The organism is Arthrobacter sp. 05T420 (assembly GCF_056396305.1).
This window is the reverse complement of the sequence record NZ_JBFTLG010000013.1, coordinates 57,672-115,342: the sequence shown is the minus strand read 5'-3', so window position 1 is coordinate 115,342 and position 57,671 is coordinate 57,672. Positions and strand designations below refer to the sequence as shown.

Here is a 57,671-nt window from a genome sequence, read left to right as displayed (position 1 = left end):
GGCAACCACATCAGCTTCCTCGACGGGCCTGTCATGTTCGGCGCCTCGCCCCGGCCCATGCACATCCTCGTCAAACAGGAGATGTTCGCCGGGTTCCTCGGCCGCATCCTGGCGGCGTCGGGCCAGCTGCCTGTCGACCGCCGCGGCGGCCGTGCGGCGCTGGCCACGGCCCGGAGCCTGCTCGCCGCCGGGCGGTGCGTCGGGATCTTGCCCGAAGGCACCCGGGGGAGCGGTGAGGCCGCCGCGATCAACAACGGCGTCGCCTGGCTGGCGCTCAACTCCGGCGCCACCGTAGTCCCCGTGGCCATCCTGGGCACCAGAATCGGCGGCGAACATCTGGACACGGTTCCCGCACCCCGCCGGCGGCTGCACGTCAGCTTTGGCGGGGCCATCAACGTCAGCCGCAGGCCCGGTGAGACCGGCCGTGTTTCAATGGACAGGGCGGGAACCGAAATTCGGGCCGCGTTAGCGCGCCATGTCCAGGACTCAGTACTAAGAACCGGGCAGTCCCTGCCCCACGCGGAATCCCCGCATGAACGTCACGAAGAAGTAGCCGGGACGCCGGCAGATCACCACCTAAGGAAAGTGCAATGAGCGATACGACTCAAACCTCCGGCAATTTTGGCGCCGGCGAAGACGAATACACGCCCACCGGCACCGACCAGGTGGCTGAACACCTTGCCGCCCTGGACGATGACGAGGCGGAGCTCCGCGCGGCCTCCCTTCGGGCCGGGCTGGATGACTACGAGCTGGACGAGGACGACGCCGCGCTGCTGAGCGGCCAGTTCGACGACGAGGACTTTGACGGTCCGGTCAAACTGGATCCGGTCCTGGCCATCATCGGCCGGCCCAACGTGGGCAAGTCCACCCTGGTCAACAGGATCCTGGGCCGCCGCGAGGCAGTGGTCGAGGACACCCCCGGCGTCACCCGCGACCGCGTCATGTACTCGGCGAACTGGAACGGCCGCAACTTCACGGTGGTTGACACCGGCGGCTGGGAACACGATGCCCGCGGCATCCACGCCCGTGTGGCGGAGCAGGCCGAGATGGCCGTGGAACTCGCGGACGCCGTCCTGTTCGTCGTTGACTCCGCCGTGGGCGCAACCGCGACCGACGAAGGCGTCATGAAGATGCTGCGCAAGTCGAAGAAGCCGGTCATCATGGTGGCCAACAAGGTGGACGACTTCGCGCAGGAAGCCGATTCGGCAACCCTCTGGGGCCTGGGCTTCGGCGAGCCGTACCCCGTGTCGGCCCTGCACGGCCGCGGCGTGGCCGACCTCCTGGACCACGTCATGGACACTCTCCCGGAGTACTCCTTGATTGAAGGCCTGGAGCGCTCCGGCGGGCCCCGTCGTGTGGCCCTGATCGGCCGCCCGAACGTCGGCAAGTCCTCGCTGCTGAACAAGCTGGCCGGTTCCGAGCGTGTGGTGGTGGACAACACCGCCGGCACCACCCGTGACCCGGTCGATGAATTCATCGAACTCGGCGGACGCACGTGGCGTTTCGTGGACACCGCCGGCATCCGGCGCCGCCAGCACATGGCCCAGGGCGCGGACTTCTACGCCTCCCTGCGCACGCAGAGCGCGCTCGAAAAGGCTGAGGTCGCCGTCGTGCTCCTGGCCGTGGACGAAGTCCTCAGCGAGCAGGATGTCCGCATCCTGCAGCTCGCCGTCGAATCCGGCCGCGCCCTGGTGCTCGCCTTCAACAAGTGGGACCTCCTGGACGACGAGCGCCGCCGCTACCTGGAACGCGAAATCGAGCAGGACCTGGCGCACGTCGCCTGGGCCCCGCGCGTGAATATCTCTGCCTTGACCGGCTGGCACAAGGACCGGCTGGTCCCGGCCCTGGACATCGCCCTGGAAAACTGGGACAAGCGCATCCCCACCGGACGCCTCAACGCGTTCCTGGGCGAGCTGGTGGCGGCGCACCCGCACCCGGTCCGCGGCGGCAAGCAGCCCCGCATCCTGTTCGGCACCCAGGCCTCGAGCCGGCCGCCGAAGTTCGTGCTGTTCACCACCGGATTCCTGGATCCGGGCTACCGCCGCTTCATCACCCGGCGCCTGCGCGAGACCTTCGGTTTCGAGGGCACGCCGATCGAGGTCAACATGCGTGTGCGTGAAAAGCGTGGCAAGAAACGTTAATTCCGACACACCGTGGCTGTGGCAGGATGAAATTGTCACAGGCACCCTCCGCGATCGTGTAAGCTTTTGGAGGTGGTTCGGCCGGACTGCTTGGAAGAAAACCTGGAGAGAATCCGGGACGATTTCCGGGCGGAGAACGGTGGAACCAGCGGGCTGTAGCGCAGCTTGGTAGCGCACTTGACTGGGGGTCAAGGGGTCGCAGGTTCAAATCCTGTCAGCCCGACCAACAGACGAAACCCCGCCATTCCTGATAAAGGAATGGCGGGGTTTTCTGTTTCTCAAACGTCCGCGGGGAAGGACGCACTGAGTGCCGCAACGACTCTGCCGAAGATTTCATCCTCGCTTCCCGTGCCCACGACGCTGAGCAGGATCCCGCGCGCCGAGTAGGCGGAGGCCACCGGTTCAGTCTCGTGGTGGTAGAGCTCCAGGCGGTGCCGGATGACGTCCTCGGTATCGTCGCTGCGTCCGGTCATGGTGGCGCGGTGGAGCAGTCGGCGGACGAGCTCCGCGTCGTCAACCGTCAGTTGGACTGCAGCGTCCAGTTCTTGCCCGTTGGCGGCAAGCATGACGTCGAGTTCGGCAAGCTGCGCCGTGTTCCGGGGATACCCGTCCAAGAGGAACCCGCCCCTGACGTCGTCCTGGTCCAGCCGGTCACGCACCACACGGTTGGTCAGGGTGTCAGGCACCAGATCGCCGGCGTCCAGGTGCACAATGACTTCCTGGCCCAGCGGCGTCAGGTTCTTCACATGGTCGCGAAAAACCTCCCCAGTGGACACCACGGTGATGCCGAGGCGCCCGGACAAACGTTCGGCCTGGGTGCCCTTGCCGCACCCCGGGGGACCCATAATCAGCATGCGCATCGTCGAGACAACTCCCTCAGGCGCCCTTGAAAGGCGTACTTGTATCGTCTTCGCTGGGAGGCGCCAGCGCAAGGGATCGGGACGCCGGCGCCAGTTTCAGGAAGCGCCCGTTTCGGGAGAATCCTATTTCAGGAAGCGCGACGTCCTCCGGTCGGCCAGGATCTTTCCCTTCGTCTGGCACGTCGGGCAGTACTGCAGGGCGGTGTCCGCAAAGGAAACCTCACGGACCGTATCACCGCACACCGGACACGCTTCGCCGGTCCGGCCGTGGACCCTCATATGGCTCCGCTTGGTGTCTTTGAGTTCGTTGGGCGGCTTGCCTTGGGCTTCCGCCACGGCCGTTCCCAGTATGGTGTGGATGGCGTCGTAGAGGCGCTGGACGTCCGTCCGGTCCAGGGACTTGGCGAGGGCGAATGGTGAGATCCTGGCGGCGTGCAGGATCTCGTCGCTGTAGGCATTCCCAATCCCGGCGATGATGCTTTGGCTCCGCAGGACACCCTTGATCTGCTGGGAGCTGGAACCGAGAATCCCGGCCAAAGCGTCGACGTCGAAGTCCGGACTGAACGGATCCGGTCCGAGCGCCGCGATGCCTGGAACATCAAGCGGATCGCGGACCACGTAGACCGCCAGGCTCTTTTTCGTGCCAGCCTCGGTCAGGTCCATGCCTGCCGGGCCGGCTGCGCCGTTAAATGTCAGCCGCAGGGCGATGTGCCCCTTGCCCATTTTCAGCTGGGCGTCGGTGGGGGTGTCAGTGAAGCGGACCCAGCCTGCCCGCGCCAGGTGGAAGACAAAATGCAGCCCGTCCGCGTCCATGCTGACGAACTTGCCGAACCGGCGCACTCCGGTGATGGCCCTGCCCTGGAGGTCGGAGTAGAGGGGGTCTGCCGTCTTAAGCACGGCGAAGGAGACCAGCTGGATCTTCGCCACAACTGCTCCCCGCAGGTGGTCGTCCAGAAAGTCCGTCAGGGCCGCAACTTCGGGGAGCTCAGGCATGGCCTAGCCCTGGCCGGTCCGGAGGGTCCCGGCGCCCCGGTTGTTCACATTCCTGACATTTGGCGGCGCATGTTCTGCCATCGCACCATCATGACAGAACCCTCCCCGGCCCCTGCCCGATATGCCTATACTTTCAGCGGCGGCTAGAACAAACGACTGCCGCCGCATAGGTGATTGACCCGATGAAAGGCCCGTCATGAGCATCATTCCCGAAGACCTGTCCTACACCGCAGAACACGAATGGGTTTCGGCCCCCAATGTCGACGGGATTGTGCGCGTCGGCATCACCGATTTTGCCCAGGACGCCCTCGGGGATGTCGTGTACGCCCAGATGCCCGAAGTGGGGACAACCATCAAGGCCAACGACGTGGTCGGAGAAGTTGAATCCACCAAGAGCGTCAGCGACATTTACGCCCCTGTTACGGGCGAAGTCGTGGCCCGGAACGAGGCTTTGGACACCGATTCTGCCCTTATTAACTCCGATCCGTACGGCGAGGGCTGGCTGATCGAAATCAAGCTCGCGGAAGCCGACGCCGTGGAGTCCCTGCTCAGTGCATCCGAGTATGAACAGCAGGTAGGCTAAAGACAGAGGTCGTTCGGTCCGGGGTCGCCGGAGAGTGTTGTTGGGATAACAAAACAAGCCGCGCCCCGCCGAAAGGCCTCAATACCGGGACTGCGAGGCTTTTCCGGACGGCATGCGTTGTTTGCAGGGGGGACACCTGCAACGAATGAGGAGGACTCAATGTTTGGGCACGAACGGAACGACACCGGTGATGGTTACGGCACGGGTGGAGTGAAAGCTTCGGAGACCACGTCGATCAACCTCACTCCGGTGCGCGATGAACCAAACTTCACGCCGAAGCTCTCGACCGAGGAGCGGGCAGCGGTCGAGGCCCTTCCCTTCGGATCGGCCCTGCTCGTGGCGCACAGCGGCCCCAACGCCGGCGCCCGGTTCCTCCTGGACTCGGACGTCACGACGGCGGGCCGCCACCCGGACGCCGATATCTTCCTCGACGACGTCACCGTGTCCCGCAGGCACGTGGAATTCCGCCGCACCGCGCGCAGCTTTGAGGTAGTGGATACCGGGAGCCTGAACGGCACCTACGTCAACCACGACCGCGTGGACTCCGTGGAGCTGAAGTCCGGCAATGAGGTCCAGATCGGCAAGTTCCGCCTCACCTTCTACCTCAGCCCTGCCCGCGCAGCAGGCAACGTCTGATTCCGGGGTAGCTGCCTGTGGCCACGGCACATGCGGATCGGCGCGGACCCCAGGTTCTGAACATCGGGGAAGTCCTGGCTCAACTGAGCGACGACTTTCCCAGCATGACGGCGTCAAAAATCCGGTTCCTTGAGGAAAAGGGACTCATCAACCCGCAGCGGACTCCTGCGGGCTACCGGCAGTATTCCGAGAACGACGTCGAACGGCTGCGCTTCGTGCTGTCCCTCCAGCGTGACCAGTACCTGCCGCTAAAGGTCATCAAGGACTACCTTGACGCGATCGACCGGGGCGAACGGCCGGAAAACCTGCCGGCAGGCATCACCCTCTCCCCGCGGATCGTCTCCGAGGAGCTCGCCACCGAGCTGCAGGGCCGTGCGCGCCGGCTCAGCGAGGAGCAGCTGCGTGCGGAATCCGGGGCGAGCGTCCCCCTGCTGGAATCGCTCTTGAGCTACGGCCTGATTGGGCACGTCAACGGCAAGTTCGACGAACACGCCTTGCAGGTGGCGCGGGCTTGCGTCCAGCTGGAGAGCCACGGCCTGGAACCCCGCCACCTGCGGCCGTTCCAGGCGGCTGCCGACCGCGAATTCGGGCTCGTGGAACGGGCCGTGGCCACGCTGACGTCCCGCAAGGACGCAGCCTCCCACGCCCGTGCGGCCGAGGCGGCCCGGGAAATCAGCGACCTCTGCCTGTCCCTGCACCAGGCGCTGGTCCACGACCGCATCTCAAGGATGGACATCTGATGATTGAGGTGGAGATTGTCGGCGTGCGGATTGAGTTGCCGTCCAACCAGCCGCTTGTCCTGCTCAAGGAAATTCATGGTGAGCGCCACGTCCCGATCTGGATCGGGACTCCGGAAGCCAGCGCCATCGCCCTGGCCCAGCAGGGAGTCGTCCCGCCCCGGCCGATGACCCACGACCTCCTCGTGGACGTTGTCGAGGCGCTGGGTCACACGATCGTCAGCGCCAACATCGTCGCGGTGGAAGACAACATCTTTTACGGGCAGCTGCAGTTCGAGAACGGCACGACGGTGAGCTCCCGGGCCTCGGATGCCTTGGCGCTTGCCCTGCGCGCAAAGTGCCGGATCTGGTGTGCCGACGCCGTCATGGACGAGGCCGGCGTCCGGATCACCGAACACGACGAGGGCGAGGACACGCACCCCGGACCCGCCGTGGACGAGGAAGGCGAACTGCGGCGCTTCCGCGAGTTCCTCGACGACGTCGAACCGGAAGACTTCGGCGGCTGAACTGCACTGAACGGCACTGAACTGCGCAGGCAGCCAACCGGGGCCAGGGAGGCTGCCGGGGTGGCTGGTGTGTCTGTGACGGCTGAGGTTTCTGAAACGCCCGGGACAGCTGTGGCGGCGCCCAACGTTAAAGTCGAGGATGAAACTTTCGACACGCCCGCCAAATAGCCCCAACGTCTTTGACCTTGGGCCCGAGCAGGCCTAACGTCGGAGGTACAAGTTCCCATTGCATACGGTAGCCGCGCAAGTCACACTGGAAAGTGCATCCTCGGCTGAATTACACGGATGAAGTCATCATCCAGTGTCATGCAGCTGTTCACAGATATTGCTGCCGATGCACCTTACCCAGGGGAACCCACGACAAGGAGGGTCCACGTGAGTCCGAAAGGCGAAGCAGGCGAGCTGAAGCAGGCCGCAACGGCCGGCATTGCTGTGCCCGCCAGCGGTGCCCAAGGCCTGCTGTTCACCGAGGATCTTCCCGTTCTGGACGAAGACGCCGGTTACCGCGGCCCCACCGCCTGCAAGGCGGCCGGCATCACTTACCGCCAACTCGACTACTGGGCACGCACCGGGCTCGTTGAACCCGCCGTCCGAGGCGCGGCCGGCTCCGGCTCCCAGCGGCTCTACGGCTTCCGCGACATCCTGGTCCTCAAGGTGGTCAAACGGCTCCTGGACACCGGCGTCTCCCTGCAGCAGATCCGCACGGCCGTGGAACACCTGCGGGAGCGCGGCGTCGAAGACCTCGCCCAGATCACGCTCATGAGCGACGGTGCCAGCGTCTACGAGTGCACGTCGGCGGATGAAGTGATTGATCTCGTCCAGGGCGGCCAGGGGGTGTTCGGCATCGCCGTCGGCCGTGTGTGGCGCGAAGTTGAAGGAAGCCTCGCAGCCCTCCCCAGCGAACACGCCACCGACCAGTCCTTTCCCGACGACGAACTGAGCAAGCGACGCGCGGCCCGCAAGATCGGCTAGCGCACACCGTTACCGGCAAGATCGATACGGACACGATCGATACAGACAAGACTGAGGCCGCCTCCCGGACAGGGAAGGCGGCCTCAGTTCGTTGAGCCATGTTCGTTGAGCCTTGAGTGGCGGGATTCCGGCCCTTGGGCCGTGGGCCCGGTTAACGCTGGCTGCGGTTGCGGACAGTTCCGGCCGGGGCCATGCCGTTGGGATGCAGCAGGTTCTGCAGCAAGGTATCGAAGAGCCCGGCCGCATTCTTGGCGGAGTCTCCGGGCCAGTGGTGGATGGAGTGGGCCGCGCCCTGGATCTGCTGCCAGTTGGCCTGCTCCGGGATGTGCGGGCTCAGCAGCAGTTCGCCGAACATGGACTCCATCTCCGAAAGCCGAAACGTGTGCTCGGCCGAACCGCTGCGCACCCGGTTGGCCACAATGCCGGCGGGGGACAGCTTGGGGGCGAATTCCTGCCGGAACAGCTGGATGGCGCGCATGGTGCGTTCCGTGCCGGCCACCGAGAAGAGCCCCGGTTCGGCCACCAGGGTCACCTTGTCGCTGGCGGACCATGCCATCCGGGTCAGGCCGTTCAGCGACGGAGGGCAATCCACCAGGACGAGTTCATAGTTCGTGGCACCGGCGAGGACAGCGGAGAGCCGGCGGAGGTCGCGGCGGCCCAAGTCAGGCCGGTCGTAGATGCCGGTGTAGGCAGAGCCGACGGCGACGTCGAGGACGGAAGTTGCAGTGCCGGATCGTGTTGTGCCGTTGGCACTGCCGTTGGTGCGGCCGTTGGCATTACCGTTGATCCTGGCGTGTTCCACCCAGCCGCTGGGCACCACGTTGTCCGCCAGGTGCGCCCGCCGGGGCGACCTCAGCATCCTGCCGATGTCGAGCTGATCGTCCGGGCTCACGCCCAGGGCAGTGCTGGCGTCAGCATGCGGGTCAAGGTCGACGACGAGGGTGGGGATTCCGGCTGCCAATGCCGCTGACGCCAGTCCGGTGGTCACGGATGTCTTGCCGACACCGCCTTTGAGGCTGCTGATGCTCACTACTTGCACTTGAAAAACCAATACCTAACGCCGGTTGCCGAGACGGGGTCGTGCCGGCTCCTGCGTTCTTCGGAGCCGGGGCGTGCATGCGCCACCCACCCACTCATCATATGTTGATGCTCCGGCGAAACCCGTTTCATCCGGCGTGGGAGCGCCAGAACCTCCCGAACCGGGCAGGCCGGGAAAGGTCCGTGGCCAGGGCCCTGCCCATCGCGGCGTCCGTGACGGATAATGCTGTGACAGTCGCCACAATGATTTGTGTTTGCCCGCACAGGTCCTAGACACTGTGAGCACTTACCGATACGCCCGCGATGAAGCAGGAGAAGCATGTTTTCAAAGATTCTGGTGGCCAACCGCGGCGAAATCGCGATTCGCGCTTTCCGCGCGAGCTACGAGCTGGGTGCCAAGACTGTCGCTGTGTTTCCCCACGAGGACCGCAACTCTATTCACCGCCAGAAGGCCGATGAGGCGTATCTGATCGGCGAGGAGGGACACCCCGTCCGGGCGTACCTCGACGTAGACGAGGTGGTGCGCGTAGCCAAGGAGTCCGGGGCGGACGCCATCTACCCCGGCTACGGCTTCCTTTCCGAGAACCCTCGCCTGGCGCGCGCCGCGAAGGAGGCCGGCATTACGTTCGTCGGCCCGCCGGCTGCGGTCCTGGAGCTGGCAGGCAACAAGGTTGCCGCGCTCGAGGCCGCCCGCAGGGCCGGTGTCCCGGTGCTCAAGTCCAGCCAGCCGTCGAAGGACCTCGACGAGCTGATAGCGGCCGCGGATGAGATCGGCTTCCCGATCTTCGCCAAGGCCGTCGCCGGCGGCGGTGGCCGCGGCATGCGCCGCGTGGACACCCGCGAAGCACTCCCGGAGGCCCTGCAGGCTGCCATGCGCGAAGCCGACGCTGCGTTCGGGGATCCCACCATGTTCCTGGAGCAGGCCGTCTTGCGCCCGCGCCACATCGAAGTCCAGATCCTGGCCGACGCCGAGGGCAACGTCATGCACCTCTTCGAGCGGGACTGTTCCATCCAGCGCCGCCACCAGAAAGTCATCGAGATCGCGCCCGCACCGAATCTCGATGAGGGCATCCGGCAGGCGCTGTACCGCGACGCCGTCAAATTCGCGAAGGCGCTGAACTACGTCAACGCCGGCACGGTTGAATTCCTTGTCGACACGGTGGGGGAGCGCGCCGGCCAGCACGTGTTCATCGAAATGAACCCGCGCATCCAGGTCGAGCACACCGTTACCGAGGAAGTCACGGACGTCGACCTCGTCCAGGCGCAGCTGCGTATCGCCGCCGGTGAGACCCTCGCGGACCTGGGCTTGTCGCAGGAGAGCGTCCAGCTCAAGGGCGCTGCCCTGCAGTGCCGTATCACCACGGAGGACCCGGCGAACGGCTTCCGGCCCGACGTCGGCAAGATCACCGGTTACCGCTCGGCCGGCGGCGCCGGTGTCCGGCTCGACGGCGGCACCGTCTACTCGGGCGCGGAGATCAGCCCGCACTTCGACTCCATGCTGGTCAAACTGACCTGCCGCGGCCGGGACTATCCGGCGGCCGTCGCGCGGGCCCGCCGCGCCCTCGCCGAGTTCCGCATCCGCGGCGTGTCCACCAACATCTCCTTCCTGCAGGCCGTCCTGGACGATGCCGACTTCGTGGCCGGGAATGTAGCCACCTCATTCATTGACGAACGGCCCCAGCTGCTGAAGGCGCGGGTCTCTGCGGACCGCGGCACCAAGTTGCTGACCTGGCTTGCCGAGGTCACTGTCAACAAGCCCAACGGCGAACTCAAGGTCCACACGGACCCGGCGGACAAGCTTCCGGCCCTCGATGACAAAGAGGCCCGGCCGGGATCCCGCCAGCGGCTCCTGGAGCTCGGTCCGGAAGGCTTTGCACGGGCCCTGCGCGCCCAGAATGCCGTGGCCGTCACGGACACCACCTTCCGCGACGCGCACCAGTCCCTGCTCGCCACCCGTGTGCGCACCCGCGACCTCGTGGCGGCCGGGCCGGCCGAGTCCAAGCTGCTCCCGGAGCTGCTGTCGGTTGAGGCCTGGGGCGGGGCCACCTACGACGTCGCCCTGCGCTTCCTCGGCGAAGACCCGTGGGACCGGCTTGCCGCCCTGCGCAAGGCAATGCCGAACCTGTGCCTGCAGATGCTGCTCCGCGGCCGCAACACCGTCGGCTACACGCCGTACCCGGAAGAGGTCACGGTGGCGTTCGTCAACGAGGCCGCCGCTACGGGCATCGACATCTTCCGCATCTTCGATGCCCTCAACGACGTCAACCAGATGGCCCCGGCCATCCGGGCCGTCCGCGAGACAGGTACAGCCGTCGCCGAGGTCGCACTTTGCTACACCGCGGACATGCTGGATCCGGAGGAAACCCTCTACACCCTGGACTACTACTTGGAGCTGGCGCAGAAGATCGTCGACGCCGGGGCGCATATCCTCGCGATCAAGGACATGGCCGGGCTGCTGCGTCCGGCTGCCGCGGCACGCCTCGTCTCGGCGCTGCGGGAGCGGTTTGACCTCCCGGTCCACCTGCACACCCACGACACCGCTGGCGGCCAGCTGGCCACGCTCCTCGCGGCCGTGGACGCCGGCGTGGACGCCGTGGACGTGGCTTCGGCCTCGCTGGCCGGCACCACCAGTCAGCCCTCGGCCTCCGCCCTCGTCGCCGCGCTGGCCCACACGCCGCGCGACACCGGCCTCAGCCTCGCGAACGTCTGCGCCCTTGAGCCCTACTGGGAAGCCGTCCGCCGGGTCTACGCGCCGTTCGAGTCCGGACTGCCGGGGCCCACGGGCCGGGTCTACCAGCACGAGATTCCGGGCGGGCAGCTGTCCAACCTGCGCCAGCAGGCGATAGCACTGGGCCTGGGCGAGCGTTTTGAAGCGATCGAGGACATGTACACCGCGGCGGACCGGATCCTCGGCCGCCTGGTGAAGGTGACGCCGTCGTCCAAGGTGGTGGGCGACCTCGCCCTGCACCTGGTGGGCCTCAACGCCGATCCCGCGGACTTCAACGAGAACCCGGACAAGTACGACGTCCCGGATTCCGTGATCGGCTTCCTCTCCGGCGAACTGGGCGACCCGCCCGGCGGCTGGCCCGAGCCCTTCCGGACCAAGGCGCTGCAAGGCCGCAAGGTCAAAGTCCGCGACGTCGAGCTCAGCCCCGAGGACAGCGCCGCGCTCAACGGCGACTCCAAGACCCGCCGGAGCACGCTCAACCGCCTGCTCTTCGCCGGTCCCACCAAGGACTACCTGAAGAGCGTTGAGTCCTACGGCAACCTCTCGGTGCTGGACACCCGCGACTACCTCTTCGGGCTGCAGCGCGGCGCGGAGCACGAGATCGAGCTCGAGAAGGGCGTCCACCTGATCGCTTCGCTCGAAGCCGTCTCCGAGCCGGACGAGAAGGGCATGCGCACAGTCATGTGCACGCTCAACGGCCAGTCCCGGCCCGTGGTGGTCCGCGACCGTTCAGTGGTGAGCAACGTCAAGGCCGCCGAACGCGCCGACGCCTCCCAGCCGGGCCAGGTGGCTTCGCCGTTCGCCGGTGCCGTCACGCTGACGGTCAAGGCCGGCGATACGGTCAAGGCCGGCGACACGGTGGCCACGATTGAGGCCATGAAGATGGAAGCGTCGATCACGACGCCGGTGGCCGGCACCGTGGCGCGCCTCGCCGTCGGTGCGATCGAGCAGGTCCAGGGCGGGGACCTGTTGCTCGTCATCGAATAGCAAAGCGCAACAACCCGTAACACCAACAAAAGCAACGCGGGGTCAGATACGGCCCATCACAGGGCACTGGATGGGCGGTATCTGACCCCGCGTTGGGGTGGTACGGGGGATTTGTCCTATGCCAGGGTGGCGCGCCTGGCGTTGTACATTTCCTCGATCACGGTCTCGAAGTCCTTGAGCACCTGCGCCCGCTTGACCTTCATGGAGGGGGTCAGGTGGCCGGAGGCCTCGGTGAAGTCGGCCGGCACGATCCGGAAGGACTTGATTGCCTCGGCCTGGGACACCGACTGGTTGGCGTGGTTGATGAGCTCCTGGACGGCGGCCTTGACTGTCGGATGCTCGGCAGCCTCGGTGAGCGGGGTCGAGGCCGGGAGCCCGTGGCGGCCCAGCCAGCCGGGGAGGGCCTCTTCATCCAAGGTCACGAGGGCTCCGATGAACGGGCGGTTGTCGCCCACCACCAGCACCTGCGAGACGAGTGCGTCCGCACGGATCTGGTCTTCCAGCAGGGCCGGGACCACGTTCTTGCCGCCGGCCGTGACGATGATTTCCTTCTTGCGCCCGGTGATGGTCAGGAACCCCGCGTCGTCCAGCTGGCCGATGTCTCCGGTGCGGAACCAGCCGTCGTCGTCGAAGGTCGCGGCGGACAGGTCATCGCGCTTGTAGTAGCCGCGCATGACGCACACGCCCTTGGCGAGGATCTCGCCATCGTCCGCGATCCTGAGCGAGTTGCCGGGAATCGGGGCGCCCACGGTGCCGATCCTGATCAGCTGGGGTGTGTTCACCGTGACGGGGGCCGTGGTTTCAGTCAGTCCGTAGCCCTCCAGGATCTGCATGCCGATGCCTTGGAAGAAGTGGCCCAACCGTTCACCGAGCGGGCCGCCGCCGGACACGGCATGGGCGACGTGTCCGCCCATGGCGGCCCTGAGCTTGCTGTACACGAGTTTGTCGAACAAGGAGTGCTTGAGCCGGAGGCCGAGGCCCACCTTGCCGGCCTGCCGTGCACGGGAATAGGCGATGGCGGTGTCCGCGGCGCGGTGGAAGATGGCGCCCTTGCCGCCGTCCTCGGCCTTGGTCAGGGCGGAGTTGTAGACCTTTTCGAAGACACGCGGGACCGCGAGGATGAACGTGGGCTGGTAGCTCTGCAGATCCGGCAGCAGGTTCTTGATATCCGGGGTGTGCGCCACCGTGACGCCGGCGGCCACCGCCAGAACGGAGATGAAGCGCGCGAAGACGTGGGCCAGGGGCAGGAACATGATGGTCTTGGCGTGCTCGTGCACCACCGTACCCAGCGAGGTGGCCAGCACATTCTCGGAGAGTTCCACGAAGTTGCCGTGGGTCAGCTCGCAGCCTTTGGGCCGGCCGGTGGTCCCCGAGGTGTAGATGATCGTGGCGACATCGTTCAGGGAGGCCGTGCCGCGCCGCGCTTCGAGCTCGGCGTCGCTGATGCCGACTCCGGCCGCACGGACCTCGTCCAGACTGTCGCCCTCGAGCTGCCAGACGTGCCGCAGGGCGGTGAGGCCCTCGGAGGTGGCTGCCTGCCGGATGATGTCCTCGTGGTGCGCGGATTCGCCGAACGCGGCCACGGCGCCGGAGTCGCCAAGGTTCCAAGCCACCTGGGAAGGGGAGGAGGTTTCATAGATCGGGACCGAGACGGCGCCCGCGAACCAGATGGCGAAGTCGATCAGGGCCCATTCATACCGGGTGCGTGACATGATGCCCACACGGTCACCGGCGGCCACACCGCTGGCCATCAAGCCCTTGGCGAGGGCCGAGACGTCGGCCAGGAAATCCGTGGCACGGACGTCCTGCCATTGGCCCGCCGCGTCGAGCCGCGAGAACAGCGCAGGGTTGGAGGCCTTGGCCGCCTGGCGCACCACGAGATCGGTGACGTTGGTGTCCGGATCGACATTCACCAGGGGCGGGACAATGATTTCTCGCACGACAGCTCCTTAGGTATCCATAGGCCCGCAGGGGGTACCGCTAAGCCTAGTATGCGGTCCCACTAAGGTGTGTCCTGCGACACCTACTGGCCAGTAACCTTACGGTCAGGCCCGCCGTTCCGCCAGTCGGGGATGCTGCGGAGACGCCGCTGCGTCATCCCGGCGCGTCATGCTGCCGGGCCTTCGCGGCTGCGGCGGCCCCGGCGAATAGAATGAGGCACCATGCAGACACCAACACCCGGCCGGCAGCCCGGCCTGCGCGGCCGGACCGCGGCCTGGCGGAGCAGGACCCTGGGCGGAGCGGCGGCCGCCACCGCAGGGCACGACATCCGCTCACACCTGCGGCTGGGCCGCAAAGGCCTGGCGATCGGCGTCGATATCGGGGGAACAAAGGTTGCCGCCGGGGTGGTCGATGCCGAGGGCCGGATCCTCAGTCAGGCGAAGCGCTCCACGCCGGGCAATGATCCGCGGGCCGTGGAGCAGGTCATCGTCGAACTGGTCAACGAACTCGGTGCTGGGCACCGGATCTGGTCGGTCGGAATCGGCGCCGCCGGCTGGATGGACCTCGACGGCGGCACGGTGCTCTTCAGCCCGCACCTGGCCTGGCGCAATGAACCGCTGCGGGAGAACCTGCAAAGGCTGCTGCGCCGCCCCGTCCTGCTGACCAACGACGCCGACGCCGCCGCTTGGGCGGAATGGCGCTTCGGCGCCGGGCAGGGACAGAACCGTCTGGTCTGCATTACCCTGGGCACCGGGATCGGCGGAGCCATGGTGATGGACGGACGCGTGGAACGCGGCCGCTTCGGAGTGGCGGGGGAGTTCGGTCACCAGATCATCATGCCGGGCGGGCACCGCTGCGAGTGCGGCAACCGCGGCTGCTGGGAACAGTATGCCTCAGGCAACGCGCTCGGCCGAGAGGCCCGGGAACTGGCCGCCGCGAATTCTCCGGTTGCCCAGGAACTGCTCAAGGCCGTGGACGGAGACGTAGGACGCATCACGGGCGTGATTGTGACCGAGCTGGCCAAGGCAGGGGACCAGACCTCCCGCGAACTCCTCGAGGACGTCGGGGAATGGCTGGGCCTTGGCCTGGCCAACCTCGCAGCGGCCCTGGACCCCGGAAGGTTCGTGATTGGCGGCGGCCTGTGCGATGCCGGCGAGTTGCTGGTCGCGCCGGCCCGGAAGGCCTTCGCGCGGAACCTCACCGGCCGCGGGTTCCGGCCGGCAGCGGAGATCGAACTCGCTGCCCTGGGACCCAACGCCGGACTGATCGGCGCCGCCGACCTCTCCCGGGTCAGCAGCCGCATGCACACGTAGCAGCACGATCCTGCGAGCCCTGCAAAGACCAGCCCTGAATACCCGGCCTGAAATACCCAGCGGAGTAGCCCGTGGAGTGGATGGTCGGGCGGACTAGATGCGGGCCCCGTCGTCGTGCTCGTCCTTCTCGCCCGGCAGCTTCATGATCAGGAAGACCACCGCGGCCGCGAACGCGCCCACCATGCCGAGGATCGCCACCAGCGGGGCCGACCGCCAGAACATTGTCGAGAGCACCAGGGCAATCGGGCCGCCCACCGCGCCAATCCAGGCAAGGACGGTCATCGGATCTGCCCCTGCCAGACTCGGCGGCTCCTCCGGGACGAACGCGCCGTCGTCGTCGTCGGTCTCGTAGTCGCGGGGCCCGGTTGCTGTGTCGGGGATCTCGTTGCTGCCCGCAGCCGGCTGCCCCGGGGCGGGGGCGAGCCGCTCCTTGGCGGAGAGCTCGATCGGCGCCGCGCCGGAGAGGCCCAGCGGGTCAAAATCGCGGAACGTCTTTGCTGTTGGGGAGTTGGCACCAAAGCCGGCGCCGGCGCCGGTGCTGCCGGCGGGGCCGCCAGTTTCCTCGTCCCCGGCAGCCCCGACCCCTTCAAGCCTGGCGACAAGATCGAGCCAGACGGCGTCGTCGTCGGACGGCACGTCCGCAGCGGGAGAGCCCTGGGGCTCTTGGGGCTGGGATTCTTGGGGCGTTGTGGTGCCCGAGTGCTCGGCAGCAGCATCAGAGGCGGGGGGCCCGGCGACGGCGGGGTCCTGGTCCGGGGTCTCGGGGTCCGGGAGGTTAGGGTCTGGTTTAGTCATTGGCCGTGTCCTTCCGGCTGGCGCGGGCGGCGCCCGGACCGGCTGCGGATGCAACGGACCGGACAAATTCTGCCGTGCCACGGAAGATCTCGGGCGCGTCGTTGTCCATGGTAGCCACGTGGTAGCTGTTTTCCAGCCGGATCACCTCCAGCGGGGCGTTGGTCAGCCCGCGGCGCAGGGCCACCATGCTGGATTCGGACACCACATGGTCCACTGCGGAACGGTATACCCGGACGGGTGCGGTTACGCGGGGCAGCAGCCGCACGGTGTCCTTGAACATCTTGTTGAGTTCGTGCGCGGCGGCCACCGGCGTGCGCGGGTAGGCGCCCTCATCCATGCCCGGTTTGAGGATGTCATTGGCGATCGCGGGGGTGCTCTTGAGGACAAACCTCAGGATGCCGGCCAGCGGGGCGCGGGGATCGTCGATGACCAGGCCCGGGTTGACCACCACAACCCCCGCCACGGGACGGGTGGCCGCAATCCGCAAGGCCAAGGCACCGCCCATGGACAACCCGGCCATCACCACGACGTCGCATTCTTCCGCAAGCTCCAGGTAGGCAGCATCCAGGGCCGCATGCCAGTCCTGCCAGCGGGTTTTGGCCAGCTCCTGCCAGCTTGTTCCGTGGCCCGGCAGCAGGGGCAGCCGGACGGCGAACCCGGCACCAGCCAGGGACGACGCCCAGTCCCGGACACCGTGCGGGCTGCCCGTGAAGCCGTGGGACACCACCACACCGGTCCGGGGACCGGTACCCGAGAACGGGCTACTGAACGGCGAGTGGTCCGGGAGGATGCTCATGGGGTCTCCGAGGGGGCGGCGGGCGGCATGGTGGACCCTGTATGGGTGGCGTGGGCGTGCTGAAGGAAGAAACGGACTGATTCTTCAAAGAGTAGCGGCGCATCGGCGTCCATAGTGGCAACGTGCCCGCTGCGCGGCAGCGGGATCACCGTTAGGTCCCGGGATCCGAGCCGCCTGCGCAACAGCGCCAGGGACGACGGCGGAACCACGGCGTCGGTGCCGGACTTGAAAACCAGGGCCGGAGCCTGGACTGACGGCAGCTCCCGCAGGGTCGCGGAGAACAGCCGGCGCAGCTGGTGGACGGCGGCCAGCGGCGTCATGGAGTAGTCGCCGTCGTCCGTGGTGACTGCCGTGGAATTCTCCTCCTGAATCGGCGTGGTGGTGCGTTGGAAGTATTTGAGCAGTCCCACGATCCTGACCCTGCGGTCATAGAAGCTCAGGCCGGGGTTGACTGCGGCCACACCGGCCACGCTGTGGCGGGCCGCGGTGCGCAATGCAATGGTGCCGCCCATGGACAGCCCCGCGACGTAGCAGTCATTGGTCCGGGCGGCCAGTTCCAGGTATGCGGTTTCAAAGCTCGCGTACCAGTCCTGCCAGCGCTGCCGGGCGAGGTCGCGCCAGTGGGTGCCGTGCCCGGGCAGGAGCGGCACCGATACCGCGAAGCCCTGGTCGGCGAGGTGGCGTGCCCACGGCATGACGCTGTGCGGGCTGCCCGTGAAGCCGTGGCAGATGGCCACGCCGGTCCGGGCATTGGGGCCGTGGCCGGGGTAGCTGAAAGCGGCGGGCGTCGGGAGATTGCTGCTTTCAGTCATGAGCCCATCGTGTCACCCTTGGCGGCAAAACTCACTAGAGTAAGGTGTCCATTGAAGTCCTGGCCGGACCCGATTTGGACGGCCGGCCAGACGCCTTCCGGAGAGGTCGCCGAGTGTTTTATTGGTTCATGAAGACGTTTGTCCTGGGACCGGTGGTGAAGCTGTTGTTCCGGCCCTGGGTCAAGGGCCTCGACAACGTCCCGGCCGAGGGCGCCGCGATCCTGGCCTCGAACCACCTCTCCTTCTCGGATTCGATCTTTATGCCGCTCATGGTGCCGCGGCCGGTCGTCTTCCTGGCGAAATCCGAATACTTCACCGGGACCGGAATCAAAGGCAGGCTGACCGCGGCCTTCTTCCGGCTCACCAACCAGCTCCCCATGGACAGGTCCGGGGGAGCCGCGTCCGCCCAGTCCCTGAACGCTGGCATGGAGGTGCTCAGGAACGGCTCGCTCATGGGCATCTATCCCGAGGGGACTCGCAGCCCCGACACACGCCTGTACCGCGGCAAGGTGGGCGTCGCCCGCTTGGCGCTGCAGGCCCGCGTCCCTGTCATTCCGGTGGCGATGATCGGAACGGACAAAGTCCAGCCGATCGGCAAGCGCGTTCCCAACATCCGTCGCATCGGCATGATCTTTGGCGAACCGCTCGACTTCAGCCGCTACTACGGGATGGAGGATGACCGAATGGTCCAGCGTTCCGTGACCGACGAGATCATGTATGAACTCATGCGGCTGTCCGGTCAGGAATACGTGGACGAGTACGCCGCCGTCGTGAAGCTCCGACTGGCAGGCAAAGCGCAGGAAGCATCACCGGTAACAGCATCCGCGAATCCGGACGCGCGTCAGGAACCGGCCGCCGACAAGACACGCGGCACAACTCCCGACCGGACCCCCGGCACAACGCCGGACAAAACACCCCACACAACCGACGAAAACCCTCGCAATCCCGGCGCGCCGGCGGCGCCCGCGGATGACGGCCCCGAGCTTCCCGGGACCGCCTGACCGGCGCCACGGGTGCCATGTGACGGCAACGGAGCTGTCAATGACAGGCCGGGCCGCCGAACGTCGATGGGGCAACTATCCTTAGAGAGTGACCGAGCTATCTGAGAAACCAGTTTCCCCGCTGACCAGCACCGCCCAGAGCGGAGCCGCCAACTATCCCGGACTGGACAACTGGCGGGAGATCCCGGCCTCGCAGCAGCCCACATGGTCGGACCCGGCTGTGTTCGAGGCGTCCGTCAAGGAACTTTCCGTCCTCCCGCCCCTCGTGTTCGCCGGCGAAGTGGACATCCTTCGCGAACGGCTCGCCGCCGCCGCACAGGGCAAAGCGTTCCTGCTCCAGGGCGGCGACTGCGCCGAGACCTTCGAAGCGGCGACGGCGGACAAGATCAGCGCCCGCGTCCGGACCATCCTGCAGATGGCCGTCGTCCTGACCTACGGTGCGGCCATGCCCGTGATCAAGATGGGCCGCATGGCTGGCCAGTTCGCCAAGCCCCGCTCCTCCAACGATGAAACGCGCGATGGCGTCACCTTGCCGGCCTACCGCGGCGACATCGTCAACGGCTACGACTTCACGCCTGTTTCCCGCGCCCATGACGCCGGCCGGATGTTGAAGGCCTACCACACCTCCGCCTCGACCCTGAACCTGATCCGTGCCTTCACCCAAGGCGGCTTCGCGGACCTGCGCCTGGTGCACCAGTGGAACAAGGGGTTCACCGAAAACCCGGCCCACGCCCGCTACGAGTCCCTGGCACGGGACATCGACCGCGCCATCAAGTTCATGTCCTCCTGCGGCGCCGACTTCGAGGCGCTCAAGCGCGTGGAGTTCTACGCCAGCCACGAGGCCCTGCTGCTGGACTACGAGCGCGCCCTGACCCGCATCGACTCGCGCACCGGGCTGCCCTACGACACCTCGGCGCACTTCCTGTGGATCGGGGAGCGCACCCGCGAGCTGGACCACGCCCACGTGGATTTCCTCTCCCGCGTCCGCAACCCGATCGGCGTGAAGCTCGGCCCGTCGACGAGCGGCGACGACGCCCTGCGCCTGATCGACAAGCTGGATCCGGACCGGGAGCCCGGCCGGCTCACCTTCATCACCCGGATGGGCGCGAGCAATATCCGCGAGAAGCTGCCGGCGATCGTCGAGCGCGTCACCGCCTCCGGGGCCCAGGTCCTGTGGGTGACCGACCCCATGCACGGGAACACGGTCACCTCGCCCAACGGCTACAAGACCCGCAATTTCGACGACGTCATCGACGAAGTGCGCGGATTCTTCGAAGTCCACCACGCGCTGGGCACCGTTCCCGGCGGACTGCACGTGGAAATGACGGGCGACGACGTGGCCGAGTGCCTCGGCGGAGCCGACCCGATCGACCAGGAAGCGTTCCTCGACCGCTACGAATCGGTCTGCGATCCGCGCCTGAACCACATGCAGTCGCTCGAAATGGCGTTCCTGGTGGCCGGTGCCCTCGCCAAGCGGTGACCCGCAACAAAGCTCACAAATAGAGTAGCTCTGACAGAAAAGCTCCGCCCGGCTGATGCAGCCGGGCGGAGCTTTTCTTTGGAGTGGGTCGGCCGCGGGCAGCGTCCGGTCAGAGGGTACTGTCAGACCACCTTCAGGGTGATAAGCGAGCCTTCGGGGACGCTCGTGTCCACGGGGAACTGGTCACGGACTGTTCCGAAGAATCCTCCCAGGATCTCATCGACCTGGACCTTGAAGCCGAGCTGTTCGAGGGCGTCCTGGGCGTCCGTGGCCTGTTTACCGATGAAATTGGGTACTTCGACGAGCTTCGGGCCCTTCGAGATGGTCAGGGTGACGGTACCGCCCTTGGTCAGGTTGCCGGAGGCGGGGTCCTGCGCCACCACGGCGCCCTTGGGTACAGTCTTGTCGTTGACCTGTTCCGGGGCGACTACGGCCTTCAGCCCGGCGCCTTGGAGCGCGTCCACGGCGGCACGCTGCTCCTGGCCCCGGACATCCGGGACCGGGATGGGCTGCGGGCCCTTCGAGACAGTGAGGCCCACGGGCGTCCCGTGCCGCACCGGGTTGCCGCTGCGCGGCGCCATGGCAAGGACAGTCCCGGCAGGCGCCTTCTCATCGAACGTCTCAGTAATTGGTCCCAGTGCCATCTGGGCGCCGTTGAGGGCTGCCTTGGCCTCGTCCAGGGTCTTGCCGGTCAGATCCGGCAATGGGTACAGCTGCGGGCCCTTGGAAACGGCCAGGGACACGGGTTGGAACTTTCGGATGACCTCGCCGGCTTTCGGCTCCGAACCGACCACCAGGCCCGGGGAGACGTTGTCGTCGAAGACGTCCTTGACGATCGACTGGAACCCGGCGGTGCGGAGCAGGTCCTGGGCCTGGGCAACGGTCTTGTTCGCCACCGGGGGGATGGTTCCTGGCGAGCCCGGACCCATGCCGAAGAACCAGCCGGCGACGGCGGCGAGCAGCGCCGCGACCACGAGGAGGACAATCCATAGCAGCCCGCGGCGTCGCGGGTTCCCCTCGTGCAGGGTCTTGGTGGGCGTGGCCGCGGCGCGCTGGCGCGCCTTCTCCTCGTCCTTGTCCAGCCTGCGCTGGGCCCGTTTGCTGGGGGCGGCCGCGACTTGCGCCGGATCGCCGTCGTACCCGGCGGCGCCGTAAGCCGCCTCGTCCGGAGTGGACAACGGTCCGTAGGCCGGACGCCGCGGGGCGCCGGACATCACGGTGGTCGGGTTGCCGCTGGCGCGGGAGATCGTCTCGGTGGGCCCGGCGAGGCTGCCGTACATCTCCGTGGGCATTTCGGTGGGCGCCGGCACGTAGGCTGTATTCTGTGCGTCCCGCACGGTTTGCTCGTCCGACGGCGGGCCGGTACCGCCGGGCGGCCGGCTTGGCGGGGCGGCCACGGCCGGCAGCGGGCTGCGAACGGCCGCCGGCGGCTGGAGGTCGAGTTCGGCGTCGCTGAGGTTGGTCCTGATGTGCCGGAGTTCGGACAACAGTGCGCTCCCGTCGACGGGGCGTTTGTCCGGGTCCCGGTCAGTGCACCACTGGACGAGTTCGTCGATCTCCGTGGCCAGCCCGGGCACCTCCAAGGAGGGAGCCTCCACGGTGGAATTGACGTGCTGGTAGGCCACCTGGATGGGAACGTCGCCGTCGAACGGCTGCCGGCCAGTGATCATTTCGTACAGCATGATCCCGACCGAATAAATGTCGCTGCGGGCGTCTGCCTGTTTGCCCAGGACAAGTTCGGGGGAGATGTAGGCGACAGTCCCGATCAGGGCGCCGGTGCTCGTGGACGAGGAGATAGCGCGGGCCAAGCCGAAGTCGCCGAGCTTGATCCGCCCGTCGTCGGCGATCAGGACGTTTTCCGGCTTGATGTCCCGGTGGATCATCCCGGCGGCGTGCGCGGCGCCGAGTCCTTCGACCACAGGGTCGATCAGCGCCAGGGCCAGCCGCGGCGACAGGGCGCCCTTGTCATTGAGGACGTCCCGGAGCGTGTGGCCCTTGATGAATTCCATGACCAGATAGGCGATCCGGCCGTCTTCGCCCTGGTCCAGGACGCCCACCACATGGGGATGGGAAAGGCGCGCGGCGGCCTTGGCCTCGCGCCCCAGCCGGTCGAGGAACTGCGGGTCATCGGCCAGATGGGGATGCAGCACTTTCAGCGCGACATCGCGCTCAAGGCGCTGGTCAGTGGCGAGGTACACGGTGGACATCCCGCCGCGGGCAAGCCTGGATTGAACCTGGTAGCGGTTGTCCACCAGGTTCCCTACGAGAGCGTCCTGCACGTAATCTTGCACCTTACAATCGTAGTCGCTGGACAGAAACGGGCCCGAATCAACATGCGATCCGGGCCCGTAGCGTCAAGCTCCGTTGTAAAAGAGCTTGTGCTGGAGTCTGTATTTAGCCGAACAGGCGCTGGTTGGCCTTGATGGCGGCGACGTACCCCTTGGTGTCCTCGAACATGCCATTCTGGCTCACCGAGTACTGACCCTGGTAGTAGCCGGCGATCGCATTCTCCAGATCAGGGCTCGTGCGGACCAGTTGGCGGATGATCGCGACGCCTGCCGTGGCGTTGTCGTACGGATCCAGGAGGTTCAGCTTGCGGCCCACGAGATCGGAGGCCCACTGGCCCGAAGACGGGATGACCTGCATGGTGCCGATCGCATTGGCCGGTGACACCGCACGCTGGTCGAAGCCCGACTCCTGGTAGGCAAAGGCCAGGGCGAGGCTGGCGTCCACGCCCATGCGCCGTGCCGTGTCCGCCACGATGGACTTCATCTGCGTACGGCTGGGCACCGGCGAGGCGTTGAGCAGCGCCTTGTTCTGGTTGGCCGAGCTGACCACGGCGGCCGGGTAGCTGAAGCCGAGGAACGTGCTGGGCACGAGAGGCGTGGTGGCAGCAGGCTTGCTCGAGGCCGGTGCGATCGTCGACGCGCCGGGGATGACGAGCTTCTGGCCCGGGTAGATGATGCTCGACATCGTCAGCCGGTTGGCCGACAGGACGTCCGAGAGCCTGACGCCGTTGCGGGCCGCGATGCCGGAAAGGGTGTCGCCCGCCTTGATGGTGTACGAGCCCGAGCTGGCCGGCGCGGGCGCCGACGACGCGGGCTTTGTCGCCGGCTTTGTCGCGGTGGTAGCCGGGGTGCTGGAACCGCCGCCGACCTTCACCTTCTGGCCGGGATAGATCACGGAGCTCATGCCGAGCCCGTTCCACTTGAAGACCTCGGAAAGCCCGACGCCGTGGCGCGCGGCGATTCCGCCCAGCGTGTCGCCTGCTTTCACAACGTAGACGCGGCCGGCGCCTGAGGCGGAAGTAACAGAGGCAGACGCAACAGTGGCTGACGTTGACTTGGCCGGGGTGGCCGGCTTGGCTGCCGGGGCCGGCGTCGATCCCGTGAGCTTGATCTTCTGCCCCGGGTAGATGATGGTGTTCGCCTGCAGATTGTTCAACTTCAACACGGCGAAAGTATCCAGGCCATAGCGGCCAGCAACGGCGCTGATGGTGTCGCCGCGGGCGATCGTGTAGACAGCGGGAACCGCAGACTTCGCGGGCCGCATGGCGCTTGGCAGCGATGCCGGGACGGAGGCGGAGGGGATCAGTGCCGCCTTGAGGGAAATCGCCGCGTCCGTCTTTGCCTGGGCCCGCATGGCGGCCGCGAGGGTTGCCGGGACCGAACGCACACGCGGTTCGGCAGCGGCAGCCTGGGCAATCGCCAAGGAGGAAAGCATGACGGCGGGTAGCGCCGCCGTTGAAGCCGCTATAAGCGGCAGGCTGCGCCCCGGACGGAGCTGTGGCGAACGTGAGGTTGTCATTGGAAAGATCCTCTTCTCAGCGGCAACGCTGCGGTCAGGCCTGTAGAACTGGTGTTACCAGTGTGACAAAAGTTATTTCTGTTACAAATGTGATCTATGTGAATCTCTCATGAATTGGCAATTAGCACAAGAACTGTTTGACATTCTGCAAACCAGTCTCCGACGGAGTGTCGGCCAAATGGCGTCCTTGCGCGGACCCGGGCGGCATCCGGGCGCACGGGACCGGCCATGGCCGCGGCCGTCATTTCTGCGGCTGCCGACTAGGCGGGGGGGCACCCGCCGTGGCAATCTTTATCCGTGAGTAATGTAGAAAGCCTCGTGGGCGAATGGCTGCCCCTGCCCGATGTCGCACAGCTTCTGAACGTACCTATTACCAAGGTCCATGCACTCCTGGACGAACGTGCGCTGGCGGCCGTGAGAATCGGCGACCGGCGTATCCGCTCCGTGCCTGCAGCTTTCATCCAGGACGGGCACGCAGTGGAGAGCCTGAAGGGCACCATTGTTGTCCTCTCGGACGCCGGATACTCCGATGAGGAACTGATCAACTGGCTCTTCACCCCGGACGAGTCCCTCCGCGGCCGGCCGATCGACGCCCTTCGGGAAGGGCGCAAGACCGAAATCCGCCGCCGGGCGCAGTCACTGGCCTGGTAGGAGCACGCCGGCAGCCTAGTGAGCCGGCAACAGCATTAACAACGTGCCATGACGGGCCGTGTACAGCGCAAGCCGCTGTGCACGGCCCCACCGCTTTCCAGGCACCTTGGCCTGGCAGGGCCGGGCTAGGCGGCTCGGGAGACCGTGGCCTCTGCCAGCCTGCGGAGCGCGGTCTTGGGCAGCTCCTGAAGCGGCAGGAGGTCCAGGGCAGCGAAGGCCGCCTTGCCGAACTCCTCGATGAGTACTTCGGTAGCCTGGAGCGCACCGCAGTCCACGATGATCCGCCGGATCTCCTCGATGTCCGCGTCGCTGAGATCGGGACTGCCCAGTTTGGCGTCGATAAACTCTGATTCGGGCGCCGAGGCCTGGTCCAGGGCGAAAGCCACCAAGACCGTGCGCTTGCCCTCACGGAGATCGTCCCCGGCAGGTTTGCCCGTGGTGACGGGGTCGCCGAAAACGCCAAGGACATCGTCCCGCAGCTGGAATGCCTCACCGAGCGGCAGGGCGAAGGCGGAATAGCCGCGCAGCAGCTCATCACCGGCGCCGGCCAGGGCACCGCCCAGAGCGAGCGGGTGTTCGGTGGAGTACTTGGCCGACTTGAACCGGATGATGGACTGGGCCCGGCTGACTGCTCCGGCGCGGTCCCGCCTGGGCCCGGCGACCTCTTCCAGGATGTCCAGGTACTGCCCGGCCATCACTTCGGCCCGCATAAGGTTGAAGATCAGCCGTGCCGGGCTGCCGGAGGCGGCGCGGTGCCCGATTTCCGTGAACGATTCCTCACTGAAGGACAGGCAGAGATCCCCGGTCAGGATTGCTGCCGCGTGGCCGAACCGCTCGCTGTCCAGCGCCCAGCCCTGGGCCTCGTGCAGTTCGATGAACCGGCGGTGAACGCTCGGGCCGCCACGGCGGGTATCCGAGCGGTCAATAATGTCATCGTGAATCAGGGCCGCAGCCTGGAACAGCTCCAGGGCCGAGCCGGCCGTGACCACCTCGGCCGCGCCGGCCTCCCCGCCCGCGCCACGCCAGCCCCAGTAGCACATGAGCGCCCGCAGGCGCTTTCCGCCCGTGACCAGATTTGAGATCGAGCCCATGAGCGGATCGATGTCCTGGGAGATCGAGGACATGACGGCCTGGCGGCTGGTCAGGAACTCCGTAAGCTTGCCGGCGACGGCGGCCACGTAGTCCGTCTGCTCGAGCCTCAGCTGTTCCGCGAGACTCACTTGACGGACTCGGCAGCGACGTTCGCACCGATCGTGAACGTGGACACACCAGTTGTCTGCATGACGGAGATGTTCACGGTTTCGTTGTCCCCGCGCAGGAAGTCCTTGGAGGGCAGGGCGCCCACGGTTTCACCGGGTACGGGCTTGAAGCCCTGTGCCTGCAGGGCCTTGGTGTAATAGGCCAGGGCATCGGCAGCGGGGGCAGTGATACTGCCGACCAGTGCCACGGTTGCCGGCACGGTGGTCTTATCCAAGCTGCTGGACACCACTTTGGCTCCGGGCATGAGCGGCAGGAGCTTCTGCGGGAAGCCGGGAACCAGGGCGCCGACCGTCGCCGATGTGCCGGGCTCCGCGGACGGACTGGGGGGAGCCGTAGTGGAGGACTGCGCAGATGCGGCCGGGTTTGCCGCCGACGACGTCGCCAGGCTCTCGGAGCTGGCAGGCGTGCATGCGGCCAAGGCCAAGAGCGTGCCCGCCGCCGCGATGGCCACTGTGGCACGTTTGCGCTGTCCAAATACCTTCACAGAGACTTTCCTCCTGGTGTTGAAGCGGAATCAGCCTCCAGTTTAGTCAGTCCCCGGGCATAGGATTGAAGACGTGGGGCCGGACGCAGACAATCAGCAGCGAGTGCAGAGGAATATGCACCCTCCGGGGCCGTCGAATGCGCAGCCCCACATCCAGCCTTCCGGCCGCCTGAGCGGGGAATCCCTGCTGGACCTTCGGCGCAGCAGCATCATGCACGTGGACATGGACGCGTTCTTTGTCTCGGTGGAGCTGCGCAGCCGTCCCGAGCTGAAGGGAAAGCCTGTGATTGTGGGCTACCCGGCCGACCGGTCCGTGGTGCTCTCGGCGTCCTACGAGGCCCGGGCATTTGGCGTCAGGTCAGCGATGCCCATGGTGGTGGCGGCACGAATGTGCCCTTCGGCTGCCATCATCGAACCTCGCCACAAGCTCTACTACGAAGTCTCCGGCCAGATCATGGAGATCTTTGGTTCGATCACGGACCTCGTCGAGCCGCTCAGCGTGGACGAGGCCTTCCTGGACGTCGGAGGAGCCATCCGCAGGCTTGGTCCGCCCCGTGAGATTGGGGAACTGATCCGGGCCCGCGTCTTCCGGGAATTGGGCATCACGGCGTCGGTGGGCATTGCCGCGAGCAAGTTTGTGGCCAAGATCGCATCCACCCGGTGCAAGCCAGACGGGCTGCTGCTGATCAAGCCTGAGGAAACGCTCACGTACCTGCACAGCCTTCCTGTCAGCGCGCTCTGGGGCGTCGGCGGCAAGACCGTCGAAGTGCTGGCCCGCAGGGGCATCCGGACGGTAGCGGACGTCGCTGCGTCGCCGCTGCCCTCGCTGCGGAAGCTGCTGGGCGCCTCGGGGGAACACGTCTACCGGCTCTCCTGGGGCATCGATCCCCGGCCCGTGACGCCGGTCCGGCTGGAAAAGAGCATTGGAGCCGAAGAGACGTTTGCTACTGACACCGCAGATGAGGCCCTGTTGCACCGGGAGTTGCTGCGGCTTTCGCATAGGACGGCGGAGCGCCTCCGCGGCGCCGGCATGCACGCACGCACCGTGGCGCTCAAGCTGCGCTACGCGGACTTTTCGACCATTACCCGCAGCCGCACCGTCAGCACACCGATCGACAGCGCCCAACTCCTTTACGCCGTGGCCGTGCAACTCCTGGAATCCGTGGGCGAGAGGCCCATGACAGTCCGGTTGGTTGGCATCCGGGCCGAACAGTTGGAAGAGGCAGCCCACGCCCCGCTGCAGCTCAGCCTGGATCGCCGGGACGACAACTGGCGGGCTGCCGAACAAGCCCTCGATGCTGTCACCCGGAAATTCGGCAATAAGTCGGTTCTACCGGCGCGGCTCTTGGATCCCGGGGGTCCCCTCGAATGAGGCTGGCCCAGGGATTTGCGGTGTCGTCACAGCAGGGGTTTCGGACAAGCGGTTCCGGGCACGTGACAGGGCCTTAAGACTGTCTTTCAGAACAGGCCGCAACAATCTATCCTTATTAGTACCTAGGTTTAGGACTACTGGATCGACCGTTCGGGCGACCTGGGCAGCTCAGACCGGCGCGGGACTTTGAATGGCCCCGTTCACCAAAGGCGGTGAACGGGAACCACTTCGCAATCCCGGGCGTTAGGGGATAAGGGCAATGGCCACGTCACGCCCGGACGTTGGCAGACATGAGGAGGTCGTGATGCCGCTCTCGGAGCACGAACAGAAGTTGCTGGAGCAACTTGAGAAGCAGCTGCATGAGGACGACCCAAAGTTTGCAAGCCAGATGGGTTCGGTCCCCGGACGATCCTGGTCCACGCGCCATCTGGTGATGGGCGTGCTCGCGACTCTCGCGGGCGTGCTGCTGTTATTGGTTGGAGTGTCGACGCAAATCATCATCGTCGGAGTCGTGGGCTTTGTAGTCATGGGCGCCGGCGTCTATTTCGCAACCATGCGCAGTTCGGCCGTCGGCAAGGCCCGGGCAGCCGGCCGCAAAGGCAAACCCAGGAGTTCGTTCATGAGCAATCTTGAGCAGCGCTGGGACGAACGCCACGGGGGCGAATCCTGAGCCAATCCGTGACGGCCCCTTGGGCCCTCCACTTCCCGCCACCGGTACACCGGGGACGGCGCGAGACCCGCTTCGGCGGGTCTTTCGCCATTTAAAGCAGAAATGTTGCTGCGATCGGGACACAAAAGGGTGTCACCGTCGAATTGTTTCCACGCTGGGGCCGGTCCGCGCCCCGAATCGCGACGGCGGATGAGGCATGCAGGCAAAATCGCTCCACTTTCCCCCACCAATCCTGTTTCCCTGCAAATGCTGGGAAGAAAGGGGATAAACATCCGCAAATTTGTCTAAACATCCCGGGCGTGTCGTTGACTGTGGAGCGATGTGGAGTAATGTGGAGGGCGTAAGAGGGTAGTGGCAACACAGGGGACGTTGGACTTTCTAGAACAGACGGGCGGTGGGCCGTGTTTCTCGGCACACATTCGCCGCGTCTGGACGAAAAAGGTCGAATTATCCTCCCCGCGAAGTTCCGCGAGGAACTTGCCAGCGGGCTGGTTCTCACAAGGGGCCAGGAGCGTTGCATCTACGTCTTTAGTGAGGCTGAATTCGGTCGGGTTCACGAGCAGATGCGGGAGGCTCCAATTTCCTCCAAGCAGGCACGTGACTACATCCGTGTTTTCCTCTCTGGAGCCTCGGACGAGGTACCTGACAAGCAGGGGCGCGTGACCATTCCGTCGGCGCTCCGGGAGTACGCAGGTCTAGGCCGGGAACTCGCCGTCATTGGCGCAGGATCCCGCGCGGAGATCTGGGACGCCCAGGCTTGGAACGAGTACCTGGCCGAAAAGGAAACCGCCTTCTCGGAGACTGACGACGCTATTCCGGGGATTCTCTGAACCCCACTGATCCACAAGCAAACAACGTTCCTTGATCGAGATCTCCAGCCGCCCATCCGGTTGTTGTCCTGGCTCACTTCCCCGGAGCCAGGCCGGCGCAGGGTAGGCGCGGATGGGGATCTGGACCAAGGAACGTTGCGTAAGAGCCCCAACCACCCGCAGCCGACAAACCCCCGCAACGAAAGGACGACGGCATGACTGATCCCGACCAGGCGAAGCCTACGTCCGAACGCCATGTACCGGTCCTCAAGGACCGGTGCATCAATTTGTTGGCCCCTGGCTTCGAGGCGGCGCGGAGCCGCGGCGAGACCCCCGTGGTGATCGACGCGACGCTCGGCATGGGCGGACACTCCGAGGCCCTTCTCCAGCGCTTTCCCGACCTCCACCTGATCGGCATCGACCGGGACGAGGAAGCCCTGGCGCTGGCGGGGGCGCGGCTGGCCCGCTTCGCGAACCGGACCGACCTCGTTCACGCCGTCTACGACGAAATCCCGGACGTCCTCGCGGACCTGGGCTTCACCGAGGTCCACGGTGTGCTGATGGACCTCGGCGTCTCGTCCCTCCAGCTGGACGAGCGGGAGCGCGGCTTCGCCTACTCCTTCGACGCGCCCCTGGACATGCGGATGGACACCAGCCGCGGCCAGACTGCCGCCGACGTCGTCAACAACTACAGCGAAGAAGAACTCGTCCGGATCATCCGGAAATGGGGCGAAGAGAAGTTCGCCGGCCGCATCGCGAACAGGATCGTGGCCGCGCGCGCCGAAAAGCCCTTCACCACCACCGGAGAACTCGTCGAACAGATCCGGTCCGTGGTGCCCGCCGGCGCCGCCAAGTCCGGCGGCCACCCCGCGAAACGCACTTTCCAGGCACTCCGGATCGAGGTCAACGAGGAACTGGACGTCCTGGAACGCGCCATCCCGGCAGCCATCGCGGCCATCGCCGTCGGTGGCCGCGTGGTGGTCATGTCCTACCACTCGTTGGAAGACAAGATCGTCAAGGGCTTCTTCCAGGCCGGGTCGAAGTCCTCGGCCCCGCTCGGCTTCCCGGTAGAGCTCGAAGAGCACAAAGCCCAACTCAAGACCCTGACGAAGGGCACTGAGGTACCTACCGCCGCTGAAATCGCCGAAAACCCCCGCGCAGCTTCCGCCCGGCTGCGCGCCGTCGAACGCATCAAAGCCAGGAGAGCAGCATGAGCAACGCCGCCGTCAACAGCTACCCCGTTGCCCAGGGCGCTACCGCCCGTGCCCTGCCAGGCCGCCCCGGCGTAGATCAGCCCCGGAAGGCGCGCACTCCGCTTTCCGTGGTCCGCTCGGTGCCCCGCAAACGCCGCGCACCATTCGTGGTCCTCTGCTTCGGCCTCCTGGCGATTGCCCTCATGGCCGTGCTGGTCCTGAACATCTCCGTCTCCTCGGCCCAGTACCAACTGGTCGAACTCCGCAGTGAGCAGACCACCCTGACTAAGCAGAACCAGGACCTCACTCAGCAGGTCCAGAACTTCGACGCCCCCCAGAACCTCGCGGCCAAGGCCACGGAACTGGGCATGGTGGCTTCCCTTGCCAAGGGCCAGATCGATCTGTCTACCCTCAAAGTCACCGGCAAGGCGAAGCCGGCCGTCAAGGGCGACGCCCCGGGCGCCGTCATCGCCGCGCCGGCCCTCGCCGGAGCGCTCAATGTCGTCCCGCCGGCCACGGAGAATGAACCGCTCGCCCAGCGCAAAACGACACAAACAGACGCCAAGCCGTCCGACACCAAACCGGCTGATGCCAAGCCGGCGCCGGCGCCTGCCGCCCCCGCGCCGCCCGCAGCCCCCGCCGTCGAGCTCCACGGCGGATCGGTTCCCGCCCCAGCACAGAAGACCCCCGGGCAGTAACGTTCACTGACCACCAGCAAGGCAAGCAGCAAGGACTCACCGTGGCGAAGAACTCCGGCAAGGCAAACAAGGCGAAAGCCCCAAACGCCACCCGGCGGCTCCGCTGGGGACTCGGCATCATGCTGGCGCTCCTGCTGGTGGTCGGCGGCAAGCTGTTCATGGTCCAGGGCCTGGACATCGGGGGCATGGCCGAGGCCGCCCTCAATAACCGGCTCACGCCCATTGTGCTGCCCGCAGAGCGCGGCAGTATTCTCGATTCCTCCGGCACCGTCCTGGCCAGCAGCGTCATCCGCTACAACATCGTGGTGGACCAGACCGTCAACACCAAGACCGAATCCTTCCGCCGGCTCGAAACCATCAAGGGCAAAGACGAACTCGTCAAAGTCACCCGCGACCAGGGCATCTCCGAACTGGCCGGAGTGCTCGGCATGGACCGCGACGCCCTGCGCGATGCCCTGACCGGAACCCAGCGCTACTACATCGTGGCCAAGGACTTGAAACCGGACGTCGAGGACCAGGTCTCCAAGCTGTCGATTCCGGGCATTGTCACTGTAGGCACCAGCAAGCGGGTATATCCCAACGGCTCCGTGGCCGGTGGGATTGTAGGGTTTCTCAAGGACGGCACCACGGGGCAGGCCGGGCTCGAACAGACCCAGGACGAGATCCTCAAAGGAACCCCCGGCAAGCGCGTGTTCGAAATCGGCGCCGACGGGCTGCGGATCCCCGTGGGCGTGGACGAGTTGACGCCGGCGATCAACGGCAAGGACATCAAGCTCACGCTGAATTCGGACCTGCAGTACTTTGCCCAACAGGCGATCCAAAGCCAGAAGGACAAGCTCAGCGCCGAGTGGGGTGTGATCGTGGTCTCCGACATCAAGACCGGCAACATCATCGCTATGGCGGACACCGACTCCCCGGATCCCAACGACCCCGGCAAGGTTCCTGCCGAGGACCGCGGAGTGCGGGCCGTCACCGCCTCCTATGAGCCCGGCTCGGTGGAGAAGATGATTACGGCCGCCGCCGCGATCCAGGAAGGCAAGTCCAGCCCGCTGGACACCTTCACCGTTCCGCCGGCCTACACCGTGGACGGGCAGACCTTCAACGACGCGTTCGAACACGGCACCGAACACCGGACGCTGGCCGGAATCGTGGGCTATTCCATGAATACCGGCACGGTCATGGTGGGCCAGCGCCTGAGCAAGGACCAGCGCCATGACTGGCTGCAGAAGTTCGGGATCGGCCAGGCCCCCGACATTGGGCTCCCCGCCGAATCCAAGGGCATCCTGACCCCGGCCGACCAGTGGGATGGCCGCCAGCAGTACACCGTCCTCTTTGGCCAGGGCGTCGCGCAATCCACTCTCCAGACCGTCCGGGCATACCAGAGCATCGCCAACGACGGCGTGATGCTCCAGCCGCGGTTGATCGACAGCTACATCAACCCGGACGGATCCGAGGACAAAGTCCCGGCCAAGACGCCGCAGCAGATCGTTTCCAAGGAGACCGCCAAGCAGGTGCGCGACATCCTGGAGAGTGCGGTGACCGAGGGCGAAATCAAGGAGGCCGCGATCGACGGGTACCGCGTGGGCGCCAAGACGGGCACCTCCGAATCGCCGTGCGACGACGGCAAATCCGGCTTCTGCGGCTACACCGCTTCGATCATCGGGATGGCGCCCATGGACAATCCGCGGTTTATTGTTGAGGTGGTCCTGCAACGGCCCAAGGGGTCTATCTTCGGAATCACCAACGGACCTGTGTTCCGTTCGGTGATGAGCCAGACGCTGCGCACATTCAACGTCCAGCCCTCCACCGGTGAACCCGTGCGGCTGCCGCAGTACGCCAAGTAGCGCCCGTTCCACCTGGCACCCGGAAGGTATCAGCGGGCGCCACTGCCCAGTGCCTGCGCGCCGGAGCATGTTTGCGTGCCAGCGTCAGATTCTTGCAGTGCCAGATCCATGCAGTGCCAGATCCATGTATTGCCCGAACCACTAGCACCACAACGGAGATCCACTTGTCAGAGCTCACCGACCCCGATGCTTCCGCGCCGTCCGGCCATGACTCCACCCTTGGCTTCCGGCCAACTGCGGTTGCCGCAGTGCCGCTGGCAGCCATCGGTGCGGCGATCGGCGTCGCCGTTCCCGGGGCCTCCAGCTCCATCCCGGTCACCGGGATCTCCCTGAACTCCCGCTCGGTCCGCCCGGGGGACCTCTACGTGGCGTTGCCGGGCGCCGCACGGCACGGGGCCGACTTCGTGTCCCAGGCCGTCGACGCCGGCGCTGTGGCTGTCCTGACGGACGACGCCGGCGCGCGTCTGCTGGCACTGGCCAATGACATCCCCGTCCCGGTGCTGCTGGCCGACGAGCCGCGCAGCGTGGTGGGCAGGCTGTCCGCACTCATTTACCAGAGCCGGCCCGACGGTGCCGGGGCACCGGCTCTCTTCGGCGTGACGGGCACCAACGGCAAGACCACCACCACCTACTTCATCAACGCCCTCCTTCGGGCGCTGGGCAAACGGACCGGGCTGATCGGGACGATCGAGATCCTGGCTGGCGGCGAGCCGATCCCGAGCCTGCTGACCACGCCCGAATCCACGGATGTGCACGCGCTGCTGGCGCTCATGCGCGAACGCGGGCTCGATGCCGCCTCCATGGAGGTTTCCTCCCACGCCGTGTCCTTCCACCGCGTGGACGCCGTGGTGTTCGACGTCGCCGGGTTCACCAACCTCACCCAGGACCACCTGGACCTGCACGGGACCATGGAGGAATACTTCCAGACCAAGGCCCAGCTGTTCACGCCGGAACGCGCCCGGGCCGCCGTCGTGACTATCGATGATGCGTGGGGCCGGAAGCTTGCGGACGCGGCCCAAATCCCGGTGACGACCCTCGCCACGGCCGGGACCACCGGCAGCGGGGATGTTGACGAGGACCGGACTTTGGCCCGGACTGCGGACTGGTCTGTGGCGGAGACTGCCCCGCGGGGCCTCGGCTCCGACTTCGTACTCCGGCACCGCGACGGCGCCGAACTGCGCGTCCACACCGGCCTGCCCGGAGGATTCAACGTCGCCAACGCGGCGCTGGCCACGGTGATGGTACTCGCCGGCGGCCACGAGCCCGCCGAAGTGCAGGACGCCCTCGACGCCGCGGACCCCTTCACCGTCGCCGTGCCCGGCCGGATGCAGCTCGTGTCCACGGCCCCGGCGGCCGTGGTGGACTTCGCGCACAACCCCGACGCCCTGGAACGTGCCCTCGAGGCCGTCCGGTCCCCGGAACCCGGATCCAAGGTGATCATCGTGTTCGGCGCCACCGGGCAGCGGGACCAGAGCAAGCGCCCAGCCATGGGAGCCATCGCGGCCCGGCTGGCGGACACTGTCATTGTCAGCGACGACGATCCCCACGACGAGGACGCGGCGGCCATCCGCGCGGACGTCCTCGCCGGGGCCCTGGCGGCCAAGGACGACGAGGGCCTGGACTGCACGGTCCTGGAGGTTTTCCCGCGCGACTCAGCGATCCTGAAGGCCGTGGAGCTCGCCGGAGCCGGGGACACCATCCTCGTGGCCGGGCGCGGCCACGAGGTGTGGCAGGAAGTCAAGGGAGTCAACCTGGCACTCGATGACCGGGTGGAGCTTCGGAACGCCTTGACAGCACGGGGATTCACCGTTCTCGAAGACCACCGGATAGAGTCCTAAACCGAGATGATTGCACTTACAGCGGCGGAAATCGCCGACATAACCAACGGCCGGCTCGCTGCGGAACCGGGAATTACCCCCGCATCCGTGGTGACCGACTCCCGCGAGGCCACGGCGGGTTCCCTCTATGTGGCCAAACCGGGGGAGAACGCCGACGGGCACGACTTCGTGGGCGCCGCCTTCGACCGGGGCGCCGTCCTGGCACTCGTCGAGCGCGAAGTCGCCGACGCGGCCGGAACGAACTTTCCCGCCGTCGTCGTTGAGGACGCTGTCCTCGCCATGGGCGCGCTGGCCGCTGAATCGGTCCGACGGATCCGCGCCAGCCGCGCGGCCGCCGGCGCCGCGTTCACCGTGATCGGCATCACCGGTTCCGCCGGCAAGACCACCACGAAAGACCTGCTCGCCGGGATCTTCGCGGCCGCCGGCGCCGAAGGCACCACCGTTGCGCCGCAGGGATCCTACAACGGCGAGATCGGCGTCCCGCTCACGGTCTTCAAAGCAGATCTCGACACCCGCTACCTCGTCATCGAAATGGGCGCCACGGGCATCGGCCACATCCAGTACCTCGCGGACATGGTCCGGCCGGAGATCGGCGTCGTCCTCGGCGTCGGCTCCGCCCATGCCGGCGAATTCGGCGGCGTCGAGAACATCGCGGTCGCCAAGGGCGAACTCGTTGAAGCGCTCCCGGCCAACGGCACCGCTGTGCTGAACCTGGACGACTCCCGCGTCGCCGCGATGGCCGCCCGGACCAGGGCCCGCGTGCTCGGATATACCTCCCGCGCGGCCGGCATGGGCCAGGGTGACGGTGTCCAGGCGGAGGTGGCCCCGGCGGACGTGGCCCAAGCCAATATGGTCAGGGCCGAGGGTGTGGAACTGAACGCCGAAGGCCATCCCGAATTTGAGCTTTACCTCACCGCCGACGGGGCCCCGCACGGGGAAACCCCGCAAGGATCAACCCGGCATCACGTTGCCGCCAAGCTGATCGGTGCCCATCACATGGCCAACCTCCTCGCGGCTGCTGCTGCGGCGCACGCGGCCGGCATCCCCGGCGCGCAGATCGCGGCCTCGCTCAGCGAGCAGGCGGCCGCCAGCCGCTGGCGGATGGAACGCACTGAGCGTCCTGACGGCGTGACCGTCATCAACGATGCCTACAATGCCAACCCGGAGTCCATGCGGGCGGCACTGCGGACGCTGGCCGAGTTGGGCCAGGGCCGGCGCACCTGGGCGGTCCTGGGCGCCATGCTGGAACTTGGACCGGATTCGATCCGTGAGCACATCGCAGTCGGCACCCAGGTGGTGCGGCTCAATATCTCCCGTCTCGTCGTGGTGGGCCGGGAAGCCCGGTCGCTGTATGTCTCGGCCGTCAACGAGGGCTCCTGGGGCGATGAATGCGTTTTCGCCGAGACTGCGGACGAGGCCTACGAGCTTCTTCAAGCCGAGCTCCAGCCCGGCGACCTGGTCCTGTTCAAGTCCTCGAACGGCATCGGGCTGCGCCACTTGGGGGATCGGATAGCATTACCCCCACATGCCACCAAAGACTCTCCCGAGCGATTTGCTGAGGGAACTGCCGCAACCGCCACCGAAGGGAGTGCACAGCTGTGATCGCACTGCTGATGGGCGCCGGAATGGCGCTGTTCCTCGCGTTTGTGGGCACCCCGCTGTTCATCCGTTTCCTGGTCCGCAAGGGCTACGGACAATTCATTAGGGACGACGGACCCACGTCCCACCACACGAAGCGCGGTACACCCACCATGGGTGGCGCCGTGGTGGTCCTGGCCGTACTGGTCAGCTACGGGCTCACGCACCTGTTCATGTGGATGATGAACCCACACTCCCCGGGACCTAGCGCCTCCGGTATGCTCCTGCTGTTCCTGATGGTGGGCATGGGGCTGGTCGGTTTCCTGGACGACTTCATCAAGATCTCGAAGCAGCGCAGCCTGGGGCTGGATACCAAGGCCAAGCTGATCCTCCAGGGCGCCGTTGGCATCGTTTTCGCCGTGCTGGCGCTGAACTTCCCCAACGCTGCCGGCCTGACGCCGGCTTCTACCCAGATCTCGCTGGTGCGCGATATTCCGTGGCTTAACCTGGCCTTCGCCGGGACGGTACTTGGAGCGATCCTGTTTGTGCTGTGGTCCAACCTGATCGTCACGGCCGCGACCAACGGTGTGAACCTCACCGACGGCCTTGACGGCCTCGCGGCCGGCGCTTCGGTCATGGTGTTCGGGGCGTACACGCTCATGGGCATCTGGCAAAGCAACCAGGCGTGCGGATCCCCGCGGCAGGCCGGCGGTGGCTGCTACTCGGTCCGCGACCCCCTGGACCTGGCCCTGTTGGCTGCCATCCTGAGCGCGGCGATGGTCGGATTCCTGTGGTGGAACACCTCGCCCGCGAAGATCTTCATGGGCGACACAGGCTCCCTGGCCATCGGCGGCGCTGTTGCAGCGTTCGCCATCCTGTCCCGCACCGAGCTGCTGCTGGCGTTCATCGGCGGACTCTTCGTCCTCATCACGCTCTCGGTCATCATCCAGGTGGGCTACTTCAAACTCACCAAGGGCAAACGGTTCTTCAAGATGGCACCGCTGCAGCACCACTTTGAACTCAAGGGCTGGGCCGAAGTCACGGTGGTGGTCCGGTTCTGGATCCTGTCCGGGTTGTTTGTCGCCGCTGGCCTGGGCATCTTCTACGCCGAATGGGTGGTGCTGCTGTGACCGGACCGATCCCCGCCCCGCTCACCACCTCACCCCGGCTGCAGGGACTCACCACCTGGGACTCCGATTGGTCCGGCCTGCGCGTCGTGGTTACCGGCATCGGCGTCTCGGGTTTCGCCGCCGCCGATACCCTGATTGAACTCGGTGCCCGGGTGGTGGTGGTGGACGCCGCCACCAGCGCCAAGGCGCTGGCCCAGGCCGACACGCTTCGGATCGTCGGCGCCACTGACGTCCTGCTGGGCGAAGAAGCAGTGGAGTCCGTTCCTAAGATCGACGGGCACAAGCCTGACCTGGTCGTAACGTCCCCGGGCTGGCGCCCGGACCAGGCCATGCTCGCCGCTGCCGCGCGGGCGCACATTCCGGTGTGGGGCGACGTCGAACTCGCGTGGCGGCTCCGCGAACGCAAGGGCCGCAAGACCGCCGACTGGCTGACCATTACAGGCACCAACGGCAAGACCACCACGGTCGGTCTGACGGAGTCCATGCTCCAGGCCGCCGGACTCAAGGCGATCGCCGTCGGCAACGTCGGGACCCCGATCCTGGACGCCCTGCGCGACCCGGTGGACTACGACGCCTTCGCGGTGGAACTCTCCAGTTTCCAGCTGCACTGGAGCCACTCGGTGTCCCCGGTGGCCAGCGTGTGCCTCAACGTCGCCGAAGACCACGTGGACTGGCATGGCTCCTACGCCTCCTACCTGGCCGACAAGGCCAAGGTCTACACAAACACGCAGAAGGCCTGCATCTACAACGCCGAGCAGATCGAGACCGAACGCATGGTCGAGGACGCGGACGTAGTGGAAGGCTGCCGGGCCGTGGGCTTTACCACACTGACGCCGGCCATCAGCATGCTCGGCGTCGTGGAGGGGCTGTTAGTGGACCGCGCCTTCATCGCCGAACGCAAGGACAGCGCCGCCGAACTCGCCTCCATTGCTGATTTGGGGTCGGCAGCACCGCGCCACATGGTGGCGAACGCGCTGGCAGCGGCCGCGCTGGTCCGGGCTTACGGCGTGGAGCCGTCGGCAGTCCGCCAGGGCCTGCTGAACTACCTCCCGGGCGACCACAGGATCCAGCCCGTGGCCCGCCATGGGGGCGTGCTCTGGGTCAACGACTCCAAAGCCACCAACCCGCACGCCGCCGCCGCCGCTTTGTCCGCGTTCCAGAACGTGGTGTGGATCGCCGGAGGATTGTCCAAGGGCGTGAACTATGACTCCCTGATCCAGGAACAGGGCAACCGGCTCAAAGCCGTGGTCCTGATCGGCACGGACACCACCGATCTGCAGGCCGCGCTGAAGCGACACGCGCCCGATGTCCCCGTGATCTTGCCGGCCAAGGGTGAGACTGAAGACGTGCAGACTGCCGGAACGGCCAAAGCCGCCGCAGGCCCTTCGCCGATTTTCAGCGAGACTGTGATGGCCCAGGCCGTTGCCTCGGCGGCGCAGCTGGCCGCTTCCGGGGACACTGTGCTCCTGGCCCCGGCGGCTGCTTCCATGGACCAGTTCTCTTCCTATGCTCACCGTGGCGATGCCTTCATCGAAGCTGTCCGCGAGCTCGTGGAAGGGCAGGCTCAGACCAGCGAGGAGTAACAATGGTCAGCACGCCCACACGTACGACGGCGGCACCAGCCGCCGCAGGCCGGGCCACCAGTGGCGGTGCCAGTGGCAAGCCCGCCGGCAGCAGCACGTCCGGCACCGGGAGCGCCGGTGCCCGAAGCGCCGGTGCCGCATCAACGCCCGGCAGGCCCGCGGTGACTCCGGCAGCCCGGGTGCTTGCCTGGAACCGCGGCTTCTGGTCGGCGCTCGAAGGCACCGGCAAGTCCCGCAACGGGTCCACGTACTACCTCATTCTTGGCTCTACCCTGGCGCTGACTGCGATCGGCATCATGATGGTCCTCTCCGCCTCCAGTGTGGAAGCCATCGCGGCAGGGGAGTCGCCGTACTCCGCCGCCCTCAAACAGGGCGGATTCGCCGCGCTTGGCGTTTTCGCGATGTTTGTCCTCTCACGCGTCAACGTCGTCTGGCTCAGGCGCGTCGCTTGGTGGCTCATGCTCCTGGCCGTTGCGCTGCTGGGACTGGTCCTTCTCGTGGGACGCAGCGCCCTGGGTAACCAGAACTGGATCGACGTCGGCCCCTTCACCTTCCAGCCCTCCGAAGCCGCCAAGCTTGCCCTCGCGCTCTGGATGGCCACAGTGCTTGACCGCAAAGCGAAGCTTCTCCAGGAATGGCGCCACGCGCTCATTCCCGTCGTGTTCCCGGGTGCTGTTGTGGTCCTGGTCCTCATTCTCGCCGGAAACGACCTCGGCACGGCCATGATTGTGATGATCATCGTGGCTGCCGCACTGTTCTTCGCCGGCGTCCGGCTCTCCTTCTTCGCCATTTCCGGGGCGCTACTGGCCATTGGCGCGACCGTCCTCGCCGTCACGAGCCCGAACCGGATGTGCCGCATCCTGTCCTGGACGGGCCAGACCTGCGCCGATGGCTCAGACCTGAACTACCAGTCCACCAACGGCCTGTACGGGCTCGCGTCCGGCGGGTGGTTCGGCGTCGGACTAGGCCAGAGCCGGCAGAAGTACAGCTGGATCCCGGAAGCGCACAACGACTTCATCTTCGCGATCATCGGCGAGGAGCTCGGTCTGGTGGGGACAATCGTCGTCCTGGTCCTCTTCGCCATCCTCGGCACCGCCATCTACCGCGTCGTCGTCGCACAGCACGATGTCTTCCACCGCGTCCTGGCCGGCGCGATCATGGTCTGGCTACTGGGGCAGGCCAGCGTCAACATGGCCGTGGTCACCGGGCTGGCACCGGTGATCGGCGTCCCGTTGCCCTTCATTTCCTACGGTGGCTCGGCCCTGCTGATGTCGCTGTGCGCAATCGGCGTCGTCCTGTCCCTGGCCCGGGCCCAGATGGACCCGGGCATGCAGCCGAAGAAGATGCTCAGGTTTGGCCCGGCCGCCTTCGCCAATTCCGTGCGGCGCGCCCGCGCTGCCCGGGCCGCCGGCCGGTCCGCCGCCAGCACTGCGGCCAGCCGGTCCGCCGCCCGCCCCGCCGCCAAGTCAGCCGGCCGCCCCGCTGGCAACCCCGTCACCAAGGGTGCCGGGAAGGGTGCCGCCAAGGGCGCCGGGAACAGCTCCGGGAACGCCGCCAACAAGTCATCGGCCCAGATCTCCACCGGCAAAAACACTGCCGGCAAAATCCCCACCATCAAGAACTCCGCCTCCACAAACCGTACGAAAGCGTAAACAGCCCTTCATGAACACCGAGACGCCCTTGTCCGTGGTCCTTGCCGGCGGCGGAACCGCCGGCCACATCAGCCCGCTGCTGGCCATCGCCGGGGCCCTCCGGCAGTCCCGCCCCGGAGTGCAGCTCCTGGCTGTGGGGACCCCCGGCGGGATGGAGGCGCGGCTGGTCCCGGCGGCCGGGCTGGACCTCGCCACCATCAGCAAGGTCCCGCTCCCGCGCAAGCCGTCCGCGGACCTGCTCCGGCTGCCGGGCCGGATGGCCGGTGCGGTGAAGCAGGCGGGTTCCATCCTGGATGAGGCAGGCGCCGACGTCCTGGTGGGAGTCGGGGGCTATGTGTGCACGCCGATGTACGTCGCGGCCCGGCGCCGGAAGATCCCGATTGTGGTCCACGAGGCCAACACCCGCCCCGGCCTGGCCAACCGTGTCGGTGCACGCCTCGGCGCCCACGTGGCCGTCGCTTTCGCCGCGACCAAACTGGGCCGTGCACGGCACGTCGGCATGCCGATGCGACCCGAAATTTCCGGCCTCGACCGCGCTGCCGCACAGGCCGGTGCCCGGCAGGCTCTCGGGCTGGACGCGGACAAACCGACGCTCATTGTCACGGGCGGCTCGTCAGGGGCCCAGAGCATCAACCGGTCCCTCGCCGCGGCCGTGGGAGCCCTCGCCGACGCCGGCGTGCAGACTCTGCACATCACCGGCCGCGGCAAGTCCGTGCACGACGCCGACGGCCGGCCGCTCGCCGCGCCGGGATACCGGCAGATGGAGTACGTGGACGGCATGGAAACCGTCTACGCCGCGGCGGATCTGCTGCTGGCCCGTGCCGGAGCCGCCACCGTCTGCGAGGTGGCCGCGGTGGGCGTCCCCGCCGTCTTCGTCCCCCTGCCCATTGGCAACGGCGAACAGGCGCTGAACGCTGCGGGCCTCGTCGCCGCGGGCGGCGCCTTGATCGTCGACGACAAGGCCTTCTCCGTGGACTGGATCCGCGAAAACCTCATTCCGCTGCTGCGGGACCCGGACAAGCTGGCCCGGATGGCCGCCAGCTCCGAACAGCTCGGCATCCGGAACGCAGACCGGCGCATGGCCGACCTCATCCTCGAAGTAGCGTCCTCAAGCACGCTCAGCAGAAACCAGCAGCGCCCGACACAGCATGGCAGGAAGCAGTAGAGCAATGACCCAGCCCCAACACGGAACGCGTTCCCTCGAATCCCTCGGCCGCGTTCACTTCATCGGCATCGGCGGCGTCGGCATGTCCGCCGTTGCCCGCATCATGGTGGCGCGAGGCATCCCGGTGAGCGGCTCCGACGCCAAGTCGCTGCCCGTCATGGGAGACCTCGCAGCCGCCGGGGCACGGATCGCCGTCGGTTATGCTCCCGGCAACCTCGGCGACGCCCAGACGGTGGTCGCCGGCTCGGCGATCCGGCCCGAGAACCCCGAGCTCGCAGCGGCGCGCGCCGCCGGGCTTCCGGTGCTGCACCGCTCCGAGGCGCTGGCCGCCACCATGGCGGATGACACCGTGGTCGCAGTCGCCGGAACGCACGGCAAGTCCACCACGACCTCCATGATCACGGTGCTGCTGCAGGGCGCCGGACTGGACCCGTCGTTCGCCATCGGCGCCAACGTCCCGGCGCTCGGCGTCAACGCGGCCCACGGCACCGCGGGGATCTTCGTGGCGGAGGCCGACGAGTCAGACGGCTCCTTCCTGAACTACCGCCCCATGATCTCCGTAGTAACCAACGTCGAGCCGGACCACCTGGACTTCTACGGCACCGCCGAGGCCGTCTACGCCTCTTTCGACAGCTTCACGGCCTTGCTCCCGGCCGACGGAGTCCTGGTTGCCTGCGCGGACGACCCCGGAGCAAGGGCCCTGGCCGAGCGCACCCTGGCCCGCGGCAACACCCGCGTGGTCCTTTACGGGACGGCGGCCGACGCCTCCATCCGGCTGCACGACGCCGAACCGGGCCAGGTGGAGATCTCGACGACGGCCGGCACCTTCGGCGTCGAACTTCAGGTTCCGGGCCGACACAACGCGCTCAACGCTGCGGCCGCCTTCGCCGTGGCGGTTGAACTCGGCGTCGCGCCAGAGACCGCGGCAGCGGCACTGGCCCACTTCTCCGGCGCCTCGCGCCGCTTCGAGTTCAAGGGGGAGGGGCGCGGCGTCCGCGTCTACGACGACTACGCCCACCACCCCACGGAAGTCCGGGCCGCCCTGTCCGCGGCGCGGGCCGTCGCCGGGCAGCACAAGGTGCACGTACTCTTCCAGCCCCACCTGTTTTCCCGGACCCGGGAATTTGCCCGCGAGTTCGCCGAAGCCCTCAACACGGCGGACACTGCCCTGGTCCTGGACATCTACCCAGCCCGCGAGGATCCCATTCCCGGTGTCACCAGCGGGCTGATCGCCGAGCACCTGGGATCCCGCGGCCGCCTCATCGGACCGGGCGGGGAGGCTGTGCAGGCACTTCTGGCCGACGCCGGCCCCGGGGACATCGTGCTGACTGCCGGCGCCGGCGACGTCACGGCCTACGGGCCCCTGATTGTCGATGCCCTGACGATCGAGGCCGCCGGTGCCTAGCACCAGGCGGCCCACCTACCGGGGCGGATCCAACGCCTCCGGAACCGGCTCCCGGCCGCCGTCCGGCGGAACGGGCACGGATGTCATTTCTGCATCCAAGAACGCCGCAGACGCCGCGAGCGGCCACTCGAAGAACACTCAGCACCCGCAGGGCACAGCGGATATCGGTTCGGGCAAGGTGCTGTCCTTCCCTGAGCCCAGGGGCAAACGCCGCCGGCGCATCCTGCTCAGCACCATCGCCATCGTGGCCGTGCTGATGGCCGGGATCGTCGCGGCCGCGGTCTACTCGCCGGTGCTCGCCTTGCGGACGATCACGGTGGAGGGCACGAAGATGCTGAAGCCCGATCAGGTTAAGGCCGCCCTGGCGCCCCTTCAGGGCAAGCCACTGCCTCAGATCAGCGAGGAGGAGGTCACAGCCCTGCTCAAGCCGCTGGTCCAGGTCAAAGCCGTCACCGCGAAGGCGCTGCCGCCCGCCACCTTGCAGGTGCACGTCACCGAGCGCATTCCCGTGGCCCTGGTCAAGCAGGGCAAGACATTCCAGTTGGTGGACGTCGACGGTGTCCAACTCAGCACCACCGCGGATGCCGCCTCGGTATCGCTCCCCGTGATCGACGGCGGCAGCGGGACGCTTCCGAAGGACCTGTTCCAGGCCATCACAGCGGTGCTCGGGGCTCTGCCGGCCGACGTGCTGGCGCGGCTCTCCAACGCCTCCGCTGCCTCCGCCGACGCCGTCGAACTCAAACTCGATGACGGGCAGAGAATAGTTTGGGGCAACGCGGGGGAGAAGGAACTGAAGGCGCGGGTCCTTTCCGCCCTCCTGAAGGTCCCGGCCGACCCGAAAAACGCCGTCAACGTTTACGATGTCAGCGTGCCGCGGCACCCCGTCACGCGGTAGCTGCGACGCCGAGGGACGTCCAGCTGCGCTCGGGAGCACATACAGGGCCTATTTGCCCGGTATTCCCGCGACACGCGGCGGCGGTTATTGAATGTCCCCGGCATAGGAAATACCGTCACAGACATGAGTTACTTGACATAACTATAACCTTCAAGTCGAAGGTTAAGGTTAAAAGGTTCAAGCTGGACTCGACCAGTTTTCGCATTAGTACACGAACAAGGGACACGTAACGTGGCAGCTCCGCAGAATTACTTGGCCGTCATCAAGGTCGTCGGCATCGGCGGCGGTGGCGTGAACGCAGTCAACCGCATGATCGAGGTCGGTCTTCGCGGCGTCGAATTCATCGCCATCAACACCGATGCCCAGGCATTGTTGATGAGCGATGCCGACGTCAAACTCGACGTCGGGCGTGAGCTGACCCGTGGTCTCGGTGCTGGCGCGAACCCCGAGGTCGGCCGCCAGGCCGCCGAGGACCACGCCGATGAAATCGAAGAGGTCATCCGCGGCGCAGACATGGTCTTCGTCACCGCCGGCGAAGGTGGCGGAACCGGTACCGGCGGCGCCCCCGTCGTCGCCCGGATCGCCCGTTCCCTTGGTGCCCTGACCATCGGCGTCGTGACGCGTCCCTTCACCTTCGAAGGCCGCCGCCGCGCCGGCTCCGCCGAGGCCGGCATCGACGCCCTGCGCGACGAGGTCGACACCCTGATCGTGATCCCGAACGACCGACTGCTCTCCATCAGCGACCGCAACGTCTCGGTCCTGGATGCATTCCGCTCCGCCGACCAGGTGCTGCTCTCCGGCGTCCAGGGCATCACGGACCTCATCACCACCCCGGGCCTGATCAACCTCGACTTCGCTGACGTCAAGTCCGTGATGCAGGGTGCCGGTTCCGCGCTGATGGGCATTGGTTCTGCCCGCGGCGAAGACCGTGCCGTCAAGGCCGCGGAGCTGGCCATCGCCTCCCCGCTGCTGGAAGCATCGATCGACGGCGCCCACGGCGTCCTGCTTTCCATTCAGGGCGGCTCGGACCTGGGCCTCTTCGAAATCAACGAGGCAGCCCGCCTGGTCCAGGAAGTCGCCCACCCTGAGGCCAACATCATCTTCGGCGCCGTGATCGACGACGCCCTCGGCGACGAGGCACGCGTCACCGTCATCGCCGCCGGCTTCGACGACGTCAAGGCCACCTCGCCGTCCATGGACCAGTCCCTCCCGGCGGCGCCGCAACGGCCCACGTCCGCCGCCCCCGCTCCGGCGCAGGCACCCGCAGCCGCCCCGGTCCAGCCGCTGCACGCCACTGTCGGTGCCTCGGGCTACGGCGGCTGGGGCCAGCAGCGCCCCTCCGCGGTACCGGCCGACTCGGGCTTCGACGTCGACCTCCCGGCCGTCGTGGAGCCGGACCTGTCCGGCCGGCACTCCGATGACCTGGATGTACCGGACTTCCTCAAGTAAATCGTTCCGCTTCAGCATGGCACCGCCGTCCGGCGGTGCCATGCTGCTTTGCGGCGGGATACGGTGGATTGTATGAACGCAGATATTCCGGACATGTCGATGGCGGTGTTGTGATTGTTTTACTGGCGGGCTGAAGTCCGGCCGGGCGTGTGGGTGGCCTTCACCGACGCCCGAGCCGGAAACCTTGCACTGCATGTTGGCGATGACCCCGCGGCGGTCCGCCGCAGGCGTGCGGAGCTCGAAGCGGCCGCCGGGCTCGGCGGCCGCTCCTTCCGATACATGAACCAGGTCCACGGCAACGACGTTGCTACGATCGTGGGCGCAACGGCGACGACAGGCGCGGCGACGACAGCGGCGACGGCCGATGCCACCGTCCACGTGCCGGCCGCACCCACAGCCGATGCCCAGGTCTCACTGACCGAACCGCTGGCTGTCCTGGTGGCGGACTGTGTGCCCGTGGTACTGGTCGGCGAGGACGCGGCGGGTGAACCTGTCCTCGGCGTCGTCCACGCCGGACGGCCCGGCGTAGCCGCCGAAGTGGTGCCCGCCGCCGTGGCCCGCTTGCGGGAGCTCGGCGCTGACAGCATCAGCGCCTGGGTTGGGCCCTCGGTCTGCGGCCGCTGCTATGAGGTCCCGGAGGACCTGCGCGTGGACGTTGCCGCTGCCGTACCTGCCACCTGGTGCACCACATCCACCGGCGCCCCCGGCCTGGACCTGCCGGCAGGTGTCCGGAGCCAGCTGGAGGCAGCGGGCGTCGCGGTCGAATACTCCGGGGGCTGCACCCTCGAGGACGACACCCTCTTCTCCTACCGCCGCGACAGCCGCACCGGCCGCTTCGCCGGGCTGGTGTGGACGAACGGTGCGCACGGGATTACGGCGCATGGCCATGACTGAACCGGTTGACGTACCGGACACAAGCGCGTTCAAACCCGGGAACGTGCCGGGGGAGAGCCTGGAGGACGCGCTGCTAGGCCCGCGGCTTGCCCAGCTGGGGGCGAACCTCGAGACCGTCCGCCGCAGGATCGACGCCGCCGTGGCAGCCGCCGGTCGCACGACGCCGCCACGCCTGATCGTCGTCACCAAATTCCATCCGGCCCAGGACGTCCGGCGGCTGGCGTCGCTGGGTGTCACCGACGTCGGGGAAAACCGGGACCAGGAGGCCGCGGAGAAAGCGGCGCAACTCGAAGACCTCGGCCTGAGCTGGCACTTCATCGGCCAGCTCCAAAGCAAGAAGGCCAAATCCGTGGTGAAATACGCCGCGTCGGTGCATTCCGTGGACCGGGAGGCGCTGGCTTCCGCACTCGCCAAGGCGATGGCCGCCGAAAGCGACCGCACCGGGCGCGCGCCCCTGGAGTGTTTCATCCAGGTCAACCTGGACCAGGACGCCGGGGCGCACCGCGGCGGCGCGGGCCCCGACGAGGTCCCCGCACTGGCCGAACAGCTGGCCGGCGCTGCCGGACTGAGGCTCGCCGGCGTCATGGCCGTAGCCCCGCTCGGGGCGGATCCGGCGGCCGCCTTCGAGAAATTGGCAGGCATTTCCGGGCGGCTGGCTGAACAATATCCGGGTGCCACGGGAATATCCGCCGGAATGAGCCAGGACCTCGAAGAGGCGGTCCGATTCGGGGCGACACACCTGCGCATAGGCTCCGATATTCTCGGTCCGCGTCCGGCCCTGCGGTAAGTTCGACGTATTGGAAGGTAATGGCGGGGATTCCAAGGCTGTCCAGTCACTAAGCGGCCCGCTTACGGACAAGATTAGGAGTCGACCATGGCTGGCGCTCTGCGCAAGACAATGATCTATCTTGGGCTCGCCGACGGCGACGAACACTACGAGTCTGAGCACCCCACACCGCACAAGGATGAGGACGAATCCATGGAGCAGGACCGCGAGGAACGACGTGCTCCGGCGCCCGTCCGCGAGGTCCCCCGGGAAGAGCCCCACGCCGCTGAAGAGGAATATCGCGCACCTGTGACACCCATCAAGCGTGCGGCATCGAGCCGCGAAGAGACCACCGGACTCCGGCAAATCACTACCATCCATCCGCGGTCGTACAACGACGCCAAGCTCATTGGTGAAAGCTTCCGCGAAGGCATCCCCGTCATCATGAACGTCACCGACATGGGCGAAGCTGACGCCAAGCGCCTCGTGGACTTCTCCGCCGGACTCGTCTTCGGCCTCCGCGGCAGCATCGAACGGGTGACGAATAAGGTGTTCCTGCTCTCGCCGTCGTACATCGAGGTCATTGGCGATGACAAGAAGGTCAGCGAGACCCAGGCAAGTTTCTTCAACCAAAGCTAGGCCCAAATATCGTTACGGATGCCAGGTGGGGACACCCGCCTGGCATCCGTGCGGAATTATCCGTGTTGAAATAGAAGTGACACTTTCCTTAGGACACTGCGGTATCCGGAATGAACATGGAGATATGAGTTAGCTCATGGGAATTGTTTTCGGACTCGTCTATATCGCTCTGTTGCTCTTCTTCGTGGCATTGATCATCCGCCTGGTCTACGACTGGGTGCAGATGTTTGCCCCGAGCTGGCGGCCCCGCGGCATGGCACTCGTGACGGCCCATGCCGTGTATTCGGTCACGGACAAGCCCCTCAAGCTGCTCCGCCGGCTCATCCCGCCGCTGCGGTTGGGCGGGATTTCACTGGACATCGGCTTCCTGCTCCTGTTCGTGGCCGTGAGCGTGGCGATGTGGATCGTCAAGGGCCTGGTGTACGCCCAGCCGATCGCAGCATGAGCCGCCGGGGCCGGGGAGGCGACTTGCCCGGGCCCAGGCCCACACCGAATGAAACTCCGGTTTGACACTGCGGTGTTGAATTAGAGGAACCAGACCATATTTAGGTACCGTAGTTTTGACGGCCGGAAGGCCTACTGACTAACTAGACCAACGAGGTGACCAGATGGCTTTGACGCCAGAAGACGTTGTCAACAAGCGCTTTCAGCCGACCAAGTTCCGCGAAGGCTACGACCAGGATGAAGTTGATGACTTCCTGGACGAGATCGTCGTCGAACTTCGGCGCCTGAACCAGGAGAACGACGAGCTCCGCAAGAAGCTCGCGGAATCCGGCGCCGGCACGCCTGCCAGCTCCGCAGCCGCCGCACCCGTGGTGGAAAAGGTCCCGGCGCCCGTCAAGGCCGAGAAGGAAGACACCGCCAAGGCCGAGGCCGAAGCCAAGGCAAAGGCGGCCGCAGAAGCTGCCAAGAAGAAGGAAGCCGAGCAGGCTGCTGCCAAGGCAGCCCAGGCAGTCGAACCGGCACGTGCCGCTGCCACCCCGGCTTCCGAGTCCGCCGCCGGCCTGCTGGCCATGGCGCAGCAGATGCACGACAAGCACGTCGCCGACGGCGAGCAGCAGCGGGACAAAATCATCGCTGAAGCCCAGATCGAGGCCAGCAGCCTCGTCAACGATGCGCAGGAAAAGTCCCGCAAGATCCTTGGTGCCCTCGAGCAGCAGCGCTCCGTGCTGGAACGCAAGGTCGAGCAGCTTCGCGGCTTCGAGCGCGACTACCGCTCACGCCTGAAGGCCTACATCGAAGGCCAGCTCCGTGACCTCGATGCCCGCGGCTCCGTTGCGGCCCCTGAGGTCGAAGCCAATAGCTAGGCAAAAGCAAAGTATTCTGAAAGTCGGTGGCTGAGGTTTCCTCGGCCGCCGGCTTTTCACTTTCCCGCACGGTATTTTCCGGCACTGTAATTTTCCCGCACTGTGCCGCCACCGGTCCGGTGCCCGCTTGCCGGGCACCTGGCTACCAGTCTCCGCACTGGCTCCCGAACGAAAGCCCTATGACTGACGCACCATCACCAGACGCCATGCAGCCGCTCGAGGCGGCACAGCCTGTGCACCCCCGGCCGCGCCGGGCAAAGCTGTTTGCCTTGTTCGCTGCCTTCGCGGTGTTCGCCTACGTGTTCGACCAGCTGACCAAGCTCTGGGTCACCAGCACCATGACCGAGGGCGAGCGGATTCCCGTTTTGCCGCCGCTGTTGCACTGGTTCTACATCCGTAACTCCGGCGCCGCGTTCTCGATCGGCGAGAACGTCACGTGGGTGTTCACGATCATCATGGCGGCCGTGTCCGTCGCGATCTTGCTGCAGTTGCGCAAGCTCGGCTCGCTCTGGTGGGCGTTGGCGCTGGGGCTGCTCCTCGGCGGCGCACTCGGCAATCTCACCGACCGGCTGTTCCGCGAGCCGTCTTTCGCAATGGGCCACGTGGTGGACTTCATCCAGCTCCCAAACTTCGCGATCTTCAATATCGCAGACTCGGCCGTGGTCTCCGCCGTCGTGATTATCTGCCTGCTCACCCTCCGCGGGATCTCCCTGGACGGCTCACGCCACACGAAGGATACGGTGGCCAAAGATGTCTGAAACTACCTCAGGAAACGCCGCAGGACGCGCCGCGGAGGACATGCCGCAGGATCTGGCGCCGGACGTCGCCGACAGCCTGGCAGATGACCTGGCAGAGGACGCATCTGACGACGTTGCGGCGGATGCTGCCGGCAAAGCCGGTGCTGCAACTGCCGGGCACCGGCAGTTCACCGTCCCGGAGGACCTCGCCGGCTCCCGCGTGGACGCCGGCCTGGCCAGGCTGATGGACATCTCCCGCTCCCAGGCGGCCACGCTCATCGCCGAGGGCAACGTCACCAGCAATGCCAAGCGGGTCGGGAAGTCGCTCAAGCTCGCCCTGGGTACCGTGCTGGACGTCGTAGTACCGGACCGCAGGGATCCCCTGGAAATCGTGGAGGAAGTTGTGGACGACCTGTTGATCCTGCTGGACGATGACGAATTTGTTGTCATCGACAAACCGGTGGGCGTGGCAGCGCACCCCTCGCCCGGCTGGGTGGGGCCCACAGTGGTGGGTGGCCTCGCCGGTCTCGGCTACCGGATCTCGACGTCGGGCGCTTCAGAGCGCGCCGGCATCGTCCACCGGCTCGACGTCGGGACCTCCGGCGTCATGGTGGTCGCCAAGACCGAAAACGCCTACACCGTGCTCAAACGGGCCTTCAAGGAACGCACCGTGGACAAGGTCTACCACGCCGTGGTCCAGGGCCTTCCCGATCCGCTGGCGGGCACCATCGACGCACCCATCGGCCGCCACCCCGGCCATGACTGGCGGTTCGCCGTGATTGAGGACGGCCGTGATTCGGTGACGCACTACGAGGTCCTGGAAGCTTTCGGGAAGGCCTCCCTGGTGGAGGTGCACCTCGAAACCGGCCGGACCCACCAGATCCGTGTGCACTTTGCGGCCCTGCGCCACCCCTGCGCAGGGGACCTCACCTACGGCGCGGACCCGCGGCTGGCCGCCACCCTCGGGCTGACCCGGCAGTGGCTGCACGCCCGGGAGCTCTCCTTCGACCACCCGCGGACAGGGGAGCGGGTCACCGTGTCCAGCGAATACCCGCAGGACTTGAAATACGCGCTTGAGGTCCTGGAGTCCGGAGACGCCTGAACCGCCCGGGCCGGGCGGGGTGATCCAATCCGGCCCTCGGTCTTGCCCCTGGTTTCGGCCGGCGGATCCGGCGGTCTGTACGGCAGGTTCCGTTCGCGCCCGTCGTGGTTGCACGCCGCCGTCGTGGGTCGGCACTAGAATGGTGCGGTGACTTCCAGCAACGACTCGTTTGTCCATCTCCACAACCACACCGAGTACTCGATGCTGGACGGTGCCGCCCGGCTCGGTGAGCTGTTCGACGAAACCGAGCGGCTCGGCATGCCGGCCCTCGCCACGACGGACCACGGCTACCTGTTCGGCGCCTTCGACTTCTGGAAGCGGGCAACCGACCAGGGCATCAGGCCCATCATCGGCGTCGAAGCCTATGTGACTCCCGGGACCGCGCGCACGGACAAGACCCGTGTGCGGTGGGGCGAGGAGCACCAGCGCAAGGATGACATTTCCGGCGGTGGCTCCTACACGCACATGACCCTGCTCAGCTACAACAACGTGGGCATGCGGAACCTTTTCCGGGCCTCCTCGATCGCCTCATTGGACTCGGTCTTCGGCAAATGGCCCCGGTTGGACCGTGAGCTGCTGAACACGTACTCGGAAGGGCTCATCGCCACCACCGGCTGCCCGTCCGGTGAAGTCCAGACCCGGCTGCGCCTGGGCCAGTACCGCGAAGCGGTTGAGGCCGCGGCCGAGTTCCGCGACATCTTTGGCGCGGAGAACTACTTCTGCGAGCTCATGGACCACGGCCTGGACATCGAGCGGCGCGTCACCGGTGACCTTCTGCGCCTGGCCAAGGACCTGAACCTGCCGCTCGTGGCCACCAACGACCTGCACTACACGCACGAGCACGACGCGAAGGCGCATGAGGCCCTCCTGGCCATCCAGTCCGGCTCCACCCTCCTGGAGCCGACTTACGACAACGGCGGCTCTCGCTTTGCCTTCTCCGGCAGCGGCTACTACCTGAAGTCACCGCAGGAAATGCGGGAGCTGTTCCGCGACCACCCGGAGGCGTGCGACAACACGCTCCTGATCGCCGAGCGCTGCGAGGTCTCGTTCAACACCGGCGCCAACTACATGCCCCGGTTTCCCTGCCCGGAGGGGGAGGACGAAACGTCCTGGCTGGTCAAGGAAGTCGACAAGGGACTCCAGTACCGCTATCCCCAGGGCATCCCGGACAAGGTCCGCAAGCAGGCCGACTATGAGCTGGAAGTCATCACTTCCATGGGCTTCCCGGGCTACTTCCTCGTGGTGGCCGACTTCATCAACTGGGCCAAGAACAACGGCATCCGCGTCGGTCCCGGGCGTGGTTCCGGTGCCGGCTCCATGGTGGCGTACGCCATGCGCATCACGGACCTTGACCCGCTGCACCACGGCCTGATCTTCGAGCGCTTCCTCAACCCGGACCGCGTCTCCATGCCTGACTTCGACGTCGACTTCGATGACCGGCGCCGCTCCGAAGTAATCGACTACGTCACGCGCAAGTACGGCGACGAACGCGTGGCGATGATCGTCACCTACGGCACCATCAAGACCAAACAGGCCCTCAAGGACTCCTCGCGCGTGCTGGGCTACCCGTTCAGCATGGGCGAGACGCTGACCAAGGCGCTGCCCCCGGCCGTGATGGCCAAGGACATTCCGCTGGCCGACATCCAGAACCCCCAGTCCAAGCGCTACAGCGAGGCCGGGGACTTCCGCCAGCTGATCAGCACTGATCCGGAGGCTGCCAAGGTCTTCGAGACGGCGCTGGGCATTGAGGGGCTGAAGCGGCAGTGGGGCGTGCACGCCGCCGGCGTCATCATGTCCTCGGACCCCATCATCGACGTGATTCCGATCATGCGCCGGTTCCAGGACGGCCAGGTCATTACCCAGTTCGACTATCCGACGTCCGAGGGCCTCGGCCTGATCAAGATGGACTTCCTCGGGCTTCGAAACCTGACGATCATTTCCGATGCCCTGGAAAACATCAAGATGAACCGCGGCGTCGACCTCGACCTTGAAACCCTCGAGTTGGATGACACGGCGTCCTACGAGCTGCTGGCCCGGGGAGACACTCTGGGTGTCTTCCAGCTCGACGGCGGGCCCATGCGCTCCCTGCTCAAGCTGATGAAGCCTGACAACTTCGAAGACATCTCCGCCGTGCTGGCCCTCTACCGGCCCGGACCCATGGGCGCCAACGCGCACACCGACTACGCGCTACGCAAGAACAAGATCCAAGATGTCATCCCGATCCACCCGGAGCTCGAGGAGCCGCTCTCCGAAATCCTCGGCGGGACGTACGGGCTGATCGTGTACCAGGAGCAGGTCATGGCCGTGGCGCAGAAACTCGCCGGCTATACCCTGGGGCAGGCCGACATCCTGCGCCGCGCCATGGGCAAGAAGAAGAAGTCCGAGCTGGACAAGCAGTTCGCCGGTTTCTCCCAGGGCATGCAGGACAACGGCTATTCCATGGCCGCGGTCAAGACCCTCTGGGACATCCTGCTGCCGTTCTCCGACTACGCCTTCAACAAGGCGCACTCGGCCGCCTACGGTGTGATCTCCTACTGGACCGCATACCTGAAGGCGCACTACGCGCCGGAATACATGGCTGCCCTGCTGACCTCGGTGGGCGACGACAAAGACAAGTCGGCCATCTACCTCAACGAATGCCGGCGGATGGGCATCACGGTACTGCCGCCCGACGTCAATGAGTCAGCCCTCAACTTCACCCCTGTCGGCACCGACATCCGCTTTGGCATGGGCGCCATCCGCAACGTCGGCGTGAACGCCGTCGAAGCCATGGTGGCGGCGCGCGAAAAAGAAGGCGCCTACACGTCCTTCAAGGACTACCTCCTGAAAGTCCCGGCGGTGGTCTGCAACAAGCGGACTATCGAATCCCTCATCAAGGCCGGCGCCTTCGACTCGCTCGGCCATCCGCGGCGGGCCCTGGCCATGATCCACGAAGAGGCAATCGACTCCGTCATCACCCTCAAGCGCAACGAAGCGATCGGCCAGTTCGACCTCTTCGCCGGCTTTGAGGACCAGGAGCCCGAGGCCTCGCTCAGCACCGAGATCCCGGACCTGCCGGAATGGGAGAAGAAGGACAAGCTGGCGTTCGAGCGTGACATGCTCGGTCTGTACGTCTCCGACCACCCGCTGCAGGGGCTGGAAGGGCTGCTGAGCCAGCACGCCGACCGGTCGATCACCTCGATCATCGCCGAGGACGGCCCGCCGGACGGCTCGATCGTGACCATCGCGGGCATGATCACCTCCCTCAGCCGAAGGATCGCCAAGGCAAGCGGCAATGCCTACGCCCGCGCCGAGATCGAGGACCTCGCCGGTTCCATGGAGGTCATGTTCTTCGGCCAGGTCTACGGCCCCATCGCCTCGGTGCTCGCGGAAGACCTGATCGTGGTGGTCAAGGGACGCCTGCAAAGGCGCGACGACGGCGCCGTGACCTTGAACTGCATGGAACTTTCCGTGCCGGACCTCAGCGACAGCCAGAACGGGCCCGTGGTGATCACCATGGCCACGCACAAGGCCACCGAGGCCGTGGTCACGGAGCTGGGCGACGTGCTGCGGACCCACCGTGGAAACTCCGAGGTCCGGCTGCACCTGCAGGGCGACACCCGGGTGGAGGTCATGGGCCTGCCGGTGCACTTGCGCGTCAACCCGAGCCCGTCCCTGTTTGGCGACTTGAAGGTGCTGCTCGGCCCGACCTGCCTGGACAACTAGCGCCGGGGGAGTGGCCCCGGGCCTTCAGGTCTCGGCGCTCAAATTTCGTAGTCGAGCGGAACGGGCTGGCTGTAGGCCCCGGAGTGGTAGAGCAGGGGAGTGCCGTCTTCGCCGACCTGGCCCTCCACCACCTCAACCACCACAACGGCGTTGTTCTCGAAGGAGAGCCGCATCTGGACTTTGCCGATCAGCCAGCCGCTGACTCCCTTGAGCACGGGCACCTCGTGGGGTCCGAGCTCCCAGTGGTCGCCGTCGAACCGGTTGCCGGCCCGGGCGAAACGGTCGGCGAGTTCCTGGTTCTCCAGCCCGAGCATGTGCACGCCAATGTAAGTCGTGTTCGCCACTGCCGGCCACGAGCTGGAGGTCCTGGCCATATTGAACGTGAAGCGCGGCGGTTTGGCGGACAGCGAGGCCACTGAGGTTGCCGTGAATCCGAACGGCACGCCGTTGTGGTTGGCCGTGATGATGGCCACGCCCGCCGCGTGCCGGCGGAACATTTCCTTGAACGTTCCCTCGAAGATTCCTTCATCTGTGGCCACTGCGATCCAACTCCCTGCTGCACGTGCGTGTGGTACTTCCTACTCTGCCAGCGTATTGCGCCGGTGATCGAGGTAGGGCATTTTGTTTACTTCCGCCGTCATGTGCTGCCGGGGCTTCGCCATGCGCCGGCAGAATCCTTGTTACGGTTTGTTGCATGACACAGCCCGCAGTAGACGGCCCCGTCCACCACTCCGGGGAGCCCGCGCAGCCGGTCCCGCCCGAGAATCCCGAGCAGCACCGCGGACCCGGCGGGACCCCATGGCGAAAGGCCGCGGTCATCGCGGCCGCCGGCGTCCCGGTGGGATTGCTCTGGTGGCTGCTGGCGCCGTCGGGCCTGAATCTCCTGACGGGCAACCCGGACCTCGCCGCCGGCAGCAACACCGCCACCTGGCTGCCCAGGGACCTGGTGCTGGCAGGGCTGTGCCTGCTCGCCGGGTGCATCGCCGGGTCCTTCGTGGCCGGCAACAAGCACCACCAGCCCGGCGCCGGCACCGTCATCCTGGTGGTCCTCGCCGGCGCGGCCGGGGCGCTCCTAGCGTGGGGAACCGGCGTGCTGAGCGCCCAGTGGTGGGGAGCGCCGGCAGATACCTCGGCCAGCACCAGCGTCGCCTTCTCACTGCGCTCCTATGCGGTCCTCGTCATCTGGCCCGCGGCGATTGCCCTGGCCATCTTCCTGAACAGCCTCTTCCCTGGCTCCGGCGGCAAACCCCGCCGCTGACGCCAGTGCCAGACCGCCGCGGCGGGACACGTAAAATGATCGGGTGAGCCTAACTCCTGACAGCCCCGTCACCCCGATGACCGCCCTCAACTTCCGCACGGTGGACGTGCGCGGTGCGCAACTGTCCCTCGCCGGACTCCGCGCTGCGGTGCCCCGGGCACAGTCCGGCACCATGGCCGACGCCGAGGGCAAGGTCCTGGACATCATCTCCGCCGTCCGAACTCGGGGCTTCGGCGCACTCCGGGAGCTGGCACTGGCCTTCGACGGCGTCGAGCAGGCGCACCCCCGGGTCCCGGCCGAGGCCCTGCGTGCGGCCCTTGAGGGCCTGGATCCCGCCGTACGCGCGGCACTCGAGGAGTCCATCAAGCGGGCGCGCGCCTTCGCCGACGCCCAGCGCCCGGCGAACATCGACGTCGAACTGGGCGTTGGTGCCGTCGTCAGCCAAAACTGGGTGCCGGTGGCCCGTGTGGGGCTCTACGTCCCCGGCGGCCTGGCTGTCTACCCGTCCTCGGTGATCATGAACGTGGTCCCGGCCCTGGCCGCCGGCGTCGAATCGATTGCCCTGGCTTCACCGCCGCAAAAGGATTTCGGCGGCCTCCCGCACCCCACGATCCTGGCCGCGGCCTGCCTGCTGGGCATTGAAGAGGTCTACGCGATCGGCGGGGCGCAGGCCATCGCCGCGTTTGCCTACGGCATCCCGGCGGATTCGTCCGACACATCCGACGCCGGCAAGCTCCCCGGGATCGACCCCGTGGATGTCGTGACCGGCCCGGGCAATATCTTCGTGGCGACCGCCAAGCGGCTGGTCAAGGGCGTTGTCGGGATCGATTCCGAGGCCGGCACCACGGAAATTGCGATCCTTGCGGACTCCACCGCCAATCCCGCCCTCGTGGCCGCGGACCTCATCAGCCAGGCAGAGCACGACCCAAAGGCCGCATCGGTGCTGTTCACGGATTCCGAGGCCCTCGCTGCCGACGTCCGCGTGGAACTTGAACATCAGGCCGCAGCCACCAAGCACTCCAGCCGGGTCCTCGAGGCACTCTCTGGCCCGCAGTCCGGCGTCGTGCTGGTCGAGGACCTGGAACAGGGCATCGCCGCCTGTGACGCATACGCCGCCGAACACCTTGAAATCATGACCGCCGATGCCGCCAGCGTGGCCAGCCGGATCCGCAGCGCCGGCGCGATCTTCGTGGGGGACTACAGCCCCGTGAGCCTGGGCGACTATTGCGCCGGCTCCAACCACGTGCTGCCCACCAGCGGCACGGCGGCCTTCTCCTCCGGACTGAACGTCACAACGTTCCTGCGGGCCATCCAGGTCATCAACTACACCCGCTCCGCATTGGAGCAGGTCAGCGGCCACATCGTCAGCCTCTCCGGCGCGGAGGACCTTCCCGCCCACGGCGAGGCCGTCACAGCGCGGTTCGCCGCCCGGTAGCCAGGCCCAGACCACTACATGTAGTA

At 66.6% G+C, this 57,671-nt stretch carries 48 protein-coding genes, 1 tRNA gene and 1 pseudogene (1 of these 50 only partly in view); 38 read left to right on the top strand and 12 right to left on the bottom strand.

Annotation, left to right across the window (positions count from 1 at the left end):
- From AC1DEM_RS13885 to AC1DEM_RS13875, 3 genes are all read left to right on the top strand, one after another.
- Window positions 1-594, top strand: the 3' portion of a protein-coding gene (locus AC1DEM_RS13885; protein WP_476884947.1) for a lysophospholipid acyltransferase family protein. It extends 87 nt beyond the left edge of the window; the window shows 594 of its 681 coding nt (coding positions 88-681); the start codon falls outside the window, past its left edge; the stop codon is at window positions 592-594.
- Window positions 591-2,141: a ribosome biogenesis GTPase Der gene (der, locus tag AC1DEM_RS13880; protein WP_476884905.1), complete on the top strand. Its 1,551-nt coding sequence runs from the start codon at window positions 591-593 to the stop codon at window positions 2,139-2,141. Before AC1DEM_RS13885 ends, der begins: the two co-directional genes overlap by 4 nt.
- A gap of 149 nt (window positions 2,142-2,290) precedes the next feature.
- Window positions 2,291-2,367, top strand: a tRNA-Pro gene (locus tag AC1DEM_RS13875).
- Window positions 2,368-2,419: 52 nt separating this feature from the next.
- On the opposite strand, the gene AC1DEM_RS13870 is transcribed toward AC1DEM_RS13875, so the two are convergent.
- Window positions 2,420-2,995: an adenylate kinase gene (locus AC1DEM_RS13870; protein ID WP_476884946.1), complete on the bottom strand. Its 576-nt coding sequence runs from the start codon at window positions 2,993-2,995 to the stop codon at window positions 2,420-2,422.
- Window positions 2,996-3,124: 129 nt separating this feature from the next.
- Window positions 3,125-3,994, bottom strand: coding sequence for an Fpg/Nei family DNA glycosylase (locus AC1DEM_RS13865; protein ID WP_476884904.1), 870 nt, complete (start codon window positions 3,992-3,994; stop codon window positions 3,125-3,127).
- A gap of 196 nt (window positions 3,995-4,190) precedes the next feature.
- Here AC1DEM_RS13865 and gcvH point away from each other — a divergent pair, with 196 nt between their 5' ends.
- The 5 genes from gcvH (at window position 4,191) to AC1DEM_RS13840 (ending at window position 7,428) form a co-directional block, all read left to right on the top strand.
- Entirely contained in the window at window positions 4,191-4,577 is a 387-nt protein-coding gene (gene gcvH, locus AC1DEM_RS13860) for a glycine cleavage system protein GcvH (RefSeq protein ID WP_476884903.1), read from the top strand.
- 159 nt (window positions 4,578-4,736) lie between these two features.
- A complete protein-coding gene (locus AC1DEM_RS13855) occupies window positions 4,737-5,213 on the top strand; it encodes an FHA domain-containing protein (RefSeq protein ID WP_028275906.1) in 477 nt (158 codons plus the stop codon).
- A gap of 17 nt (window positions 5,214-5,230) precedes the next feature.
- Complete coding sequence (gene ftsR, locus AC1DEM_RS13850) at window positions 5,231-5,953, top strand: transcriptional regulator FtsR (protein ID WP_476884902.1); 723 nt, start codon at window positions 5,231-5,233, stop codon at window positions 5,951-5,953.
- Window positions 5,953-6,456, top strand: coding sequence for a bifunctional nuclease family protein (locus AC1DEM_RS13845; protein ID WP_476884901.1), 504 nt, complete (start codon window positions 5,953-5,955; stop codon window positions 6,454-6,456). The genes ftsR and AC1DEM_RS13845 overlap by 1 nt, the downstream gene beginning before the upstream one ends.
- A 375-nt stretch (window positions 6,457-6,831) precedes the next feature.
- Window positions 6,832-7,428 carry a MerR family transcriptional regulator gene (locus tag AC1DEM_RS13840; protein ID WP_277526868.1) on the top strand — a complete coding sequence of 199 codons (597 nt, stop codon included), beginning with the start codon at window positions 6,832-6,834 and terminating at the stop codon, window positions 7,426-7,428.
- 151 nt (window positions 7,429-7,579) lie between these two features.
- Here AC1DEM_RS13840 and AC1DEM_RS13835 read toward each other — a convergent pair whose 3' ends face one another.
- Window positions 7,580-8,467 carry a ParA family protein gene (locus tag AC1DEM_RS13835; protein ID WP_476884900.1) on the bottom strand — a complete coding sequence of 296 codons (888 nt, stop codon included), beginning with the start codon at window positions 8,465-8,467 and terminating at the stop codon, window positions 7,580-7,582.
- Between the two features lie 318 nt (window positions 8,468-8,785).
- Between AC1DEM_RS13835 and AC1DEM_RS13830 the strand changes: the two genes are divergently transcribed.
- Window positions 8,786-12,181 carry a pyruvate carboxylase gene (locus tag AC1DEM_RS13830; protein WP_476884899.1) on the top strand — a complete coding sequence of 1,132 codons (3,396 nt, stop codon included), beginning with the start codon at window positions 8,786-8,788 and terminating at the stop codon, window positions 12,179-12,181.
- Window positions 12,182-12,297: 116 nt separating this feature from the next.
- On the opposite strand, the gene AC1DEM_RS13825 is transcribed toward AC1DEM_RS13830, so the two are convergent.
- Window positions 12,298-14,121, bottom strand: a complete 1,824-nt coding sequence (locus AC1DEM_RS13825; protein ID WP_476884898.1) for an AMP-dependent synthetase/ligase — start codon at window positions 14,119-14,121, stop codon at window positions 12,298-12,300.
- A gap of 222 nt (window positions 14,122-14,343) precedes the next feature.
- Between AC1DEM_RS13825 and AC1DEM_RS13820 the strand changes: the two genes are divergently transcribed.
- Window positions 14,344-15,435: an ROK family glucokinase gene (locus tag AC1DEM_RS13820; protein WP_476884897.1), complete on the top strand. Its 1,092-nt coding sequence runs from the start codon at window positions 14,344-14,346 to the stop codon at window positions 15,433-15,435.
- Window positions 15,436-15,528: 93 nt separating this feature from the next.
- Here AC1DEM_RS13820 and AC1DEM_RS13815 read toward each other — a convergent pair whose 3' ends face one another.
- Genes AC1DEM_RS13815 through AC1DEM_RS13805 form a run of 3 tightly spaced genes read right to left on the bottom strand, consistent with a single transcriptional unit; the run spans window position 15,529 to window position 17,838 of the window.
- Window positions 15,529-16,230, bottom strand: coding sequence for a hypothetical protein (locus AC1DEM_RS13815; RefSeq protein WP_476884896.1), 702 nt, complete (start codon window positions 16,228-16,230; stop codon window positions 15,529-15,531).
- A complete protein-coding gene (locus AC1DEM_RS13810) occupies window positions 16,223-17,026 on the bottom strand; it encodes an alpha/beta hydrolase (protein ID WP_476884895.1) in 804 nt (267 codons plus the stop codon). Before AC1DEM_RS13810 ends, AC1DEM_RS13815 begins: the two co-directional genes overlap by 8 nt.
- Entirely contained in the window at window positions 17,023-17,838 is an 816-nt protein-coding gene (locus AC1DEM_RS13805; RefSeq protein WP_476884894.1) for an alpha/beta hydrolase, read from the bottom strand. Before AC1DEM_RS13805 ends, AC1DEM_RS13810 begins: the two co-directional genes overlap by 4 nt.
- A 113-nt stretch (window positions 17,839-17,951) precedes the next feature.
- On the opposite strand from AC1DEM_RS13805, the gene AC1DEM_RS13800 reads away from it, so the two are divergent.
- Both AC1DEM_RS13800 and AC1DEM_RS13795 read left to right on the top strand, forming a co-directional pair.
- Complete coding sequence (locus tag AC1DEM_RS13800; protein WP_476884893.1) at window positions 17,952-18,839, top strand: lysophospholipid acyltransferase family protein; 888 nt, start codon at window positions 17,952-17,954, stop codon at window positions 18,837-18,839.
- 88 nt (window positions 18,840-18,927) lie between these two features.
- Window positions 18,928-20,319 (top strand): class II 3-deoxy-7-phosphoheptulonate synthase, encoded by a 1,392-nt coding sequence (locus AC1DEM_RS13795; RefSeq protein ID WP_277526877.1) that lies wholly within the window; start codon window positions 18,928-18,930, stop codon window positions 20,317-20,319.
- A 122-nt stretch (window positions 20,320-20,441) separates the two neighbouring features.
- Here AC1DEM_RS13795 and AC1DEM_RS13790 read toward each other — a convergent pair whose 3' ends face one another.
- Entirely contained in the window at window positions 20,442-22,610 is a 2,169-nt protein-coding gene (locus AC1DEM_RS13790; protein ID WP_476884892.1) for a Stk1 family PASTA domain-containing Ser/Thr kinase, read from the bottom strand.
- A gap of 103 nt (window positions 22,611-22,713) precedes the next feature.
- A complete protein-coding gene (locus tag AC1DEM_RS13785) occupies window positions 22,714-24,126 on the bottom strand; it encodes a LysM peptidoglycan-binding domain-containing protein (RefSeq protein ID WP_476884891.1) in 1,413 nt (470 codons plus the stop codon).
- Window positions 24,127-24,423: 297 nt separating this feature from the next.
- Between AC1DEM_RS13785 and AC1DEM_RS13780 the strand changes: the two genes are divergently transcribed.
- Entirely contained in the window at window positions 24,424-24,777 is a 354-nt protein-coding gene (locus AC1DEM_RS13780) for an Rv2175c family DNA-binding protein (RefSeq protein ID WP_377988181.1), read from the top strand.
- 125 nt (window positions 24,778-24,902) lie between these two features.
- Here the strand turns inward: AC1DEM_RS13780 and AC1DEM_RS13775 are convergent, their stop codons facing one another.
- Window positions 24,903-25,997, bottom strand: a complete 1,095-nt coding sequence (locus tag AC1DEM_RS13775) for a polyprenyl synthetase family protein (protein WP_476884890.1) — start codon at window positions 25,995-25,997, stop codon at window positions 24,903-24,905.
- Window positions 25,994-26,521 (bottom strand): hypothetical protein, encoded by a 528-nt coding sequence (locus AC1DEM_RS13770; RefSeq protein ID WP_476884889.1) that lies wholly within the window; start codon window positions 26,519-26,521, stop codon window positions 25,994-25,996. The genes AC1DEM_RS13775 and AC1DEM_RS13770 overlap by 4 nt, the downstream gene beginning before the upstream one ends.
- 115 nt (window positions 26,522-26,636) lie before the next feature.
- Here AC1DEM_RS13770 and dinB point away from each other — a divergent pair, with 115 nt between their 5' ends.
- The 23 genes and pseudogenes from dinB (at window position 26,637) to dnaE (ending at window position 54,952) form a co-directional block, all read left to right on the top strand.
- Window positions 26,637-27,893: a DNA polymerase IV gene (gene dinB, locus AC1DEM_RS13765; protein WP_476884888.1), complete on the top strand. Its 1,257-nt coding sequence runs from the start codon at window positions 26,637-26,639 to the stop codon at window positions 27,891-27,893.
- A gap of 304 nt (window positions 27,894-28,197) precedes the next feature.
- Window positions 28,198-28,563: a DUF3040 domain-containing protein gene (locus AC1DEM_RS13760; RefSeq protein WP_476884887.1), complete on the top strand. Its 366-nt coding sequence runs from the start codon at window positions 28,198-28,200 to the stop codon at window positions 28,561-28,563.
- A 401-nt stretch (window positions 28,564-28,964) separates the two neighbouring features.
- Window positions 28,965-29,393, top strand: a complete 429-nt coding sequence (gene mraZ / locus AC1DEM_RS13755; protein ID WP_476884886.1) for a division/cell wall cluster transcriptional repressor MraZ — start codon at window positions 28,965-28,967, stop codon at window positions 29,391-29,393.
- A gap of 194 nt (window positions 29,394-29,587) precedes the next feature.
- Window positions 29,588-30,586, top strand: a complete 999-nt coding sequence (gene rsmH / locus AC1DEM_RS13750) for a 16S rRNA (cytosine(1402)-N(4))-methyltransferase RsmH (RefSeq protein WP_476884885.1) — start codon at window positions 29,588-29,590, stop codon at window positions 30,584-30,586.
- Window positions 30,583-31,263, top strand: a complete 681-nt coding sequence (ftsL, locus tag AC1DEM_RS13745; protein ID WP_476884884.1) for a cell division protein FtsL — start codon at window positions 30,583-30,585, stop codon at window positions 31,261-31,263. The genes rsmH and ftsL overlap by 4 nt, the downstream gene beginning before the upstream one ends.
- 41 nt (window positions 31,264-31,304) lie before the next feature.
- On the top strand, window positions 31,305-33,107 hold the full coding sequence (locus tag AC1DEM_RS13740) for a peptidoglycan D,D-transpeptidase FtsI family protein (RefSeq protein WP_476884883.1): 1,803 nt from the start codon (window positions 31,305-31,307) through the stop codon (window positions 33,105-33,107).
- A 164-nt stretch (window positions 33,108-33,271) separates the two neighbouring features.
- Window positions 33,272-34,945 (top strand): UDP-N-acetylmuramoyl-L-alanyl-D-glutamate--2,6-diaminopimelate ligase, encoded by a 1,674-nt coding sequence (locus AC1DEM_RS13735; RefSeq protein WP_476884882.1) that lies wholly within the window; start codon window positions 33,272-33,274, stop codon window positions 34,943-34,945.
- A gap of 6 nt (window positions 34,946-34,951) precedes the next feature.
- Window positions 34,952-36,547 (top strand): UDP-N-acetylmuramoyl-tripeptide--D-alanyl-D-alanine ligase, encoded by a 1,596-nt coding sequence (locus tag AC1DEM_RS13730; protein WP_476884881.1) that lies wholly within the window; start codon window positions 34,952-34,954, stop codon window positions 36,545-36,547.
- Window positions 36,544-37,653, top strand: a complete 1,110-nt coding sequence (gene mraY, locus AC1DEM_RS13725) for a phospho-N-acetylmuramoyl-pentapeptide-transferase (protein ID WP_476884880.1) — start codon at window positions 36,544-36,546, stop codon at window positions 37,651-37,653. Before AC1DEM_RS13730 ends, mraY begins: the two co-directional genes overlap by 4 nt.
- On the top strand, window positions 37,635-39,236 hold the full coding sequence (gene murD / locus AC1DEM_RS13720) for a UDP-N-acetylmuramoyl-L-alanine--D-glutamate ligase (protein WP_476884879.1): 1,602 nt from the start codon (window positions 37,635-37,637) through the stop codon (window positions 39,234-39,236). Before mraY ends, murD begins: the two co-directional genes overlap by 19 nt.
- A 2-nt stretch (window positions 39,237-39,238) precedes the next feature.
- A pseudogene (gene ftsW / locus AC1DEM_RS13715) lies at window positions 39,239-40,597 on the top strand (putative lipid II flippase FtsW); the annotation flags it as partial.
- Window positions 40,598-40,898: 301 nt separating this feature from the next.
- Window positions 40,899-42,053: an undecaprenyldiphospho-muramoylpentapeptide beta-N-acetylglucosaminyltransferase gene (gene murG, locus AC1DEM_RS13710; RefSeq protein WP_476884878.1), complete on the top strand. Its 1,155-nt coding sequence runs from the start codon at window positions 40,899-40,901 to the stop codon at window positions 42,051-42,053.
- A gap of 4 nt (window positions 42,054-42,057) precedes the next feature.
- Complete coding sequence (gene murC, locus AC1DEM_RS13705; RefSeq protein ID WP_476884877.1) at window positions 42,058-43,458, top strand: UDP-N-acetylmuramate--L-alanine ligase; 1,401 nt, start codon at window positions 42,058-42,060, stop codon at window positions 43,456-43,458.
- A complete protein-coding gene (locus AC1DEM_RS13700; RefSeq protein ID WP_476884876.1) occupies window positions 43,451-44,353 on the top strand; it encodes a cell division protein FtsQ/DivIB in 903 nt (300 codons plus the stop codon). Before murC ends, AC1DEM_RS13700 begins: the two co-directional genes overlap by 8 nt.
- Window positions 44,354-44,584: 231 nt before the next feature.
- Window positions 44,585-45,802 carry a cell division protein FtsZ gene (gene ftsZ, locus AC1DEM_RS13695; protein ID WP_277526893.1) on the top strand — a complete coding sequence of 406 codons (1,218 nt, stop codon included), beginning with the start codon at window positions 44,585-44,587 and terminating at the stop codon, window positions 45,800-45,802.
- 114 nt (window positions 45,803-45,916) lie between these two features.
- On the top strand, window positions 45,917-46,696 hold the full coding sequence (locus AC1DEM_RS13690; protein ID WP_476884875.1) for a purine nucleoside phosphorylase YfiH/LACC1 family protein: 780 nt from the start codon (window positions 45,917-45,919) through the stop codon (window positions 46,694-46,696).
- Complete coding sequence (locus AC1DEM_RS13685; RefSeq protein ID WP_476884874.1) at window positions 46,689-47,483, top strand: YggS family pyridoxal phosphate-dependent enzyme; 795 nt, start codon at window positions 46,689-46,691, stop codon at window positions 47,481-47,483. The genes AC1DEM_RS13690 and AC1DEM_RS13685 overlap by 8 nt, the downstream gene beginning before the upstream one ends.
- A gap of 87 nt (window positions 47,484-47,570) precedes the next feature.
- Window positions 47,571-48,101: a cell division protein SepF gene (locus AC1DEM_RS13680; RefSeq protein ID WP_476884873.1), complete on the top strand. Its 531-nt coding sequence runs from the start codon at window positions 47,571-47,573 to the stop codon at window positions 48,099-48,101.
- A gap of 136 nt (window positions 48,102-48,237) precedes the next feature.
- A complete protein-coding gene (locus tag AC1DEM_RS13675) occupies window positions 48,238-48,546 on the top strand; it encodes a YggT family protein (RefSeq protein WP_476884872.1) in 309 nt (102 codons plus the stop codon).
- Between the two features lie 163 nt (window positions 48,547-48,709).
- Entirely contained in the window at window positions 48,710-49,408 is a 699-nt protein-coding gene (locus AC1DEM_RS13670) for a DivIVA domain-containing protein (RefSeq protein WP_476884871.1), read from the top strand.
- Between the two features lie 179 nt (window positions 49,409-49,587).
- Window positions 49,588-50,166, top strand: coding sequence for a signal peptidase II (gene lspA, locus AC1DEM_RS13665; RefSeq protein ID WP_476884870.1), 579 nt, complete (start codon window positions 49,588-49,590; stop codon window positions 50,164-50,166).
- Entirely contained in the window at window positions 50,159-51,247 is a 1,089-nt protein-coding gene (locus AC1DEM_RS13660; RefSeq protein ID WP_476884869.1) for an RluA family pseudouridine synthase, read from the top strand. The genes lspA and AC1DEM_RS13660 overlap by 8 nt, the downstream gene beginning before the upstream one ends.
- A 147-nt stretch (window positions 51,248-51,394) precedes the next feature.
- The gene (gene dnaE / locus AC1DEM_RS13655; RefSeq protein ID WP_476884868.1) at window positions 51,395-54,952 is read left to right on the top strand and encodes a DNA polymerase III subunit alpha; all 3,558 of its coding nucleotides are present in this window, start codon (window positions 51,395-51,397) and stop codon (window positions 54,950-54,952) included.
- Window positions 54,953-54,990: 38 nt separating this feature from the next.
- On the opposite strand, the gene AC1DEM_RS13650 is transcribed toward dnaE, so the two are convergent.
- Window positions 54,991-55,449 carry a flavin reductase family protein gene (locus AC1DEM_RS13650; RefSeq protein ID WP_476884945.1) on the bottom strand — a complete coding sequence of 153 codons (459 nt, stop codon included), beginning with the start codon at window positions 55,447-55,449 and terminating at the stop codon, window positions 54,991-54,993.
- Between the two features lie 197 nt (window positions 55,450-55,646).
- Between AC1DEM_RS13650 and AC1DEM_RS13645 the strand changes: the two genes are divergently transcribed.
- A complete protein-coding gene (locus AC1DEM_RS13645) occupies window positions 55,647-56,210 on the top strand; it encodes a hypothetical protein (protein ID WP_476884867.1) in 564 nt (187 codons plus the stop codon).
- A gap of 76 nt (window positions 56,211-56,286) precedes the next feature.
- On the top strand, window positions 56,287-57,645 hold the full coding sequence (hisD, locus tag AC1DEM_RS13640) for a histidinol dehydrogenase (protein ID WP_476884944.1): 1,359 nt from the start codon (window positions 56,287-56,289) through the stop codon (window positions 57,643-57,645).
- Window positions 57,646-57,671 lie beyond the last annotated feature (26 nt).

What these genes read in the sequence shown, in the direction of transcription:
- der (WP_476884905.1), top strand. Translation starts at nt 591, where the DNA reads ATGAGCGATACGACTCAAACCTCCGGCAATTTTGGCGCCGGCGAAGAC.
- AC1DEM_RS13870 (WP_476884946.1), bottom strand. Translation starts at nt 2,995, where the DNA reads ATGCTGATTATGGGTCCCCCGGGGTGCGGCAAGGGCACCCAGGCCGAA.
- AC1DEM_RS13865 (WP_476884904.1), bottom strand. Translation starts at nt 3,994, where the DNA reads ATGCCTGAGCTCCCCGAAGTTGCGGCCCTGACGGACTTTCTGGACGAC.
- gcvH (WP_476884903.1), top strand. Translation starts at nt 4,191, where the DNA reads ATGAGCATCATTCCCGAAGACCTGTCCTACACCGCAGAACACGAATGG.
- AC1DEM_RS13855 (WP_028275906.1), top strand. Translation starts at nt 4,737, where the DNA reads ATGTTTGGGCACGAACGGAACGACACCGGTGATGGTTACGGCACGGGT.
- AC1DEM_RS13845 (WP_476884901.1), top strand. Translation starts at nt 5,953, where the DNA reads ATGATTGAGGTGGAGATTGTCGGCGTGCGGATTGAGTTGCCGTCCAAC.
- AC1DEM_RS13830 (WP_476884899.1), top strand. Translation starts at nt 8,786, where the DNA reads ATGTTTTCAAAGATTCTGGTGGCCAACCGCGGCGAAATCGCGATTCGC.
- AC1DEM_RS13820 (WP_476884897.1), top strand. Translation starts at nt 14,344, where the DNA reads ATGCAGACACCAACACCCGGCCGGCAGCCCGGCCTGCGCGGCCGGACC.
- AC1DEM_RS13815 (WP_476884896.1), bottom strand. Translation starts at nt 16,230, where the DNA reads ATGACTAAACCAGACCCTAACCTCCCGGACCCCGAGACCCCGGACCAG.
- AC1DEM_RS13810 (WP_476884895.1), bottom strand. Translation starts at nt 17,026, where the DNA reads ATGAGCATCCTCCCGGACCACTCGCCGTTCAGTAGCCCGTTCTCGGGT.
- AC1DEM_RS13805 (WP_476884894.1), bottom strand. Translation starts at nt 17,838, where the DNA reads ATGACTGAAAGCAGCAATCTCCCGACGCCCGCCGCTTTCAGCTACCCC.
- AC1DEM_RS13785 (WP_476884891.1), bottom strand. Translation starts at nt 24,126, where the DNA reads ATGACAACCTCACGTTCGCCACAGCTCCGTCCGGGGCGCAGCCTGCCG.
- dinB (WP_476884888.1), top strand. Translation starts at nt 26,637, where the DNA reads ATGCACCCTCCGGGGCCGTCGAATGCGCAGCCCCACATCCAGCCTTCC.
- AC1DEM_RS13760 (WP_476884887.1), top strand. Translation starts at nt 28,198, where the DNA reads ATGCCGCTCTCGGAGCACGAACAGAAGTTGCTGGAGCAACTTGAGAAG.
- rsmH (WP_476884885.1), top strand. Translation starts at nt 29,588, where the DNA reads ATGACTGATCCCGACCAGGCGAAGCCTACGTCCGAACGCCATGTACCG.
- ftsL (WP_476884884.1), top strand. Translation starts at nt 30,583, where the DNA reads ATGAGCAACGCCGCCGTCAACAGCTACCCCGTTGCCCAGGGCGCTACC.
- AC1DEM_RS13730 (WP_476884881.1), top strand. Translation starts at nt 34,952, where the DNA reads ATGATTGCACTTACAGCGGCGGAAATCGCCGACATAACCAACGGCCGG.
- murD (WP_476884879.1), top strand. Translation starts at nt 37,635, where the DNA reads ATGGGTGGTGCTGCTGTGACCGGACCGATCCCCGCCCCGCTCACCACC.
- murG (WP_476884878.1), top strand. Translation starts at nt 40,899, where the DNA reads ATGAACACCGAGACGCCCTTGTCCGTGGTCCTTGCCGGCGGCGGAACC.
- murC (WP_476884877.1), top strand. Translation starts at nt 42,058, where the DNA reads ATGACCCAGCCCCAACACGGAACGCGTTCCCTCGAATCCCTCGGCCGC.
- AC1DEM_RS13685 (WP_476884874.1), top strand. Translation starts at nt 46,689, where the DNA reads ATGACTGAACCGGTTGACGTACCGGACACAAGCGCGTTCAAACCCGGG.
- AC1DEM_RS13680 (WP_476884873.1), top strand. Translation starts at nt 47,571, where the DNA reads ATGGCTGGCGCTCTGCGCAAGACAATGATCTATCTTGGGCTCGCCGAC.
- AC1DEM_RS13675 (WP_476884872.1), top strand. Translation starts at nt 48,238, where the DNA reads ATGGGAATTGTTTTCGGACTCGTCTATATCGCTCTGTTGCTCTTCTTC.
- AC1DEM_RS13670 (WP_476884871.1), top strand. Translation starts at nt 48,710, where the DNA reads ATGGCTTTGACGCCAGAAGACGTTGTCAACAAGCGCTTTCAGCCGACC.
- lspA (WP_476884870.1), top strand. Translation starts at nt 49,588, where the DNA reads ATGACTGACGCACCATCACCAGACGCCATGCAGCCGCTCGAGGCGGCA.
- AC1DEM_RS13660 (WP_476884869.1), top strand. Translation starts at nt 50,159, where the DNA reads ATGTCTGAAACTACCTCAGGAAACGCCGCAGGACGCGCCGCGGAGGAC.
- AC1DEM_RS13650 (WP_476884945.1), bottom strand. Translation starts at nt 55,449, where the DNA reads ATGTTCCGCCGGCACGCGGCGGGCGTGGCCATCATCACGGCCAACCAC.
- AC1DEM_RS13645 (WP_476884867.1), top strand. Translation starts at nt 55,647, where the DNA reads ATGACACAGCCCGCAGTAGACGGCCCCGTCCACCACTCCGGGGAGCCC.
- hisD (WP_476884944.1), top strand. Translation starts at nt 56,287, where the DNA reads ATGACCGCCCTCAACTTCCGCACGGTGGACGTGCGCGGTGCGCAACTG.